This window comes from Achromobacter sp. K91 (assembly GCF_003576205.1).
In the GTDB taxonomy this organism is placed as follows: Bacteria; Pseudomonadota; Gammaproteobacteria; order Burkholderiales; family Burkholderiaceae_B; genus Achromobacter; species Achromobacter aegrifaciens.
In genome coordinates this window covers 1-46,630 of sequence record NZ_QWFB01000039.1, presented here as the reverse complement: position 1 = coordinate 46,630, position 46,630 = coordinate 1, and the positions used below count along the sequence as shown (strand labels likewise).

The window sequence follows — 46,630 nt, the reverse complement described above, 5'->3', positions numbered from 1 at the left end:
CAGCCACGACAGCTGGCGCCAGCGGCGCAGGCTCATCCTGCGGCCTGCTCCCCGCCCGGGCGTCGGCGACCGGTTGCAGTCGCTGCGCGCGGGCGCTCAGACGCCCGCCGCGAAACAGCAGCCCGCTCCACCCACCCGCCAGCACGACATAGGGGTCGCGCCGCAAGTAGGGCAAGGCGCGCTCGCCGTCGCTGCCTACGCCGAAAATCGCCGGGAGCGGCTGGCCCGGCGCGAATTGCAGCCAGGTTTCCTTGCCGTCGTCGAACACCTGCATGGGCGCAACCGAGGGATCGCCTGACAATTGCCAGTCGAAGCGGAAGCCTTGGGCCGCCTGCCGCGAGGCTTCCCATGACGTTGCGGCCGGACTCTTGCCGGCCCCTGTGCAGGCCCCCAGGCAGGACAGCCCTGCCGCCAGAAAGAAGAAACGAACCATGCCTCACCGCGAGCAAAAGGCGCACCGGAATCGATACGCATGAGAGGCATGGTGGATGAGCGGCCCCAGCGTCACCAGACTGGCATGTACGCATGGATGGTTTGGTCGCGCGGCGGACGGACGAAAAAAAACCCGGTCCAGGGACCGGGTTTGCATCAGGATTCGGCGGCGTCTGCGCCGCCTGCCTGGATCAGCGTTGCGCCGCGATGCTGCGTGCCTGGGTGGCGGCGTTGTTCAGCGCCGCCACCGGCGGCACCTTGCCTTCGAAGGCATCGTTCAGTTGCTGGTTCAGCACGGGCTCGATGCGCGTGTAGTTGGCCATGCGGAAACCGCGGCTGTTTGCCGTGGGGTTGGTGCGCATGGAGGCAATCAGCGCCTGGACGCCCGGAATGCGGTTATAGAACGACACGTCCGAGGCGCGGAAAGCGGCCTCGGTCAAGGGCAGGTAGCCGGTGCGCTGGTGCCATTCCGCGGCGATGACGGGCTTGGACAGCCAGGCCAGGAACTGGGCGGTGGCCTTTTCCTCGGCTTGGGGATGGCCTTCCAGCGCCCACAGCGCCGAACCGCTCACGAAGGGCTTGCCACCGTCCTTGGTGGCCTGCTCGTAGTAAGGCAGCGGCGCCACGCCGAAGGACAGCGACTTGGTGTTGAGGAACTGGCCGAACGCGCCGGTGTTGGCGGTCAGCACGGCGCATTCACCCTTGGCGAACAGCTTGTCGCTGGCGTTGTCGCCCGAATGCGCCATGAACAGCAGCGAACGCTTCCAGCTGACCATCAGCGAGATGTGGCGCATGTACAGCGTGTCGAACTGCATGGCCGGCGCGGCCGACTTCTTGGTGACCGCGTCCAGCCCGTTGTTGTTGCTGGTGAACTGCTGGTTGTTGATCGGCGCCAGGTTCTCCAGGTGGACCGTGACCTGGTCGCTGGAGGCGTAGGGGCAGTCGATATCCGCCACGTCGCGCAGCTTCAGCAGCTCGCCTTGCAGAGCGGTCCACGTGCGCGCGGGCTTGTTGGGATCCAGGCCGGCCTTCTTGTAGGCGGCGGTGTTGTAGAACATCACCGGCACTTCGGCCATCCAGGGGAAGGCCAGCAGGCGGCCCTTGCTGTCGCGCGTGAAGCTGCTGGTGGCCGGCACGAACCAGTTCAGGTCCTTGATCGGGTACTTGGCCAGCAGTTCGTACAGCGGCAGCACGGCCTTGTGCTGGGCGACGACTTCAGGCGAATGGTTGTCGGTCAATTGCAGCAGGTTCGGGCCCTTCTTGGCCTTGACCGCCGTGACGGCTTCCTGTTCCAGCGCGCTGGGCGAGGCGAAGCCGCGCAGCGTCACGCGGACCTCGTCCTGCTCCTTGTTGTATTGCTTGGCGAGCTTTTCGAACTCGGCCTTGTTTGCGTCGGTCAGCGTGTGCCAGACCTGGATCTCGACCGCGGCGGCATTCGCCGCACCGGCCATCGCCATGGCGGCGCCGAACAACCATGCGCGCCGGCTGGCGAACATCGCGCGGGCAACGCCCGCCAATTGCAGATTCTTCATAGGTTCACAGACCAAGAAAAGGAAATTCCGGTTCCGGCCGCCTTCCGCTGAGCAGATCGGCCAATGCCCGGCCCGAGCCAACGCCCATCGTCCAGCCGAGCGTACCGTGTCCTGTGTTGACGTACAGGTTGGGGATACGGCTGCGGCCGATAATGGGCACGTTCGAGGGAGTGGACGGGCGCAAGCCCGACCAATAACTGACGCGCTCGAAATCGAGCGCGTCGGGAAAAAGTTCGCGCGCCAAGCGGGTCATGGCTTCGCAACGTCCGGTGTTCAGGCTGCGGGAATAGCCCGACAGCTCGGCGGTTCCGGCCATGCGCAGGCGGTCGCCCAGGCGCGAGAAAACCACCTTGTGGCTGCTGTCCGTCAGGCTGACCGTGGGCGTGGCGTCCGGCTTGATCACCGGGAAAGTCGCGGAATAGCCCTTGGCCGGATAGACGTTGCAGGGCACGCCCAGCGGCCGCAGCAGGTAGGGGCTGAAACTGCCCATCGCCACGACGTAGGCGTCGGCCGACAAGGCGCCGTAACGGCCATCGGGTTCGATGATCTCGACGCTTTGCACGGTGCCGCCAGTGGTCAGCAGGCGCGTGGCGCGCGTGCTGTAGCGGAATTCGACGCCGGCCCGGGCGCAACGCTCGGCCAGGGCCACGGTGAACAGGTGCACGTCGCCGCTCTCGTCCTCGGGCGTGTAATCGCCGCCGACGATGGTCTGGCGGTGCGGCGCCAGCGCGGGCTCGATGGCGATGACCTCGTCGGTCGATACCACACGGCGTTCCACGCCGAAGTCGCGCATCAGGCCCGCGGCGCGCTGCGAGTTTTCGAATTCGTGCGGATCGCGGTAGAAATTGAGGATGCCGCGTTCCAGGTGATCGTATTGGATGCCCAGTTCAGCGCGCATGCTACGCAGGGTCGCGCGGCTGTATTCCGCCATGCGGACCATGGCGCGGATATTGGGAGCCAGGCGGCTGGGCAGGCACTCGCGCAGGAACGCCAGCCCCCACATCCATTGCCGCCAGTCCAGTTGCGGACGGAACAGCAGCGGGGCGTCGTCCTGGAACATCCATTTGAGCAGCTTGAGCGGGGCTTGGGGATTGGCCCAGGGTTCGGCGTAGGAGACCGAGATCTGCGCGCCATTGGCCAGACTGGTTTCCTGGGCGGGACCGGTGCAGCGATCTATGACGACGACGTCATGGCCGGCCTGGTTCAGCCACCAGGCGCTGGAGATTCCGATGATGCCGCCACCCAATACCGCTACTTTCATGCCCGCATTGCTCCTTGCGTGCCAGCTCGGTCCGCCGACCCGATGTCCGCGCCCCATGGCAAGCTGCTGCCCGGCAGTTTACCCCGGCGCTTTGCCCGCGCCTATGGAATAAAAAGGGGCGGAAGTCACAAACCTTTCCAGGCCCGCTCGTTCCACCCCGATTCGCTCATGCCCTGTTACTCAAGACTGGGTTGCAGCCTTGGCCAGGTCCGCTTCGGACGTGAAGGCGTCGGCGTAGAACTCTTCGGGCGGCAAGCCGTTCTGGGCGCTGAATTCGCGCCTTGCGGCGTCCACCATCAGAGGCGTGCCGCAGGCATAGACCTGATGGCCCGAGAGGTCGGCGATGTCCTGCATGACGGCTTCGTGGACAAAGCCGGTGCGCCCGGTCCAGCCGTCTTCCTGTACGGCATTGGAGACTACCGGCACGTAGCGGAAATCGGGCAGCATGCCGGTCCACGATTGGGCCAGCGCGTCCATGTAGAGGTCGCGCGGACGGCGTCCGCCCCAATACAGCGCCACGGGGCGCTTGATGTTGTTGTGGATCATGTGCTCGACAATAGCCTTGACCGGGGCAAAGCCCGTGCCGCTGGCCAGGAGCACGACTGGCTTGTCGCTGTCTTCACGCAGGAAGAAGGAACCGAACGGCCCTTCCAGGCGCAGGATCTCACGCTCTTTCATCTGCGTGTCGCCGGCGCCGAACACATGGTCGGTGAACACGCCGCCGGGCATATGCCGGATGTGCAGTTCAAGCGGGCTGCCGGTGTGGGGCGCGCCGGCCATCGAATAGCTGCGCCGGCGGCCGTCCTTCAGGATGACTTCGATGTACTGGCCGGCGTAGTAGCGGAACTGCTCGGAGGCGGGCAACTGCAGCTTGATCACGGTGACGTCCGGGGCCACGCGTTCCAGCGCCTGCACGCGCGAAGGCAGCTTGCGGATCTGGATATCGCTGGCCAGGCGGACTTCGGTGGATTCGACCACCATGTCGGATTCAGGCCGGGCCTGGCAGAACAACGTGTAGCCGCCGGCCAGTTCCTCGGGCGAAAGAATCTGCGCGGGATACTGCCCCGCGTCGAACTCCCCGGACACCACGCGGCCCTTGCAGGTGGAGCAGGCGCCGTTGCGACAGCTGTACGGCAGGACGATGCCAGCGGCCAGCGCGCCATCGAGCACGGTCTGGCCGGGTTCGACCGGGAATTGATGCTGGCTGGGTTGGATGATGACCTGGAAGCTCATGATGAAACGGTTCAGGGTGTTAGCGGAGCGCCTCGTTCGCGAGGCGCTCCGCCCGGCCCGGCCTCAGGCCGGGAACTTGCGGATTTCCTTGACGCGGTTGGCGTCGTCCACCAGCACCACCAGCGGCTTGTGCGTGGCCGAGTCGGCCTCGGACATCGGGCCGTAGGTGCAGATGATCATCAGGTCGCCGACCTGGGCGCGGCGCGCGGCGGCGCCGTTCAAGGAGATGGCGCCGCTGCCGCGGGCCGCCTTGATGATGTAGGTGTCGAAACGTTCACCGTTGGTGACGTTATAGAGCTCGATGCGTTCGAACTCGCGCATGCCGGCAGCGTCCAGCAAGTCTTCGTCGATGCCGCAAGACCCCTCGTAGTGGAGGTCGGCTTCGGTGACCGTGACGCGGTGCAGTTTTGCCCGCAGCATGATGCGTTGCATGATAAATATCCTGGTTTCGCGGCCCGGAACGCGAAGTGTTGCAAGAGTGATGCCCGGCACCCGGTTTTGCCGTATGAACCCGGTATTCTATAATTTTTGCCGCAGCGGGACGGCCCGCTGCCGCGCGCGGCGACTAGGCTGGCGCGTTTGATTCTGGGGACGGCCCCTCGCGCCGGCGGCACGCCGGCAGCACAAGGTAGGAGTCGTAATGACCTGGATCATCCTGGTACTCGCAGGCCTGTTTGAAATCGTCTGGGCCGTAGGCCTGAAATACACCCACGGATTCACCCGTTTCTGGCCTTCGGCCATCACCGCGGGAGGCATGGCCATCAGCGTCTGGCTGCTGGCGGTCGCCATGAAATCCCTGCCCCTGGGCACGGCCTATGCGGTGTGGGTAGGCATCGGCACGATCGGCGCCTTCGTGGCCGGCATCGTGCTGTTCGGCGAATCCACCAGCTGGATGCGCATCGCCAGCGTCGCCCTCATCGTGCTCGGCCTGGTGGGCCTGAAGCTGTCCTCGGCCTAAGGCCCCGGCGGCGAGGCCCCGGATTCAGAAATCCAGTTCGATCCCGACCTCGTCGCCGACCTTCAGGCGCGCGCCCTTGGGCGCGTCCAGGATGGCGTTCTGGCCGAACACCACGCCGATTTCCAGATTGCGGTAGCCGGCCAGTGTGCGGCCAGGCTCTTCATACTGCTGGGCGGTGTTCTGGTCGATGTCGGGAATCGAGCAACGGGTGCAAGGCTTGACGAAAGCCATCTTCACGCCCGCGGCTTCGATCAGGGCGGTGTGGTCTTCCTCGAAGGCTTCCCATTCGCCCTGGACCACGATATTGGGTCGGAAGCGGTCCATCGGCACCGGCGCCACGCCGTTGGCCTGCAGGCGGGCGTTCAGGTCATCCAGCGAGGCCTGGTTGGCCACCAGCAGCGGGAAGCCGTCAGCAAAGCCAAAGCAGTGCTGGCCCGCGAACGGTTCGGCCAGGTCTGGATGCGCGTCCACCCAGCGCGACACCCAGTCCGGCTTGGCGTTGCGTTGCGCGGCCGCGTCCACCTTGTACAGACGGCACGGCGTCTTCAGGAAGTCGGAAAACCACTGCCCGGCCGCCGCGCTTTCGCGCCGGCCGGACGTGGTATCGCTCCACACTGCCACGGACTGCGCCTCTTGTTCCAGTCCCGATCCGTCCAGGGCAACGTCCAGATCGGACATGCCCGGCGCTGACAGGCGCAGCGTGTCGGCCGTGAGCGCCGTGCGGATCAGGGCCATCGCAGGCCATTGGCGCTGCGTCATGAACTGGCCATCGGCGCCGATCAGCATCCAGCGGCGGTCGTGGGCCAGCCCAGCGCGGTCGATGGGCGATTCGTCCAGGGCAATGCCCGCGCAGGATTTGACCGGGTAGATGTGCAGGCTGAGGATGCGGGCGGACATGGCGTGCGGAGTCTCGATGGGGCGAAGTGCGCAGAGAATAGCAGACGCCCGGAAGAAAAAATGCCCAGGCAGCGCCTGGGCATTTTCACAGGAGGCTCAGCCCCCCACCAGCTTCAAGGTATCCAGCGGGGTGACCGCCTTGAATCCCTTGCGCGTCGCGATGTGCTCGGGACGCGGAGTCAGGCCGTACTTGGGCGGGTTCAGCGTGTTTTCCATGCTGTTGTAGACCATGAACACGTTGGCGCGCGGCCACGGCGAGATGTTGCTGTTGGATCCGTGCATCGTGTTGCAGTCGAAGAACACCACCGAGCCGGCCTTGGCCGTCATGGAGCGGATACCGCCCTGCTCCACCAGCAGCTGCAGGCTGACCGGATCCGGCACGCCGTATTCCTGCTTCTTCAGCGACTGCTTGTAGTGTTCATTCGGCGTCTCGCCCACGCACGAGATGAACTGGCGATGCGATCCGGGCACCAGCATCAAGGGGCCGTTGCACTCGTTGTTGTCGGTCAGCAGCACCGAGCAGCTCAGCGCGCGCATCGCCGGCATGCCGTCCTCGACGTGCCAGGTTTCGAAGTCGGAGTGCCAGTAGAACTCCTTGCCCTTGAAGCCGGGCTTCATGTTGGCGCGCGACTGGTGGATGTACACCTCGGACCCCAGGATCTGCCGCGCCACATTGACCAGGCGCGGATCGCGCACCAGGCGCGACAGGATGGGATTGAGCACGTGCACCATGAAGATCGAGCGCACCGCATTGCTGCCGGGCTCGGTGATGGACTCTTCGCGGCGGACGATAGAGGGGTCGCGCGTCATGCGCTCGACCTCGGTGGACAGCGCGCGGATTTCATCTTCGGAAAACAGGTTCTCCAGCAGGATGAAGCCGTCGCGCTCGTATTGCTCGACCTGGCCGGCGTTCAATGCGCTGGCGTACTGGCCATTTTCATAGACCACCGGGTCCTGGCGGGCGATGATGGCGGAACTTCGATCCGTACGGGAGGCGTACGGATCCTGTGCAGGTGAGATCATGCGAACCTCCTTGTGTTTCAGGCCGCTTGGGCTTCGGCTTCAGGCAAGGCGTAGACGCCTTCTTTGTCATGCACTTCCTGGCCGGTCAGCGGCGGGTTGAAGACGCAGATGACGCGCAGCGGCTCCTTGCCGCCGCACAGCCAGTGCTCGTCGTGTTCGTTCAGGGCGTAGACCACGCCGGGCCCCAGTTCGTACTTCTTGCCGTCGGCGATGGTCTCGATGGAACCGTCGCCTTCGATGCACCACACCGCTTCAAGATGGTTCTTGTAGTGGATGTGGGTGCGGCCGCCCGGAAAGATGGTGGTCTCATGAAAGGAGAAGCCCATGCCGTCCTTCTTGAGCAGCACGCGGCGGCTGACCCAGGTGTCGGTGCGGACTTCGTCGGCGGTGCCGATCACATCTTTGACATTGCGTACGATCATTGACGTTTTCCTCCAAATTTCAGGATGCGGGCGGACTGCCCTTCTTCGGCGAGCGCTTCCGCGACACTGGCTTCGATCACGTCCAGGCCCTTGCCGAGCAGCTCTTCCTCGATGGTCAGCGCGGGCAGCAGCTTGAGCACTTCATCGTGCGCGCCCGAGGTCTCGATCACGACGCCTTTCTTGAAGGCGTTCTGCGCGATGCGGTTGGCCAGCGCGGGCGTGGCGTTGCACACCAGGCCCTGGATCAGGCCGCGGCCGCGCACCGACAGGCCGGCGTTGGGATAGCTGTGAACCAGGTTCTCCAGCCAGTCGCGCACCTGGCGCTCCTTGCGCTGGATTTCGGTGGCGAAGGCGGTGTTGGCCCAATAGGTTTCCAGCGCCTGCGCGGCCGTGACGAAGGCCAGGTTGTTGCCGCGGAAGGTGCCGCTGTGGGCGCCGGGTTTCCAGATGTCCAGCTCGGGCTTCATCAGCACCAGCGACATCGGCAGGCCGAAGCCCGACAGCGATTTCGACAGGGTAATGATGTCGGGGCGGATACCCGCGGACTCGAAACTGAAGAACGTGCCGGTGCGCCCGCAGCCAACCTGGATGTCGTCCACGATCAGCAGCATGTCGTGGCGCTTGCACAGCTTTTCCAGTTCCTTCAGCCAGCGCAGCGTCGCCACGTTGACGCCGCCTTCGCCCTGCACCGTTTCCACGATGACGGCCGCCGGCTTGTCCATGCCGCTGCTGGGATCTTCCAGCATGCGTTCAAGATAGGCCATGGTGTCCACGTCCGGACCGAAGTATCCGTCGTAGGGCATGAAGGTGGTGTTGCCCAGCGCATAGCCGGACGCGTCGCGGAACTTCATGTTGGCCGTCACCGCCAACGAGCCGCCGCTCACGCCATGGAAACCATGGGTGAAAGAGATGACGTTGGGACGTCCCTTGACCTGGCGCGCGATCTTCAGCGCGGCTTCAACCGCGTTGGTGCCGGTGGGACCGGTGAACTGCAAGGTGTATTGCCAGTTCCGCGGCTTGAGCAGCACGCGGTCCACCGTCTCCAGGAAACGCTTCTTCGCGCTGGTGGCCATGTCCAGGCCATGCACTACGCCGTCCGACTGGACGTACTCCAGCAGCTTTTCCTTGAGAACAGGATTGTTGTGGCCATAGTTCAGCGTGCCGGCGCCGCTGAAGAAATCGATGTATTCGGTGCCGTCCTCATCGATCAGGGTCGAGCCCCTGGCCTGGCTGAATATCACGGGGAACGACCGGATGTAGCCCCGTACCTCCGACTCCATCCGGTCAAAGATCTTCAAGTCCATGATTAATCCTCCCTTTTCATCTCATGAGTGGACGGACGGCCAGAACCCTTCCGGGTGCGCTTGCGCATCCGGATCGGCCAACCATCCCGGTAATTCGATAAGACCGCTGGGCTTGCGCCGCCCCTAGGGGGCTGGCAAGGCGAACGGACCTATCCTCAACAACATCTCGTCGTCATGGTCCGCGCCGCCGAAAAGCTGCCGGTCGAAGAACGGCTGCTCGGAGACGTGGGCGCCGAGTTCGCTGGCCAGGCCGGCAAAGCTGCGGCGCGATGCCTGGTTGTCAGGCCCCACCGTGGTTTCGAGATAGCGGACATGCTCGAGACCCTTGCGGCGCAAGAGCTCGCGGAGCATGGCGCGGCCCAGTCGATGGCCGCGTGCGCGGGTGTGCACCGCGACCTGCCAGACAAACAAGGTGTCGGGCCGGTCCGGGATCACGTATGCGGAGATAAAACCGTCGATGCGTCCGCCGGCGCTTTCGGCCAGGACGCAGGTGTCGCGGAAATGCTCAGCGAGGAGCAGGTACGCGTAGAGGGAATTCAGGTCGAGCGGCGGGCACTCGGAAATGAGGCGGTGGATGGCGGCGCCGTCTTTGCGGTCGGGCAGACGCATGGTATGGGTCTGCGCGCTGACCGCCGGCGCCACGGCACTTGAGAGGGTTGGGGTATCCAGTTCGGTTTTCTTCATGCAACGATTCCCGATTCAGGGGGTGCCCCGCCCGTGGGCACTTCAAGGATGGGCGAAGACACGTCGCCATGCGTGTCGACGGCGGCCTGGCCGTCCTGCTCCATGAGCGCCACGATGCGCTCCAGGGACAGCGTGATGGTGGCCTGTTCCAGTTCGGGCAAGGCATTGAGCGCGTCGGCCAGATGCTTTTGCAGCGGCGACGGCGCGCCTTGCGCCAGTTCGCGGCCCGCGTCCGTGGCCGTGACGAATACGATGCGACGGTCTTCGCGGCCGCGTTCGCGGCGGATCAAGCCCTTGTCTTCCAGGCGATCCAGGATCCCGACCACGGTGCTGGGACTGACGTGCATTTCGCGGCTGATCGCGGTGGCCGTCATCGGACCGTTGGCGATCACGGTGCGCAGGCACATCAGTTGCGGCGCCGTAATGTGGCTGACGGCGGACAACTGGCGCGAATGCAAGGCGATGGAACGCGTGATGCGGCGCAGGGCCCGCAAGATGCGCAAATCGTATTGCTGTGCAGGGTCGGATTTCGCGGTGTCAGTCATGGGAAAACGTGTTCGGTCAAATTCATTTCTACACAAATGATATGCGCACGATTCATTCCCGTCAAACAAAAATCCCGTTGCGTGATGTAAGTAAATGAGCGCCGATTTGCGGGAATTGGCGGCGAATTTCAAGGACTTACCTGCGAGCGAGCTTGCCTGAACCGTCAGGCACTCTAGGTGGAACCCCTTATAAAAACATATGTTTTTTTATTGATTCAAGATTTATCATCTGTTTTTTTACAGCCTCTTCCCGCCGTACATGTCCTTGCCGTCCGACCTCCTCCTGACCCTCCAGGAAAAACTGGAACAACTGCCGCCGGAACTGCAGCGGGCGGCGCATTGGGTCGTGGCGCACCCCGCCGAGGTCGGCCTGTGGTCCATGCGGCGCCAGGCCCAGACCCTGGGCGTGGCGCCGGCAACCATGCTGCGGCTGGCGCGGGCCGTCGGCTTTTCCAGCTACGAGGATTTCCGTCAGCCCTTCCAGCAGGCCCTGGCAGGGCAGGCCGCACCGGGACTGCGCGAGCGCGCCGCCGCGCTGCAGGCCGCGGCGGGCGAACCCGCGGCGCCCGGGCACGACGTGCTCACCGACTATCAGGTTCGGGCCATGAGCTCCGTCTGCGCGCTGAACCCGCCCTCCGCCTTCGACGCCGCGGTGCAGACCCTGCTGGAAGCCAGGCAGGTCGGCTTCCTGGGCACGCGCTCAGCCTTCGGCATTGCCTTCCAGATGCGCTACGCCTACCAGCTGGTGCGGCGCAACAGCGTGCTCATAGACGGCCTGGGCGGCGCGCCCGCCGAGCAAGCCGACAACCTGGGACCCGGCGACGCGCTGATCGTGATCTCGCAGGCGCCCTATCCCACCGCCACCGTGCAACTGGCCCGCCAGGCCGCGCAGCGCGGCGTGGCGCTGATCGCGCTGACCGATGACCCCTTGTCGCCGCTGGCGGTCGACGCCCGCCACACCCTGCGCTTCGCGCCTCCTGACCGCGAAGGCGTGCGGGCCCGCCCGGCGCGCCAGGGGCCCGGGTCGTTCTTCCACACCACCGCCGGCCTGCTGGGCCTGGCGGAGCACCTGATCGCCCGCCTGACCGCGCGCGGCGGCGAGGAGGTGCTGAACCGGCTGACCGAAGTGGAACAGCGCCTGCTCAACGACAACGTTTACTGGAGCGCGCCGCCGCGCCGCCCCGCCTGACATCCCGTCCGGATTCGCCTTTAACCTCCTGCATTGCGGAATTGCCCCATGAGCCACACCCATGTCATGCATCGTTCATTGCGCCAGACGCCTCCCGTCGCGGTCCGCGGCCAGGGCGTGTGGGTCTACGACAGCGCCGGCCGCTCCTACCTCGACGGTTCGGGCGGCGCGGCGGTCTCCTGCCTGGGACACAACCACCCCGACATCCAGGCCGCCATGCATGCGCAGATCGACGCGCTGGCCTATGCCCACACCAGCTTTTTCACGACCGAGGTCGCGGAGCAATTGGCCGAGCGCCTGGTGGCCGATGCGCCGCCGGGCATTTCCCATGCCTACTTCGTCTCGGGTGGCTCGGAAGCGGTCGAAGCCGCGCTGAAAATGGCGCGGCAGTACTTCGTGGAAATCGGCCAGCCGGAACGCCGCCACATCGTCGCGCGGCGCCAGAGCTATCACGGCAACACGCTGGGCGCGCTGGCGGTGGGCGGCAATGCCTGGCGCCGCGCGCAGTTCGCGCCGCTGTTGATCGAGGTCGAGCACGTGTCGCCCTGCTACGCCTACCGCGACCAGCGCGAGGACGAAAGCCCCGAGCAATACGGCGAACGTCTGGCGCAGGAACTGGAACAGACCTTCGAGCGCCTGGGTCCGGGCACGGTGATGGCTTTCGTGGCCGAACCCGTGGTCGGCGCCACCGCCGGCGCCGTCACGGCTGTGCCGGGTTATTTCCGCCGCATCCGCGAAGTCTGCGACCGTCACGGCGTGCTGCTGATCGCCGACGAGGTCATGTGCGGCATGGGCCGCACCGGCACGCTGTACGCAGTGGAACAGGAAGGCGTCACGCCTGACCTGATCACCATCGCCAAGGGCCTGGGCGGCGGCTATCAGCCGATCGGCGCGGTGATGGTGCAGCAGCGCATCGTGGATGCCATGCAGCAAGGCAGCGGCTTCTTCCAGCATGGCCACACCTATCTGGGCCATGCGATCGCCTGCGCCGCGTCGCTCGCCGTGCAGGAGGTGATCCGGCGCGACGGCCTGCTGGCGCGCGTGCAAGCGCAGGGCGCAGGCTTGCGCCAGCGGCTGGAGAGCGCGCTGGGCGCGCATCCGCACGTCGGCGACATCCGCGGCCGCGGCCTCTTCATGGGCATCGAGCTGGTGCAGGACCGCGCCAGCAAGCAGACCTTCGACCCCGCGCTGTCGCTGCACGCGCGCATCAAGCGCGAAGCCATGGCGCTCGGTTTGATGGTCTACCCGATGGGCGGCACCATCGACGGCCGCCACGGCGACCACGTGCTGCTCGCCCCACCCTTCATCATCTCCGACGATGAACTGGACCAGTTGACCGACCGTCTGAGCGGCGCCATCGACGCCGCCATCGCGCAGGCGCGCGCCTAGCCGCCTGCTGCAAGCGCGGCGCAAGCGATTGCGCCGTGCCGCCCGCCTGGCGCGGGCTCGTGATGATACGCACAGGGTGCTCCGCGGCTCGCGGGGCGCACCAACCGCCGGCCAAGACCGGCAATATCACGGGGAAAAACCCCAAAAGGAGTTTGCATGACCACGTCCGTCAAACACCCCTTGGGCCATCGCAACGCCTGGACGCTCGCAGCCGCGGGCCTTGCCACGGCATTGCTGTCCACGGCGCCGGCGCCCGCCGCCGCCCAACAGAAGTTCGTCAGTATCGGCACGGGCGGCGTCACCGGCGTCTACTATGCCGCCGGCGGCGCCATCTGCCGTCTGGTCAACAAGGATCGTTCCAGTCACGGCATCCGTTGCTCGGTCGAATCGACCGGCGGCTCGGTCTTCAACGCCAACACCATCAAGGCCGGTGAGCTGGACCTGGGCGTGGTGCAATCCGACGTCGGCTTCAACGCCTACAAGGGCGAAGGCCAGTTCAAGCAGGCCGGACCGTACACCAAGCTGCGCTCGGTGTTCTCCATCCACCCCGAGCCCTTCACCGTCGTGACGCGCAAGGACGCGAACATCAAGAGCTTCGAAGACCTCAAGGGCAAGCGCTTCAACGTCGGCAACCCCGGCTCGGGCACGCGCGCCTCGATGGAGGAGTTGCTGAGCACCATGGGCTGGACGCTGAAGGACTTCTCGCTGGCGTCCGAACTGCGTCCCGACGAGCACGGTTCCGCGCTGTGCGACGGCAAGATCGACGGCTTCTTCTATGGCGTGGGCCACCCCTCGGCCAACATCCAGGACCCCACCACCAGCTGCGGCGCCAAGCTCGTGTCGCTGACCGGTCCCGCCGTGGACAAGCTGGTCGAGAAGTACCCGTACTACGCCCACGCCTCGATTCCGGCCGGGCTGTATCCGAACAACCCGACGGAAACCAAGACTTACGGCGTGACCGCTACCTTCGTCACTTCCGCCGACGTGCCCGAGGCGACGGTCTACACCGTGGTCAAGGCGGTGTTCGACAACTTCGACGACTTCAAGAAGCTGCACCCCGCGTTTGCCAACCTGAAGGCGGCGGACATGGTGAAGAACGGGCTGTCGGCGCCGCTGCATCCGGGCGCCGAGAAGTACTTCAAGGAAAAGGGCCTGCTCTGAGGCCCAGGCCCAAGGGCCGCTGAAACGGCACGCGTGTGTGGCCGGGTCTAACCCCGCCACGCAGGCTGCCGTCCCCTGCGCACAGCAAGCGCGGGGGCTCAACGCGCGCCGCGCCGCCGGCGCGCGCCATGACACGTAGGGGAATTTCATGAATAAAGAGCCGCATACGCCGGCCCCGGACCTGGAACAGCTGGTCGCCGACGCCGACCGCGGAGGCCGCAATGTGCGCGGCCTGGCGGGCGCCACCTTGGCGGCGGGCGCGCTGATCTGGTCCCTCTTCCAGCTCTGGTACGCGTCGCCGCTGCCGTTCTCCCTGAATTGGGGCATCTTCAACGACACCGAGGCGCGCGCCCTGCACCTGGGCATCGCCATGTTCCTGGGCTATCTGGCCTACCCCGCCAGCAAGCGCTCGGCGCGCGACCGCATGCCCTGGTACGACTGGGCGCTGGCGCTGATGGCGGGCTTCTGCGGCAGCTATCTGTACGTCTTCTACAACGAGCTGGCGGGCCGTCCCGGCCAGCCGACCACCATGGACGTGGCCACTGCCGCGATTGGCCTGGCGCTGCTGCTGGAGGTGACGCGCCGCGCGCTCGGCCTGCCCATGACCGTGCTGGGCCTGGTGTTCGTGGCCTACGCGCTGGCCGGTCCCTGGCTGCCCGACGTGCTGGCGCACCGCGGCGCGTCGCTGGAACGCCTGATGTCGCACATGTGGCTGACAACGGAAGGCGTCTATGGCGTGGCGCTGGGCGTATCGGTGTCGTACATCTTCATCTTCGTGCTGCTGGGCTCGATGCTGGACAAGTGCGGCGCGGGCAACTACATGATGCAGGTGTCGTTCGCGCTGCTGGGGCACCTGCGCGGCGGGCCGGCCAAGGTGGCGGTGGTGTCCTCCGCCGTCAACGGCCTGGTGTCGGCGTCGTCGGTGGCCAATGTGGTGACGGGCGGCATCTTCACGATTCCGCTGATGAAGAAGGCCGGATACGGCGGCGTGCGCGCCGGGGCCATCGAGACCGCCTCGTCCGTCAACGGCCAGATCATGCCGCCCGTGATGGGCGCAGCCGCCTTTTTGATGATCGAGTATGTCGGCATTCCTTACACCGACATCATCCGCCACGCGATCCTGCCGGCCGCGATCTCCTACATCGCGCTGTTCTACATCGTCCACCTGGAAGCCCTGAAACTGGGCATCCAGCCCATGATGGCCTCGGGCCCCGCGCGCACGCCGCTGCAGAAGCTGGCCGGATGGGGCATGGGCATCAGCGGCACCTTGCTGGTGATGGGCGCGGTCTACTGGATAGGCACGGGCGTGCAGGCCGTGGCAGGCGCCGCGGCCATCTGGGTGTTGCTGGCCATCCTGGCCGTGCTCTATCTGTGGCTGCTGCGCGTGGCGGCGCGCCACCCCGACTTGCCGCAGGACATCGACATCAACCATCCCGTGCGCCCGCAACCCTGGCCCACGGTGCGCGCCGGGCTCTACTTTCTGATTCCCATCGGCATCCTGGTCTGGTGCCTGAGCGTGGAAGAGCTGTCGGCCGGACTGTCGGCGTTCTGGGCGGCGATGGCGATGCTGTTCCAGATGGTGACGCAGCGTCCGCTGATCGCCTGGTTCCGCAAGCAGCCGGTGTCCGCGGCCTGGCGCCACGGCTGGCGCGACGCCATCGGCGGCCTGGAGGACGGCGCCCGCAACATGATAGGCATCGCCATCGCCTGCGGCACCGCCGGGCTGATCGTGGGCGCCATCACCCTGACCGGCCTGGGCCTGCGCATGACGGCCTTCGTCGAACTGGTGTCCATGGGCAACGTGCTGCTGATGCTGATCTTCACGGCGGTGGTGTGCCTGATCCTGGGCCTGGGCATGCCGACCACGGCCAACTACATCCTGATGGCGACGCTGATGGCGCCCGTGGTGGTGGAGCTGGGCGCGCAGAGCGGCCTGGTGATTCCGCTGATCGCGGTGCACATGTTCGTCTTCTACTACGGCATCATGGCCGACATCACCCCACCCGTCGGCCTGGCGACCTTCGCGGCCGCCGCCATCTCGGGCGAGGACCCGATCAAGACCGGCATCCAGGGCGTGACCTACGCGGCGCGCACGGCCATCCTGCCGTTCATGTTCGTGTTCAACCCCATGCTGCTGCTGATCGACGTCACCTACGGTTGGGAACTGGCGCTGGTCGTGACGGGCGCCACGATCGCCTCGCTGACCTTCGCCGCCGCCACCATGCGCTGGTTCCGCGTGCGCTGCACGCTGGCCGAAGTCGGCGTGCTGCTGCTGGTCATGTTCATGCTGTTCCGTCCGGACTGGTTCATGGACCATTTCGCGCCGCGCCATGAAAGCCGTCCGGCCTCCGAGATGCAGGCCATCGCGGGCGCGCTGCCCGACAATGGAAGGCTGACGGTGGTGCTGCGCGGCATCAACCTGGAAGGCGACGAACTGACCAAGACGGTGGCCGTTGCCCTGCCCGAATTGACCGACAACCCGGGCGGGCAGGACGCGGGCCGCAAGCGCCTGGCCGAGGCCGGACTGACACTGATGAGCCTGGGCGACCAGACGCAGATCGGCGGCGTGCGTTTCGGCAGCCGCGCCCAGCGCGCCGGCTGGGAACAAGGCTGGGACGTGCTGGAAGTGAAGGCGCCCAACCCGCAGCGCTGGTCCGACTTCTGGGTATATGTGCCCGCGTTGCTGCTGCTGGCAGGCATGTGGGCGCGCCAGGGCCGGCGCGACGGCGGCGCCCCCGTCGGCCGGCTGCGCGCCAAGCCGGTCTGATCAGTCAGCCCGCGCGCGCCGCCAGGCCGGCCAGGCGCCGATGGTGAGCGCGCGCAGGAACCACTCGACCGGGCCGTAGGCGTGGCGCCGCAGCCACCAGGCGGACAGCGGCAACTGCGCCGCGAATATCGCGACGGCAATGCAGAACGTCGCCAGTGGCGAGACCGAGCCGAACAGGCGCAGACCCCAAGCGGTGAAAAGAAAGGCGCAGACCACGGATTGCATCAGGTAGTTGCTCAATGCCATCCGCCCGGCGGGCGCGAGCCAGCCCGCCAGCCGCGCCCCCAGCTGTGTGCGCATGGCCAGCAGCAAGGCCGCCGCGTACGACATGCTGAGCAACGGCGCGGTCAGCAGGTCCACCGCCAGGCCCGGCAGTTCCCAGGCTGCCCCCGCTGACGGCAGCGTGCTGAAGGCGTAGGCCGCAGAACCGGCCAGGCCTGGCGCCAGGCCCAGCGCGCACAGCAACCACAGCACACGCGGCTGACGCCAGGGATCGGCCAGCGCGTTACGGCGGCCCAGCGCGTAGCCCGCCAGGAACATTGCGAACGCGAACGGCCCTTGCACGAACAGCACCGTGAACCACACGCCCCCGGTCAGCTCTTTCCAGTGCTGCGCGATGGTCGTGCCTATGCTGCCCCGGTAGGCGTCGATCGCCGCCAGGGCGTCCGCGTGGTATTGCGCCTCGTACCCGGGCGACACCGGGTCCAGATAGCTCAATGCGCCCAGAATGGCCCACAACGAGGCCGTCAGCACGATGAGCCACAGCGAAATGCGCAGCGCCCGCCGCGGCTCCATCCGCCGGCACAGCAGCAGCGCCAGGCCCAGCAATGCGTAGGTCAGCAGTATGTCGCCCTGGTAGAACAGCACCGCGTGCGCCAGCCCCAGCAAAGCCAGGCCCGCCAAGCGGCGCAGGAAGCGCGGCGCAAAAGCCGCCTGGCTGCGTTCGGCAGCGGTCATCTGCAAGGTGAAGCTGTACCCGAACAGGAAAGAGAACAGCAGGTAGAACTTGGTCTCGAACAGCCACGCGATCAGCCAGCGCACGGCCAGGTCCAAGGGCTGCGAGTACGCCGGGTCGGCCACGCCGGCGCCATAGAACGGCGACGAGAACACGCCGATGTTGACCACCAGGATGCCGAAGAGCGCGAAGCCGCGCAGCGCATCGACCTGCTCCAGCCGCGCATGGGTTGCCGCCGCGTTCATGCCTGCCCCCCTGCGGCTGCGCCTTGTTGCGCGTCGCCAGGCAGGCACCGCGACAAGGCCTGTTCCAGGAGACGGCTGCCGGCCGCCGCGCCAAAGGCGGGGTCGACCACCGACCGGCTGTAGACGCCGTCCAGCAGCAGCAACAGCGTATCGGCCATCTCGGCTGCCGCCTGCGGCGGCGTGCGTTGTGCCCACACCGTTTCCAGCAAGGCCATCAACCCGGCCTTGCGCGCCGCCTCGTTCTCCAGCACCAGCGCGTGCACGCGCGGGTTGCGCACGGCTTCGGCCAGGATCTCCATGCCCAGCCTGACGTAGGCCGGGTCTTGATGCTGCGCCAACTGCGCGGCGACCCAATCCGTCAACGCCCGCCTCGCGTCGGGCGCGGCGCACGCTTGCCGCATGCGTTCGCGCGCGGACTCGGTATCCGACGCAATCATCGCTTCGATGATTTCCGCCTTGCTGCCGTAGTAGTGGAACAGGTTGCCGGGGCTCATGCCGGCGCGGGCGCAGATCTGCGCCGTCGAGGTCGAATGGAAGCCGTGCTCGGCAAAGCAATCCGCTGCGGCGGCCAATATCTGGGTGCGCCGTTCCTGCTGCTTGATGGGGTCGATCTTGCGCATGCTATTAATAGACTGAATGATCTATCTATTAAATACCGGGATCGAGCAGCCGGTCAACAGACGAAAAAAATGGCGGGCCGCAGCCCGCCATTCTCTTGTCTGCCCGCCCGGAACCTAGCCCAGCACCGGCGACAGCACCACCGGCTGCTTGGGCCGCACATCCAGCGCCCGCCCCTTGCGGGCGCGCTTGCCGATGTACGGCGCCAGCGCGTCGCCCGCCAGGATGTCCTCGGTGTGCTTGTTGCGGTAGATGCCAGCCGCGCGCAGGCCGCCCGCGCCGATGGGCACGGTCTGGTCCAGCTTGTCGGTCCCGTCCAGCCCCATCAGGATGGTGCCGCGGCCGCCGCCGGACAGCGTCTTGACCTCGTCCAGGCCGAACACCAGGAACTTGCCCTTGTGCGACAGCAACGCCAATTGCTTGGCGCCGTCGAACAGCGGCACCGGACGCAGCAGTTCGTCGCCCTCTTCCAGGGTGATGAACTGCTTGCCGGCGCGCTGGCGGCTGACCATGTCGGACAGCTTGGCGGCAAAGCCGTAGCCGCCGCGCGTAGCCAGCAGCCAGCGGCTGTCGGGCGCGGCCGCGATCGTGTGGACGATACGCGTGCCGCTGCCCAGGTCGATCATGGTGGTGACCGGCTGGCCGTCGCCGCGGGCCGAAGGCAGCCCGGCGACCGGCACCGAATAGACGCGGCCGTTGTCGCCCATGGCGATCAGCGTGTCGGTGGTGCGGCACTCGAAGGCGCCGTACAGATCGTCGCCCTGCTTGAAGCCGAATTGCGACGCATCGTGGCCGTGGCCCTGGCGGGCGCGCAGCCAACCCTTCTGCGACACGATCACGGTGACGGGCTCGTCCAGCACCTTGGTTTCGAGCACGGCGCGTTCGGCGGTCTCGATCAACGTGCGGCGGTCGTCGCCGTATTGCTTGGCGTCGGCCTCGATTTCCTTGACCAGCAGGCGCTTGAGCGAAGCGGGATTGTCCAGCAGTTCCTGCAGGCGCACCTGTTCGTCACGCTTGTCGGCCAGTTCCTGCTCGATCTTGAAGCCTTCCAGGCGGGCCAACTGGCGCAGGCGCATTTCCAGGATGTCCTCGGCCTGGCGTTCGGACAGCTTGAAGCGTTCCATCAGCGCGGCGCGCGGCTCGTCGGATTCGCGGATCGTCTGGATGACTTCGTCCACGTTCAGGTAGACGACCATGCGGCCTTCCAGCACGTGGATGCGGTCGATGACCTTGTCCAGGCGGAAGCGCGTGCGGCGCACCACGGTGTTGGTGCGGAACGCCAGCCACTCGACCAGGATGTCGCGCAGCCCCTTCTGGCGCGGCCTGCCATCGGTGCCGATGCACACCAGGTTGATGGACGAGCTGCTTTCCATGCTGGTCTGCGCCAGCAGCGTGTTGACGAATTCGTCGCGGTCCACGCGCGAGGTCTTGGGTTCGAAGACCAGGCGCACGGCGGCGTCCTTGCCCGACTCGTCGCGCACGGCGTCCAGCAGGTTCAGCATCACCGCCTTGGCCTGCGTCTGCTCGGGCGTCAGGCTCTTCTTGCCGGTCTTGACCTTGGGGTTGGTGATTTCCTCGATCTCTTCCAGCACCTTCTGGCCCGAGGTGCCCGGCGGCAGCTCGGTGACCACCAGTTGCCATTGGCCGCGCGCCATTTCCTCGAACTGCCAGCGCGCTCGCACCTTGAGCGAACCGCGGCCGCCCGCGTAGATCTGGGCGATGTCCTCGGCCGGCGTGATGATCTGCCCGCCGCCCGCGAAGTCCGGCCCCGGGATCAGGGCGTGCAGCTCGGCGTCCGGCATCTGCGGATGCTTCAGCAGCGCCACGCAGGCCTGCGCCACTTCGCGCAGGTTGTGCGGCGGGATCTCGGTCGCCATGCCGACCGCGATGCCCGAGGCGCCGTTGAGCAGCATCACCGGCAGGCGCGCCGGCAACATCTGCGGCTCTTGCTGGCTGCCGTCGTAGTTGGGCACGAAGTCCACGGTGCCTTCGTCCAGCTCGTCCAGCAGCAGCTTGGCGATGGGGGTAAGGCGGGCTTCCGTGTAGCGCATGGCGGCGGCGTTGTCGCCGTCGCGCGAACCGAAGTTGCCCTGGCCGTCGATCAGCGGATAGCGCAGCGAGAAATCCTGCGCCATGCGCACCATGGCGTCATAGGCGGCCTGGTCGCCGTGCGGGTGATACTTGCCCAGCACGTCGCCCACGACGCGCGCGGACTTGACGGGCTTGGCGCCAGCGGCCAGCCCCATCGCCTGCATGGCGAAGAGAATGCGCCGCTGCACGGGCTTCTGCCCGTCGCCCACGTCCGGCAGGGCGCGGCCGCGCACCACGGACACCGCGTAGTCCAGATAGGCTTGCTCGGCGTAGCGCGCCAGGGTGATGGCGGCGTCGCCATCGCCACCGCCATCGCCGCCGGGCGGATTGGAATCGAACAAGCCGGGTTGATTGCTGTCGGTCATGATGTATTCAGGTAGACAATTTCATCGAAACGGCGTCAAAGCGCCTGCGCGGACGACATCAGCTGCGTATCGGCGACATGCGCGCGCAACTGGGTCCGCACCGCATCCAACGTGGCGGCGTCCTGCCCGCGCTTGGGGATGATCACGCCTTGCAAGGTGCCGAGAATGACATAGAGATGCTGTGGGGTTTCCTCGACCCGCCGCACATCGGACCAGTCCATGCGTCCGGAGGCGGTGGCAGTGGTATCCGTGATGCCGTCGGGGCCGAAGTCCAGCTGATGCCGTCCCAGGAAAAGCTCGTCGGGCTGACGCTTCAGCATGCGGCGCGTGTTCATCCTGACCAGCGAGGGCAGGACGTACTCGTAAGCCAGCGCCAGGAGCGCAAGAATGCCCAGGCCCACCGCCAAGCCCTGGAAATACACGGGCAGGATCCGCCCCCAGTTCGGCGTATTGCCGTCCCAGGTCTGCCAGATCAGGTAGGCCAGCAGGGCCACGATCATCAGGACCGCGAAACGCAGATGGGAGCGGTAGCGGCGGCGGCGCAGCTCCGGCCGCTTGTACACGTAAGCGGCGAAGTCGGCGTAGTCGTCGGCAGTCATCTGGACGTCCATGCGGGCCGAGCCGGGCGCGGACCCGGCCATCAGATGTCCAGCTCCGCCAGATTGCCCTTCTCTTCGATCCAGGCGCGGCGCTGCGAGGACTCGCCCTTGCCCATCAGCATGTCGAACATGCGGGTGGTGTCTTCGGGCGTCTGGTCGCCATAGCCCACGGGCAGGAGGCGGCGCGTGTCCGGATTCATGGTGGTTTCCCACAGTTGCTCGGGATTCATTTCGCCCAGGCCCTTGAAGCGGCTGACGGCCCAGGCGCCTTCACGCACGCCTTCCTTGCGCAGCTTGTCCTGCGCGGCCTCGAGTTCGCCTTCATCCAGGCAGTAGATCTTGCGCGCCGGACGCTTGCCCTGCGCCGGCACGTCCAGCCGGAACAGCGGCGGCTTGGCCACGAACACGTTGCCGGCTTCGACCAGCTTGGGGAAGTGCTTATAGAACAGCGTCAGCAACAGCACCTGGATGTGCGAACCGTCGACGTCGGCGTCGGACAGGATGCAGATGCGGCCGTAGCGCAGGCCCGACAGGTCCGGGGTATCGCCGGGACCGTGCGGGTCCACGCCGATGGCGACGGAAATGTCATGGATTTCGTTGTTGGCGAAGAGCCGGTCGCGATCCACTTCCCAGGAATTGAGCACTTTGCCGCGCAGCGGCAGGATGGCCTGGAATTCCTTGTCGCGGCCCATCTTGGCCGAACCGCCCGCGGAGTCGCCCTCGACCAGGAAGACTTCGGTGCGGGTCGCGTCGCTGGATTCGCAATCGGTCAGCTTGCCCGGCAGCACGGCCACGCCCGAGCTCTTGCGCTTTTCGACCTTCTGGGCCGAGCGCTGGCGCGCCTGGGCCTGGCGGATGGCCAGTTCGGCCAGCTTCTTGCCGTATTCGACGTTACTGTGCAGCCACAGGTCCAGCGCGCTCTTGGAGAAGCCGCCGACCAGGCGCACCGCGTCGCGGCTGTTCAGGCGTTCCTTGATCTGGCCCTGGAACTGCGGATCCAGCACCTTGGCCGACAAGACGAAGCTGGCGCGGGCGAACACGTCTTCCGGCAGCAGCTTGACGCCCTTGGGCAGCAGGCTGTGCAGCTCGGCGAAACCCTTGACCGCGCCGAACAGGCCTTCGCGCAGGCCCGATTCATGGGTGCCGCCGGCAGGCGTCGGAATCAGGTTCACGTACGACTCGCGCACGGCGTTGCCGTCCTCGGTCCAGGCCACCACCCACTGGGCGCCCTCGCCTTCGGCGAAGTTCTCGTGGTCGGCCCCGGCGTACTGTTCGCCTTCGAAGAACGGCACCATCAGCTCCGCCCCGGCCAGCGCCTCGGACAGATAGCCGCGCAGGCCGTCCTGGTATTGCCAGGTCTTGGTGTCGCCGGTTTTCTCGTTGACCAGGGAAACCTTGACGCCCGGCAGCAGCACGGCCTTGCTGCGCAGGAGGTGCGTCAGCTCGCCCAGCGGAATGTTGGGGCTGTCGAAATACTTGGCGTCCGGCCAGACGCGCACGCGGGTACCGGACTTCTTGCGGCCACCCTGGTCGTAGGGCGCCAGGGGCTCGGCCACGTCGCCGCCCTTGAAGACCAGGCGGTTGACGGCGCCATCGCGCCACACCACCACTTCCAGGCGCGTGGCCAGGGCGTTGGTGACGGACACGCCCACGCCGTGCAAGCCGCCGGAAAAGGCGTAGGCGCCGCCGCCCGCCTTGTCGAACTTGCCGCCTGCGTGCAGGCGCGTGAACACCAGCTCCACCACGGGAGCGTTCTCTTCAGGGTGCAGGCCAACGGGAATGCCGCGCCCGTCGTCCTCGACGGAAACGCTGCCGTCGACGTGCAGCGTGACCTGGATCTGCTTGCCGTATCCGGCCAATGCCTCGTCTGCGGCGTTATCAATGACCTCCTGCACGACGTGCAGGGGGTTTTCGGTTCGGGTGTACATGCCCGGGCGCTGGCGCACGGGCTCCAGTCCCTTCAGGACGCGAATGGACGCCTCGGTGTAACGTGGAGTGGCCAAGTTATCCCCAACATCTGTGGAAAAAAACCGACATTTTACGGATAAGTCCAGATTCTGCGCGGCTCCCAGTGGGATGAGCACGACCTGACCAGCTCCGAATTCGGTAGGATGATGACAGTCACAGCCAGCGCATCGGGTCGGTACCGCCCGGATCGCGACAACTGCGCCGCAACATCCTACACAAATCCAGCAACTCCTGTTGTTATTAACAGTGGTATGCCTGTTGATATTGACAGTGGTATGCTTGAGTCCATCCACAAACAAGAACAACGGCGGGGCGCGTCCCTTTTTACGCGCCTTTTGCTGCCGAACCGAGAATCACCATCATGAGCGACCAAATCAAGAACGTCAGTGACGCCAGCTTCGATGCCGATGTGTTGAAATCCGGCCAGCCGGTGCTGGTGGACTACTGGGCTGCCTGGTGCGGCCCCTGCAAGATGATTGCCCCGATCCTGGAAGAAGTCGCCACGGAGTACGCTGGCCGCCTGACGATTGCCAAGCTGAACGTCGATGAAAACCAGGGCACCGCCACCAAGTACGGCATCCGCGGCATTCCCACCCTTATGCTCTTTAAAGACGGCCAAGCTGCCGCCACCAAAGTTGGCGCGCTGTCGAAGTCGCAACTGACCGCATTCCTGGACGGCGCGCTGTAAGCCGCGTGCCGTGAACGAAGGCGCCGCCCTCGGGGCGGCGCTCATTCAATACCGCGTGTGCCCGTCCGTGGCGCGCCGCCAGAACTCTCCTTCACTTTCCCCCAAAAATCCACCGCGATGCACCTCAACGAACTGAAGGCGCTGCACGTCTCGCAGCTGCTGGAAATGGCCGCCGGCCTGGAAATCGAGAACGCCAACCGCCTGCGCAAGCAGGAGCTGATGTTCGCCATCATGAAACGGCGCGCCAAGCAAGGCGAGCAGATCTTCGGCGACGGCGTCCTGGAAGTCCTGCCCGACGGTTTCGGCTTCCTGCGCTCGCCCGAGACCTCGTATCTGGCCAGCACGGACGACATCTACATCTCGCCCTCGCAGATCCGCCGCTTCAACCTGCACACCGGCGACTCGATCGAAGGTGAAGTGCGCACGCCCAAGGACGGCGAGCGCTATTTCGCCCTGGTGAAGGTGGACAAGGTCAACGGCGTGGCGCCGGAAGCGATCAAGCATCGCATCATGTTCGAAAACCTGACGCCGCTGCACCCGAACCGCAACATCCGCCTGGAACGCGACATCAAGAGCGAGGAAAACCTCACGGGCCGCATTCTTGACGTCTTCGCCCCCATCGGCATGGGCCAGCGCGGCCTGATCGTCGCCAGCCCCAAGTCCGGCAAGACGGTGATGATGCAGCACATCGCGCACGCCATCACCACCAACTACCCCGACGCGGTCATGATCGTCCTGCTGGTGGATGAACGCCCCGAGGAAGTGACCGAAATGCAGCGCACCGTGCGCGGCGAAGTGGTCGCCTCGACCTTTGACGAACCCGCCACCCGCCACGTGCAGGTCGCGGAAATGGTCATCGAAAAGGCCAAGCGCCTGGTCGAAATGAAGAAGGACGTGGTGATCCTGCTGGACTCGATCACCCGTCTGGCCCGCGCCTACAACACCGTGGTGCCGGCCTCCGGCAAGGTGCTGACCGGCGGCGTGGACGCCAACGCGCTGCAACGCCCCAAGCGCTTCTTCGGCGCGGCCCGCAACCTGGAAGAAGGCGGTTCGCTGACCATCCTGGGCACGGCGCTGATCGAAACCGGCAGCCGCATGGATGAAGTCATCTATGAAGAATTCAAGGGCACCGGCAACTCCGAAGTCCACCTCGAGCGCCGCCTGGCCGAAAAGCGCGTCTACCCGTCGATCAATCTGAACAAGTCCGGCACCCGCCGCGAAGAGCTGCTGATCGCCCCCGACCTGCTGCAGAAGGTCTGGGTGCTGCGCAAGTTCATCCACGACATGGACGAAGTCCAGTCGATGGAATTCATCCTGGACAAGATGCGCGCCACCAAGACCAACGCCGAATTCTTCGACATGATGAAGAAGAAGTAAGCCTGGTCAGAGCCTGCGGTCCGCGGCGCCCACGCCTTGGACCCGGCCATGAAAAACGCCCTGAAGCGCGCTTGCGCCCAGGGCGTTTTTCATGGGCCGGACAGGCGGCTCACTGCCCTCCCATGAACTCCTCCAGCGTGCCAGGCTGCGGCGCCGGACGCGGGGTCTGCTTGTTGCCGGCCGGCTTGCCGGACGCGTCTATCGGCTCGATCTTGGGATCGTCCCAGCTGCCGGTGACGGCGTATTCCATGGTCATGGCCCGCGCCAGCGGCTGCTTCAGCAGCCACTGCGTCACGAAGGCTCCCAGGCCGATCAGCGGATTGACCGCCAGCGCCGTCACCATGGCCGCCCCGCTGGCGTCCAGGTTCGGAATCACCACGGCCTTCATGTCCCAGCGTTCGCGGATGATGTTGACCCCGCCGGCCAGCACGATGGTCGCCACCGGCCCGTTGATCTTGTAGCCTTCGGTCGAAGCCGTGCCGTCGGCCAGCTTGACCTTGCCGCGGATGGTGTCGAAGGGGAAGCCGTCGCGCAGCAGATTGGTGGGATTTACGTCCAGCCGCGCCAGCCGCTGCAGCGATTGCAGGGACAGCAGCTCCAGCAGCCGCGCGGTGCGGGAGTTGACGTGCATGAAGCGGCCCTTGTCCAGGCTGACGTCGACCTCGCCCGTCAGGTCTTCGATCTTGTGGGTCCAGGGCAGATTGCGCCAGGTGGCCTTGCCCTGCATCGTGCCCTTGCCACCCGACACCACCTTTTCGAAGCCGATGCGGTCCAGGAACTTGCCCACGTCTTCGAACTTGACCGAAGCGTCCACGGTCAGGCCGCGGCTCTGGCCTTCCAGGTTCCAGTTGCCGGTGGCGTTGAGCGAGGCCGCGTCGTTGACGATGGACAGCTTGTCCAGGCGCCATTGGCGGCCGCGCTGCAGGTTCGTGCCCTGCACCTGGAGTTCGCCCACGTTCTTGCCGTACAGCAGGAATTCCTTGGCTTGCAGGTCGATCGCCGGGATGTCTGACAGGTCGTTGCCGGAGGACAGCGCCTCGTCGGCCTTGTTGGTGTCGCCCTCGCCGCCCAGGGACAGATGCTTCAGGCGCGCGGTGATCTGGCCGGCGATGGCGCCCGAGGCCTCGCGCCATTCGAGCGAACCCGTGGCCTGCTTGGATTGCAGATCCACGCGCCATTGGGCGGGTCCCGGCCGGGTCGCGTACAGCGTCAGGTCGTTCAGGGTAAAGCCGCCAGTCCGCAAGACGCCGGCCGCCAGGCTGATGCGTTCGGCCGCGGGCAGCATGGGCTTGGGCGCGGCACGGCCCTTGCCAGCAGGCGCGCTGAAGCCGTCGGACACGCTTTCCCAGGCATCCAGGTCCAGTTCAGGCAGGCTCGCGTTCAGGCTGAACCCGCGTTCCGGCAGGCTTGCCGGACGGTTGATGCCCAGCGCGCCGCGCGCGAAGTAGGACGGCGACCCTTCGGACGGCGCCCGTTCGAACAGCGCGTTGACGGCATCTCCCAGGCTTGCGGTGAGCCAGCGCCGGTTCTGCGCTCCGCGGTCCTGCGCGGGCGACCATTGCACCTTCAGCAACTGCGAAGCCTGGGCGGCCTTGCCGACCGGAGCGGGCATGTCGATCGCCATGCCCACCAGATCGGACTCGACGGAAATGTCCACCGCGCCGCCGCGCTGATAGCCCACCTTGCCCTTGTAGGCCGCTTTGCCCGAAAAGCGCGACATGGACGGCGTGTTGCTTAATTGAGTCAGCGCCGGCCCGGCCAGCGTACCCTCGAAGCGCAAGGCGTCCGTGCTCTGCGCCAGACGTCCGTAAATCCGCGCCGGGCCGCCCAGGAACAGGGCCCGCAAGTCCTTGGCCTCGACGCCCTTCTCCGAAAACTCCAGGTCACCGTGCATCTGGCTGAGCAGCGGCATCTCCGGCATGAAGGTGAAGGAGTTGCCCGCGAACAGGATGTTCCCCTGGACCTGGGTGTCATCGGTGTTCAACAGAGGCACCTTGAGCTTGAGCCCCACCCGCCAGTCGCCGGTGCCGCGCGCCTCGTCCAGCGCGCCATCCAGCAACTCGCCCAAGGGCGAGTTGGCTGCCAGCGCCAGATAGGCCGGCACGGCGCCGGACGTCTCGCCGGTCAGCAGCAGTTCGGAGTTCTCTTCCATGTTGGGAATGGTTGCGGAAACCGCCCCCAGCGTCACGGTATGTCCCGATCCGGTATGCGCGACCGCGCCGCCCGGACTGTCCAGCGCCAGGCTGACCTTGTCGATGCGGAAATTGCCGGACAGGTTCTCCAGCATCGGCCAACCCTTGCGGCGCTCGCGCGCCGGCGCGTAGTCGACCTTGGCGCCGCTGAATGCGCCGGCGATCACGAAATCGCCCTGAGCCCCAGGCGCGCCAAAAGGAAATTCGTCGAGATCGCCCTTGAGCGTGATGGAGGCCGATTGCATTTCGCCCGCGGGCAAGCCGATGGCCAGCCATTCGCGCGCATCGGCGTTGACCTCCAGCGGCAGGTAGCGATGGATGGCGGACATGGAGCCGCGCGCCATCACGCCGTGCATGTCGACGCTGCCCGCCGCGGTCCTGCCTTCTGGCCGCCACTGCCCTTGCACGCGCACGTCGAGATCGTCGTTGACCAGTTGCAGTTGGCCTACGTCCACGAACCAGTGCTTCGCATCGGGCCCTTTGACGGCGGCATCCAGCGCCACGTCGCGCACAGCCAACGTGGGTTGCTCGAAGACGCCCGGCAAGGACAGAGTGAGCTGTTCGGCCTTGGCGCTGACCGACACCGCCGGGGCGCCAGGGCTGCGCGCCAGCGGCACGCTGTCCAGCTGCATGAAGTCGCCCGGCAAGCCCTGGACGCGGGCCTGGACGTACCCGGCCCTGAAGCCTGGAGCAGCGGTCCCTTGCGCGGTCTCGGTCCATTGCAGGCCGCGCACGGCGGCGTCGGCGGTCAGATCGGTGAACTTGCCGCGTTCCAGCTGCAGCCATGCCCGCCCGCTCAGGCGGCCCGCCACCGCCGGGACCTCGAACCAAGGCTGCCAGGCCAAGGGTTCAGCGTCGTCCAGCTGTACATATAGCTGGCCGCCCCAATTGCCGGGATTCGCCGCGTTCACCGAAAACAGGCTGCGATTGAATTCGCCGCGCAGCTCGACGTTGCGCGCCAGCGCCTCGCCCGCCGCGGCCTTGAGCACGAAACGATGCGACAAACTGCCGTTGCGCGCCAGGAAGTCGACGCCCGTCAGGGTGAGCTCCGGCGCGCCGCGCAACTCGTCCTGCCAGCGTATGGTCGCGCCGCGGATGCGCAGCTCGCGCTGCGCGCCCAGCCAGCGCAGCGCTGGATGGTCCAGGTCTGAACGCTGGTCGTCGTCATTGAGATCGATGTCCTGGCCCGCGACCCATAGATGATTTTCGGGATCGCGTCGCAACAGGAGTTCGGGCCGGTCGAGCTGCAACCGCAGCAGCTTGGGCGACAGGACCAGAATGCTGCGCCAGGCCAGCACCGCCGAAACGGAAGGCAAGGACAACACCGGGTCCACCTCATCGTCGTAGACTTGGACGGAGGTGAGATCGAGTTTGGGGTTCAGGCCTTGCCAGTTCGCCTGGATGGAGCCGATGGTCACTCGGGAGCCCAGCGCCTTGCTGGCGTAGGCTTCGATCTGGGGACGCCATTGGTCCGCGCGGGGCAGAACCCAATAGCGCACGCCCAGCAGTCCGAGGGCCACGACGCAATAGACGGTCAGCACGGCCCAGAACACCCAACAGAGCACTTTTTTTGAAACAGACACGGATCGGTGGGCAGGAGAAGAGGTCTTGCAGTATCGTCCCCACTTATACCTGAAACGCGCCCATCGCGCCGCCCCTTTCGCCATGTCCACGCCCTCTACGCTTGCCCCCGCCCTCGCCTGGTCCGGCCATCTGCGCCGCCGCCTGGATGCCCACCCGGATCTGGCCGCCTGGCTGAACGATGCCGTGCGCGAACCCGTCACGCCCGCGCAGATCGCGCGCTGGCAGGCGGAGCTGGCCGGACCGCAGGCAGGCGAGACGCTACCCGTGGAGGTCTGCCGCATGGTGCTGCGCAAGCTGCGCGAACGGGTCTTCAACACACTCATCGTGCGCGACCTGACCGGCCAGGCCGATCTGGAAGAAGTCGTGGGCGCCATGACCGCGCTGGCCGACACCGCGGTGGCCGCGGCCTATCGCAGCGTGGCGGCGGACCTCGCCGCCGTGCATGGCGTGCCGCGCGATCCGGCCACCGGCCAGCCGCAGGAAATGCTGATAGTGGGCATGGGCAAGCTGGGCGGCTGCGAATTGAATGTCTCGTCCGACATCGACCTGATCATGCTGTACGGCGAAGAGGGCGAAACCGACGGTCCGCGCCGCATCAGCCATCACGAGTTCTACGGCCGCCTGACGCGGCGCATGATGCCGGTGCTGTCCGAAGTCGACGCCAACGGCCAGGTGTTCCGCACCGACCTGCGCCTGCGCCCCGACGGCGACGCTGGTCCCCTGGCCTGGAGCCTGGACGCGCTGGAGCACTACCTGATCGGCCAGGGCCGCGAATGGGAACGCTACGCCTGGCTCAAGGCCCGGCTGATCCCGGCCCAGGCCTTCGAAGGCAGCGACAGCGCCGCCCAGGCGCGCCAGCTGGAAAGCCTGCGCGTGCCGTTCGTCTATCGCAAGTATTTCGACTTCGATGCGCTCTCGGCCCTGCGCGCCCTGCGCGAACGCATCCGCCAGGATTGGCAGCGGCGCGCCAGCGCGCGCAACGGCATCGACAGCGCCAACAACATCAAGCTGGGCGATGGCGGCATCCGCGAAATCGAATTCGTGGTGCAGCTTGCCCAGTTGATCCGCGGCGGCCGCATGCCCGCGTTGCAAAAACGCGGCCTGCTGGAAGCGCTGCACGCGGAGAGCGCCGCCGGCCTGGTGCCCGAGGAAGACGCGCGCCGGCTCGAAGAGGCGTACCGCTACCTGCGCCGCACCGAGCATGCCCTGCAATACCGCGAGGACGCCCAGACCCATTTGCTGCCGGGCGACCCCGAACAACGCGCCGGCCTGGCCGCAGCGCTGGGCATGAGCCCCGCTGACTTCGAAAGCACGCTGGCCGCGCACCGCCAATTCGTCTCGCAGACCTTCCGCAACGTATTCCGGCTGGTGGGCATGGGCGACGCCGAAGTGCCGGCGCCCGCGCCCGGCGCCACCGACCCTGGGTCCGGCCCGGACGAACCAGACAGCAGCTGCGAGCTCGCCGAACAAATCAGCCAGGCCTTCGGCGACGACGCGCAGGACCTGTTGCGCCGTACCGAGACCCTGCTGGGCAGCCACCGGGTGCGCAGTCTGCCCGAGAGCAGCCGCAAGCGCATGGACGCGCTGCTGCCGGCCGCCCTGCGAGCGGCCCTGCAAACCCCAGCCCCGCTGCAAGCCACGGTGCGGCTGTTCGACCTGATCGAGAAAATCGCCCAGCGCAGCGCCTACCTGGCCCTGCTGGCCGAATACCCCGACACCCTGGCGCGCGTGGCGCGCATGGTCGCCGCCAGCCCCTGGGCCGCGCAATACCTGACCCAGCACCCTCTGCTGCTGGACAGCCTGATCGATTGGCGCACCCTGTTCGAGCCGCTGGACTTCGGCCAGATCGCGCGCCAGCTGACCGCCGACCTGGACGCCTGCCGGCTGCCCGACGGCGATCCGGACATCGAGCGCCAGATGAACCTGATGCGCGACATGCAGCGCCAGGCCAGCTTCCAATTGCTGGCGCAGGATCTGGAAGGCGAACTCACCGTGGAGAAGCTGGCCGACCAGCTGTCCGCGCTGGCCGACCTGTTGCTGACCGAAACCATCCGCCGCACCTGGCCGCTGGTCAACAAGGCCGAGGGCGCCGAACCGCGCTTCGCCGTCATCGCGTACGGCAAGCTGGGCGGCAAGGAACTGGGCTATGCCTCGGACCTGGACCTGGTGTTCCTGTTCGACGACCCGCGCGACGACGCCGCCGAGGTCTACGCAAAGCTGGGCCGGCGCATGACGTCGTGGCTCTCGACCATGACCTCTTCGGGCCGCCTGTACGAAGTCGACCTGCGCCTGCGGCCGGATGGCGACGCCGGCCTGCTGGCGGTGTCCGTGGAAGCATTCGAGCAATACCAGCACAAGCACGCCTGGGCCTGGGAACACCAGGCGCTGACCCGCGCCCGCTACGCCTCGGGCGACGCCAGCGTCGGCGCGCGTTTCGAGCAGATCCGCGCAGACATCCTGGTACTGCCACGCGACGCCGCCAAACTGCGCGAGGAAGTGCTGGCGATGCGCGAAAAGATCAATGCTGGCCACCCCAACAGCAGCCCGCTGTTCGATCTGAAGCACGACCGCGGCGGCATGGTCGACGTGGAGTTCGTCACGCAATACCTGGTGCTGTGCCATTCGGGCACGCATCCGGTGCTGGTGCGCAACCTGGGCAATATCGCCTTGCTGCGCCTGTCCGGCGAGGCGGGCCTGATTGCTCCCGAACTGGCCGCGCGCGCCGGCGACGCCTACCGCACCCTGCGCCGCGTCCAGCACCAGATGCGCCTGCAGGGGGTGGAAAAGGCGCGCGTCCCGCAGGACCAGCTGCAGGAAGAGCGCGCCGCCGTGCGCGAGCTCTGGGATGCCGTGCTGGGCTGAGCGTATTTGGGGACGGGGGCGCCCCCCTTCAGCGGCAACTCAGCGTAAAATAAGGAGTTTTCCGCCTTATTTGTTTCCTGCAAGCCATGTCCGAACTCGTGCGCCCCAAACTCGACCTGCCCGCCGGCCGCCGCAAGGTGCTGATGCACTCGTGCTGCGCGCCCTGTTCCGGCGAAGTCATGGAAGCGATGACCGCCTCAGGCATCGATTACGCCATCTACTTCTACAACCCGAACATCCACCCGGTCAAAGAGTACGAAATCCGCAAGCAGGAGAACATCCGCTTCGCCGAGCAGCACGGCATCGAATTCATCGACGCCGACTACGACATGGACAACTGGTTCGACCGCGTCAAGGGCATGGAAAACGCTCCCGAACGCGGCGAGCGCTGCACGGCCTGCTTCGACATGCGCTTCGAACGCACGGCGCTCTACGCGCACGAGCATGGCTTTGACACCATCACCAGCTCGCTGGGCATTTCGCGCTGGAAGGACATGAACCAGATCAACGGCTGTGGCGAACGCGCCGCGGCGCGCTACGACGATCTGATCTACTGGACCTACAACTGGCGCAAGGGCGGCGGCTCGGCCCGCATGATCGAAATCAGCAAGCGCGAAAACTTCTACCAGCAGGAATATTGCGGCTGCGTCTATTCGCTGCGCGACACCAACCGCCATCGCCGCTCGCAGGGCCGCGAACGCATCCACATCGGCGTGAAGTTCTACGGCAAGGAAGACCTGATCAACGAGGAACAGCTCTGATCAGGACGGGCGTCCATGGCGCCGGTATTCCGACGGCGACACGCCGAAACGCTTGCGAAACGCATGGCTGAAACGCGCCGCATCTGAGAACCCGAATCTGTAGGCGATGTCGCCTATCGGCCGCGCCGCCTGAGCGGGGTCGCACAGCGTATCGCAGCAACGCTCCAGCCGCGCGCTGAGGATGAAATCGGCCGGGGTCGTGGAAGCCTGCGCGAACAGGTTGTACAAATAGCGGCGCGACATCCGGAAGGCCGCTGCAGCGGCCGCTGGCGACAGCGCCGGATCATGCAGGTTTTCAAGCATGTGCTGCTGCACCCGGCGCAATTGCGCCTGCCGCAGTTCGGCCTGGTCATGTTCGGCCTGCCCGCCTGCCCGCTCGCTGATATCCAGTCCCATCATCTGCAGCACCGCATTGGCGGCATCGCGCGAGGCGCTTTCGGACAGATGCGCGTGCTCGGTCAGCGCCACGCGCAGCAGGTCCATCGCCATGCGCCCGCACCCCTGGCGCGCGCTGAAGCTGCGCGCCACGGCATTCTGCATGAAAGACTGCCACGCCTCGAAATGCTTGCCGGGCACCTGCATGACCAGGAAGTGCGCGCCATCGTCGACGTCGACTTCGTACGGCCGGGTGGTGTCGTAGATGCTCCATTCGCCCGGCACCAGCAAGGCGCTGCGCCCCGACTGGCGGATCTCGCTGCGGCCAGCGAGCTGCAGCGTCACCTTGTAGCCGGACGACTCGGAACGGTTGGCCAGCAGCTTGCTGCGGCGCACGCGCTGGGCGCTGCTGCGCAACTCGCAGACCTGCATCCAGCCCAGCGAATCCACCGCCACGCTATTGCGGAAACGGGCCGGAAACACCGCGGACACTTCCAGGGGAACGAAGGTATCGCTGACATTTTCCTGCCAGCTTGCGCAGTCCAGGAAGTGCCTGGGCTCGCTGCGCAGAAGGGATGGGGACATGGCGACTCCGGCGTCTCGAAACGGCGTGCCTGTTTGCCTGGAACGGCCTGCCTGGCGACACAGCTACAGCGTTGAATGGAATGCTGCCTCTTTCTAGCATCGGTCGGCGCCAGGGAATATCGGTGACAACCCCTAAGTGCCTGTTCCTCTACGGTTTTCTGTCGCTGCCATAAGAATAGTCGGCCAACTGGAAGCCGAGCCGCGCCAGCGCCTGAGCCAGGCCATGACGCACCGGCACCACGTCCTCGTAGCGGCGCGGGCGGACCTGCGCGACTTCCTGTTCCGTGTACGGCCGGAAATCCGCCGGCAACTGCGCCGGGCTGAATTCCCGCACCACCCAGTTCAGCACGGCCGCGAGTTCGGCATTGCTGAGCTGCGATTGCGCGGCGCCCGGCACGCGGACCAGATACTCGCGGCCCTGCGGCAGATGCACGAACGCGCCCACCGAATTGCGGAAATCAGGAATGCCGTGGCGGCCGCTGCCACGGCCGTCCACGCGATGGCAGCCCGCGCATTGCAGCACGTAGTCGGCGCGGACGGCCAGACGCAGCCTGTCGGCGTCGGCGGCGTCAGCGGCCGCCTGCTCTGCGGCGGCCGTCCGGCCCACGCAGAGCAGGACGGCGGCGCACAACCCGCGCCACCCGTGCCATGGCGGTCGCCCTTCTGGCCTCATGATGTCGGCTTCGGCTTGGCCAGGCCCACGATCACCGAGGTCGTGCAGTGAAAGATGGAGGACTCGTTGGACATGCACCAGTTCACGTCGTTGTGCAGGAACATCTGATAGCCGGGCCGCTCGCGCTCGGCGGATGCGCACATGCATTTGCCGCAAGCAGCCTTGCCGCAGCAATCGTTGTAGCTGATCAGGTAGTCCTTGCCGTCCAGCGGATTGTGGCAGGTGCCAACCCACGACACGGCCGAAGGCGAGGTGCCAGGCGGGCAGGACGTCATGCTGCCGCCGCAGCATGAACACAGAAAGCCGTCCACCGCGCAATAGCGCCAGTAGTCGCACGCCGTGTCGTCCATTTGCGGTTTCTTGGGATCAGCGGGCGCTGACCGCGCCACCGGCAGCACCGGCATGAGGAATGCCGTTCCAACCAGCGCCCGGCCGATGCGGTTGAGCACGCTGCGCCGGGAAGTGGTGTGCGCAACCGAGCGTGCGGCGCGCTCCGCGAGTTTATCCAGCCATTGCATTGCCGCTCTCCTTGCGGGAAATCCGGGTTTCTTCCAACGCGCCGGCGGCCAGGAATTCCTGCACCGAAGCGACGCCCAGCTCCTTCGCGGTGAACAGGCTTTCGAGCTGTTCGCGCGAGTTGATCAGGCCCTTGGCGCGCAAGGTTCCGGTTTCATCGATCAGCACGGCATAGGGCAGCTTGCTGATCTGGAACTTCATGCCTAGTTCGGTCGACAGCAAGTACGGAAAACGCTCCAGGCCCGCCTGCTTGTAGAACGCCAGGTGCTCGGGCATTTCGCCATCGCTGGCCAGCACGATGCGCAGCCAGGCGCTTTCCGTGCTGGCCACCGACTTGAGGATAGGCAGCAGCTTCTTGCAAACCGGGCAGGTCGGGGAAAGAAAGAACAGCAGCTGGCTGTGCTGGCCGCGTTCGCCGATGACGATACGGCGACCCAGCAGATCCGGCAGTTCGAAGCGCGGAGCGGGCTCGCCCACGCCAGGGCCCTTATCCATCGTCAGCGCCCCCATCGGCGCCACGCGCTCGTACAGCACGCCGATCTGCCGCGACAGCGCCAGGATGACCAGCACCAGGCAGAGCACCACGCCCCACAACAGAAAATTGGAAATGATCAAGGCATCCATGTGAGTTTCCTTCAGAGATTGCGCAATTTGAGATGGGAGGCCAACAGGTGATTGGCGGTGAAGTACAGGCCCACGGCAGCCATCGCCAGGCCGAAGACGGCGGCGGAGTCGGCCCACTGCAGACCGCGCGATTGGCCCGCCGCGGAGATCAGCGCGGGCGCAGCCCACAGCGCCAGCGCCGCGTTGCGCAGCACCAGCCACCACGACAGCCCGCCACGCTGCGCGCCGCGCCCCGGCCCGCCGGCGGCGGGGCCGCCGCAGCCGCAATCGATGTCGCGATGCCCGCGCAGCAGATTGAAGGCCAGCGCCAGCGTCGCCGCCGCCAACACCAGCAGCGCCAGTTGCGCGCCCGCCGCCTGTCGTGCCGGCGCCAGCAGCAAGGCGCCGGACAGCGCTTCGCCCAGCACGAAGAGCCACGCGAACGCGCCGCTCCACCCCGCCGGCAGGATGCGGTAGGCCGACACGATAGCGGCGAAGCCCGCCATGTCCCTCAACTTTTCCAGCGCCCCCAGGAGCAGCACGCAGGCCAGCGCCGCGCTCGCGGCATACAGCAGCACGGGATCGTTCATCGCGCACCTCGCGGTTGCGGTTCGACCTGCAGCGCGGTTTCGCCGGCGGCCTGGATCGTGCCCTTGAGGACCGGCGCGGCCGGCGCGGCGTCGTAGACGTTCACGTTGCCGCCGTCGATCGTGTACAGGCGCGGCTGGTCGTCCTGCGAGACCGACATCGACAAGGCATTCTGGCCCGGCACCCGCGCCACCCGCTTGTGCGTGGCCAGGTCGTAGACCCAGATCTCGGCGGCCGGCGTCTTGTGCGAGCCCTCGGCGCCGTTGGGATGCATGCCCACATACAGCCGCTTGGCGGCCTTGTTGATGGCCAGCAGGTTGTAGCCGCCAGGGCGCCAGCCCTGGTCCTTGCCCGAAGCGTCCAGCAGGGACCAGGGCTTGCCGAAAGCCGCGTCCTTGCCGCTGAAGTCGGCGCTGTAGACATTGCCGTTGTAGGACACGAAGTAGTAGGTGTCGCCCAGGTTCTCGGTGTGCGTGAAGATGGGGTCCTTTTCGGGATCGAACATGGGCTGGCTGCGCTGCTGCCCCGCCGGCTTGCCGGCCTGGTCCAGGTCCACGGTAAGCAGCGCGCCGTCGCCGCAGATGCTGGCGAAGCTGCGCGGGCGCGACGGCAGCACGATGATGCTCCAGCACCCTGCCGCCGCGGTGACCTCGTCCGCGAACTGGCGCGTCTTCAGGTTCACCACCGTGACCGAGGACGCGGGCGTGGCGTTCTGCACGAACAGCAGTTCCCCGTCCGTGCTCTGCTGCAGATAGTTGCGGTAATTCAGCGCCTGGGCGCGTTTCTGCGGGATCGGCACCTCGTACTTGGGCGTGAGCGTTTCGGCGTCCCAGGCCTCCACCACGTCGGTACGCTTGCCGCGGTTCAAGCGCTCGTAGTAGGTCGTCATGACGTAGATGTCCTTGCCGTCCGCGGACACGGTCATGTGGCCGTTGAACGACGCGGGCACCATGCCCAGGAACTTCAAGGAGTCGCCGTCATAGATGTTGACCCGGCTGTCGACCAGGTGATTGAAGACGGCATCCATCACGTACAGCCGGTGCGGCGTGGCCGGCGGCAGGCGGGTGCCGCCCTTGAGCTCTTCCACGGGCAGATCCGCCCGGGCTAGCCCCGCCGACGCCGCCAGGACGGCGCATAGCGCCCACCGTCCGGCCCGCGATGCGCATGTTCTGGCGCTAGGCGCGTTCATCGATATTCTCCTGGTCTCATGGTCCGGTTCTCCTAGAACGCATAGACGTAGCGCAACTGCACGCCACGCATCCGCGGTCCGTTCTCGACCTTCAGGTCGTGGATGTACTGCATCTGAATCTGGTTGGCGTCGTTGATCTGATGCGTCAGTTCGACGGCCAGCTGGTGATTGCGCGCCCGCGTGGCGACGGTCTCGCCGGACGAGGTTTCCTTGCCGCCAGTCTCGTAGCGGTAACGGATGCCGGTGTAGGTATCGGGCGTCAGGTTGGTCGAAGCCAGCGCGAAGAAACGGAACGAGGGATCCTTCTTCAGCGTCTGCCCATACCAGTCCGTATTGCGGCCGTAGATCTCCACCTCGGCGATGGCTTCGAGATAGGTGGATTCGCCGAAGCCCTGCACGAACGCGAAATCCTGGATGGTGGACCAGCGGTTCTTGCCCGGAGACACGTCGGGACGCGAACCGTCATAACGGCCCACCGGCGCCACCACAAAGGGCTCCCAGGCGAACCAGGTCTTGGTCTGCTCGTTGTTGTACAGCCAGATGGCCGACCCGAGCGTCACGTCGCCGATGCCGGTCTGGTGGTCGCCGGGCGCGCCCGGCAGGTCCAGCGAGGTCCGGTACATCGGCACGATGAATTCGAGCTGCATCGTCTTGCCGTAGAAGTCGCGATAGTGCATCTGGCGGTACACCAGCGCATTCACGTCGACGGACGCGCCGTCCACCCGCTGCCCCTCGGCATACAAGCCCGAGGATCGTAATCCCGCCAGATACCCGGCGATGATATTGGTGCCCACCGGCGCGGGTATCCAATCCCGCGCGCTGGGGTCTCCTGCCCATGCCGCCTGCGACGCTGCCGCGCACGCGAGCAACAGCGTGGCCCGTCGGCGGCCCCGGCTACCTGTCCTGCCTGCCATGTCTTCCCCTTGGTGTCATGAAAGCGCGGCCACCGGTATTTCCCGGCTTGGGCCGCGCGCTCATCGTTCTAGTAAGCGATGCAAACGGACTTCCGCTCCAGGTACATCTCCAGCACGGCGCGGCCGTGCTCGCGGCCGATGCCGGACTGCTTGAATCCGCCGAAAGGCATGTTGGGATCCAGCATGTTGTGCGTGTTCACCCAGACGGTGCCGGCATCGATGCGCGGGATCAGGCCTTGCACGCGGGAGAGATCGTTGCTCCAGAGGCTGGCGCCCAGGCCGTAGGCGCTGTCGTTGGCCAGCCGCACCGCATCGTCCAGCGTATCGAAGGGCTGCGCCACCACGACTGGTCCGAAGATCTCCTCGCGAACGATACGCGCCCCCGGCGGCACGTCCGCGAAAACGGTGGGCTGCACGAAGTAGCCCGAGCCGCTGCCGCTGCCTCCTCCCGCCAGCACCCGTCCGCCTTCGCTGCGTCCAAGGCCGATGTAGTCCATGACGCGTTTCTGGTGGCGGGCCGACACCAGCGGGCCGACCTGGGTGGCGGGGTCGAATCCGGACCCCAGCTTCATGCCGGCGGCCAGATCCGCCAGTCCCTGGACGACCTTGGGATACAGGCCTTTTTGCACATACAGGCGCGAACCCGCCGTGCAAACCTGGCCCTGGTTGAAGAAAATGGCGGCCGCGGCGCCCTGCACCGCGCGGTCGACGTCGCAGTCGTCCAGCACGATCACGGGGGACTTGCCGCCCAGCTCCAGCGAAACCCGCTTCATGTCGTCCATCGCGGCGCGCCCGATGAGCTTGCCGACTTCGGTCGACCCCGTGAACGCGATCTTGTCCACGCCGGGATGCGCAACCAGCGCGGCGCCAGCGTTCTCGCCCCGGCCGGTCACGACGTTGACGACGCCGGGCGGAAAGCCCGCCTCCAGCACCAGCTCGGCCAGGCGCAGCGCCGTCAACGGCGTTTCCTCGGCGGGCTTGAGCACCACGGTGCAGCCCGCCGCCAAGGCGGGCGCGATCTTCCAGATCGCCATCAACAGCGGAAAATTCCACGGAATGATCGCGGCCACCACGCCCACCGCCTGCGGCAAGGTATAGGCGCTGTACCGCACGCCCGGCGGAAACGGTATGGACAGCGACAGGGTGTCGCCCGTGATCTTGGTCGCCCACCCCGCCATGTAGCGCAGCCACTGCGCGCCCGAACCGACTTCCAGACCCTGCGCCACGCCCAGCAGCTTGCCGTTGTTCAGGGTTTCCAGACGGGCCAGTTCGGTGCCGTGCTGCTCGATCAGGTCGGCCAATTTCAGCAACAGGCGTTCGCGCCCGGCAGGCAGCATGTCACGCCAGGGACCGGATCCGAAGGCGCGCCTGGCGGCCTGCACCGCCAGGTCCACCTGCTGCGGCCCGGCGTCGGGCTGATGGGCGATGACGTCGCCCGTGGCCGGATCATGGACGGCGATGGGCGCGCCTTGTCCTTCGCGCACCGGCTTGCCATCGATGAGCATGGCTTCCCGGATGGCGGCCAGTTCCGGGCGGTCAGAACCGGCGTGGCCGGCGGCGCTTGCGCTTGCTGAAGACATTCGAAGCTCCAACGAAATGGTTGAAGCCAGGATAGCAACGGCCTTCCCGGAAGGCTTGTCGGACCGTGCATGGCGTTTTGTCATTCTGCGCACGGCAAAAAAAACCCGGCAACGCGCAGCGCGGTGCCGGGCCTGGCGCGGCGCCCTTGTGGGCCCCGCGCATCGCTGACGTCGAATCAATCCAGCATCAGCACCGTGGCGCCGGTGGTCTTGCGCGCGGCCAGCGCAGTCTGGGCCTCGCCGGCCTGCTCCAGCGTGTAGCGCTGGTCGATGCGGACCTTGATCTTCTTCTTCAGGACCAGGTCGAACAGCTCCTCGGAGGCGGCTTGCAGCTTGGCCAACGTGTTCACGTGCAGGCCCAGCGACGGGCGCGTCACGTACAGGCAGCCCTTCTGGTTCAGCGTCGCCAGGTTGACGCCAGACACGGGGCCGGACGCGTTGCCGAAGCTCACCATCAGGCCGCGCGGCTCGATGCAGTCCAGCGAGGTTTCCCAGGTGTCCTTGCCCACGCCGTCATACACCACCGGCACCTTCTTGCCGCCGGTCAGCTCGAGCACGCGCTCGGCCACGTTCTCGCGCGAGTAGTCGATGGTTTCCCAGGCGCCATTGGCGCGGGCCAGTTCGGCCTTCTCGGGGCTGGAGACGGTGCCGATCAGCTTCACGCCCAGGGCCTTGGCCCATTGGCACGCGATCAGGCCCACGCCGCCCGCGGCCGCGTGGAACAGGATGGTCTCGCCGCCTTGCAGACGGTAGGTCTGGCGGAACAGGTATTGCACCGTCAGGCCCTTGAGCATCAAAGCCGCCGCTTCGTCAAAGCCGATGCCCTTGGGCACCTTGACGACCTGCGCGGCCGGAACGTTGCGCGCCTTGGCGTAGGCGCCGATGGGGCTCTGGCCGTAGGCGACGCGGTCGCCCTTTTTCAAATGCGTGACGTCGGCGCCGACCGCGGTCACGACACCCGCGCCCTCGAAGCCCAGGCCGTGCGGCAACGCGTGGGGATACAAGCCCGTGCGGTAATAGATATCGATGAAGTTCAGGCCGGCGGCGTGCTGCTCGATCGTGACTTCATTGGCGGCGGGCGGAGGCACTTCCACCTCGACCAGCTTCAGGACTTCAGGACCACCGTGCTGCTCGATACGAATTGCCTTGACGAGATTGCTGGCCATGCTGGCCTCCTTTCATTGGAAAAAATGCTAACGAGAGCCTGTCTGCGGCCCCTGAACGAGAAAAACCAGATTCAACGCGATGGCCGGGCCCCGTCCTGCCTGGCGGACGCCAGCCTGCCGGCCCCGCCCCCCATCAGCACGAATACCCCTGCCAGCACCAACGCGGTCCCCGCCATCTGCCACACAGTGATGGGCTCTTGCAGAAACCACGACGCCAGAAACAGCACCGACACCGGCCCGATCATGCCCAGCAGCGACGCGGTGGGCGCGCCGATCAGCGCCACCGCCCACATCAGCATGAACACCGGCACCACGGTATTCAGCGTGGCGTGGATCACCGAATACCCGTAGACCCCGGCAGGCTGGATCAGCATGGACGGGGGATGCACGGCAAAGAACTGGATGATGCAGGCCACGCAGGACACCAGCATGGCATACGCCACCAGGCGCGTCGCCCCCAAGCGCTTGACCAGTTCCCCCGAACAGATCAGGTACACAGAATAGCTTGCGGCCGACCCGAAAACGAACAAAGACCCTAACAGCACCTCGCCGCCGCCGAAGGACAGGTCGTGGGCGAACACCAGCACCACCCCGGCATAGGACAGCGCCATGGCCATCCACTGGCGGCGCTCGACCGCGCGCTTGAACCAGAACGCCGACAGCAACACCACCAGCGAAGGCGACAGGAACAGGATCAGGCGCTCCAGGCTGGCGGTGATGTAGCGCAGCCCCAGAAAGTCCAGGAAGCTGGACAGGTAATAGCCCAGCAGGCCCAGCACGCAGACCTGCGCGCGCTCCTTCCAGGTCATCACGGGGATTTCGCCGCGCGCCGCGCGGCGCGACTGATGCCAGGCCACCGCAGCGAAGAACGGCATGGCGAACAGCATGCGGAAGGCAATGAGGGTGACCGCGTCGATGCCGTAGCGGTAAGTGAACTTCACCACGATGGCCTTGGCCGAGAACAGGACTGCGCCCAGGGTCGCCAGGAAAAAACCGGCGGTGCGGTTGGAAAGGCGGAAGGACGGCGAAAGCTTGGCAAGGCGATTCATGCGATGATTTTATGTTCAGTGCAAAAACACCGCACGCCTTTACCCACGCTTTCTTCGCCATACGCCTGCCTCACGCATGACCCGACACCGCGCCCTCACCTACATCCACGTTGCCGCCGTGCTTTTCGGCCTGACCGGCGTGTTCGGCGAATTGATCCAGGCCAGCGCCGCCGTGATCACGCTGGGCCGGGCCGTCTTCGCGGTGCTCGCGCTGGGGCTGTTCGCCCGCATGCGCCGCAAGCCGCTCCTGGGCGCCCTGACGCCGGCGCAGCTGTTCGTGCTGGTGGTGTCCGGCGCCCTGCTGGCGGGCCACTGGGTCACTTTCTTCATCGCCGTGAAAGTCGGCGGCATCGCCATCGCCACGCTGGGTTTCGCCAGCTTCCCCGCTTTCATCACCTTGTTCGAGGGCCTGCTCTTCCGGGAACGCATCCGTCCGACCGAATGGCTGCTGCTGGGCCTGGTGACTGCAGGCCTGGTGCTGGTCACGCCCGCGTTCGACCTGGCCGACCAGGGCACCATCGGCCTGGCCTGGGGCCTGTTGTCGGGCCTGAGCTTCGCGCTGCTGGCGCTGAGCAACCGCCGTTCGGCCTCGGGCATGGACCCGATGCAGGTGGCCTGCTGGCAGAACCTGATCGTGGCGTTGGTAATGCTGCCCTTCGCCGTATCCCAGTTGCCTGCGCTGCCTGCGCTGGACTGGTTCTGGCTGGCGCTGCTGGGCATTTTCTGCACCGGCTTGTCGCACTATCTGTTCGTGTCCAGCCTGACGCGGCTGAACGCGCGCAGCGCCGGATTGGTCATCGCGCTGGAGCCGGTCTATGCCATCGCCTTCGCCTGGGCGCTATTCAGCCAGGAGCCCACGCCGCGCATGATGGCGGGCGCCGCCCTGATCGTGGCCGCCATCGTCTGGTCGGGCCTGCGCAAGCAGGCGCCCGCCGCACAGCCGGACATCGCGGCGAAAACGCAGCCTTGACAATAACTGACTAGGCAGTAAAATTCGGCGCATATGACTGCTGCGCCTCCCCCTTCTCCGTCCGACGGACCCGTCCATTACCGCGCAGACGCCAGCTGCGTAATGGATGAAAACGCCGGCTTCCTGATCAAACTGGTTTCCAATTCCCTGAACCGGATGCTGGACCAGGAAATGGCCCCGCTGGAACTCACCGCGATGCAATGGCGTCCGGTGCTGCTGGTGTTCCAGGGCCGCGCCGATACGCCCGCTGAACTCGCCAGACTTACAGGCATGGACACGGGCGCCATGACCCGCGCGTTGGACCGGCTGGAAGCCAAGGGACTGCTGCGCCGCAACCGGTGCCAGACAGACCGCCGGGTCGTCAAGATCGAACTCACCGAGATCGGCGAGGCCAAGGCGCGCGCGATCCCGCCCAATATCGCGCGGGTACTGAATTACCACCTGCGCGGGTTTTCCAGCGACGAAGTCGCGCAGCTCAAGCACCTGCTGCGCCGGATGATCGCCAACGGCTCCGCCTCGTCAGCCCCCCCAAACCGCTAAGGTCCGCCAGCGAACCCCGGCTTTCGGGGTTTTATTTGGCATAATGATTGCCTAGGCAAATACAGATCAATCAATTACTTTCAGCAAACAGTCAGGATGAAACGCCTTCTCACTACCGTATTGGTGCTGGCCCTGAGCGGTTGCGCATTGATGGAATCCGGCTCCGAGCCGGTGGCCGCGCTGGACGGCGCCAAGCTGGGGCTCACCAGCCAGGACACCGTCTGGCCCGAAACCCAATGGTGGCAGCGCTACGGCGATCCGCAGCTCAATGCCTTGCTGGACGAGGGCTTGGCCAACAACCCCTCGATGAGCGCGGCGCAAGCGCGCCTGGCCAAGGCCAATGCCGCCGTCGGCATCGCACGCGCCCCGCTACTGCCCCGGGTGGACGCCAACTACACGCTGACCCGCGAACACCTGTCCAAGGACTACATCTACCCCGCTCCCATGGGCGGCTCGGTCGTCAGCGACAACCGGCTGGCGCTGGACTTCAGCTATGAGCTGGACTTCTGGGGCAAGAACCGGTCGCGCCTGCAAGCGGCCGTATCGCAGCAAGCCGCCGCCGCGGCCGATGCGCAGGCGGCGCGCAATCTGCTGGCCGGCGCCCTGGTCCGCGCCTACCTGAATCTGCAGAACGCCTTTGCCCAGCGTGACGTGCTCAACCGCGTGCTGGCCCAACGCGCCGAGGTGCTGTCACTGACCCAAGGCCGCTACACGGCCGGGCTGGACACCCAGGTGGAAGTCAAACAGGCGGAATCGTCGCTGGCCGCCGGCAAGGTGGAACTGACCCAGACCGACACCACGTTGGCGCAGCTGCGCAATCAGGTCGCCGCGCTGGCCGGGGCCGGTCCGCAACGCGGGCAATCCTTGCAGCCGGTGGCGCTGACCGCTCCCGCCGGCGGCGTGCCCGCCAACGTGCCGCTGGACCTGCTGGGCCATCGCCCCGACGTCACCGCCGCGAAATGGCGCGCCGAAGCCGCCCGCCACGCCATCGACAGCGCCAAGGCCGAGTTCTACCCCAATGTGAACCTGGCGGCGTTCGTCGGCTTCCAGGCCATGGGCACCGGCAATCTGCTGGGCGCGGATGCCCGCATGGCCGGCTTCGGCCCGGCGGTCACGCTGCCGATCTTCCACGGCGGCGAATTGAACGCCAACCTGGCGGGCCGGCGCGCCGACGCCGACCTCGCGGTGTCGGACTACAACCAGACCGTGCTGGACGCCGTGCACCAGGTGGCCGATGCGCTCGACGGCTTGCGCCTGCTGGACCAGGAAAAGGCCCAGCAGCGCCAGGCCCGCGAAGCCATCGACGCCGCCTATGACCTGGCGGTCAAGCGCTACAAGGCCGGCATGGGCAACTACATCTCCGTGCTCATTGCGCAGACCGGCGTGCTGACACAGGCGCGACTGGACACCGATCTGCGCATCCGCGCCTATCAGCTGGACGCCAATCTCGCCAATGCGCTGGGCGGCGGCTACGCCCCCGCGGCCGAGCCGGCCCCCGCCACGAACTCCACCCATTGAACGCTCCCCGGACTCAGACGTCATGACCGCAGCCACTCCCGCCGCCAATCCCGCCCGCAAACGCCTGCTGCTGCTGGCAACCGGCGCCTTCATCCTCATCGCGATCGCTTACGGCATCTGGTGGGCGCTCTTCGGCGCTCATTTCGAGAGCACCGACGACGCCTACGTGCATGGCAACCTGGTGCAGATCACGCCGCAAGTGCCCGGCACGGTCGTGGCCATCGAGGCCGACGACACGGAAACCGTGGCCGCCGGCCAGCCGCTGGTGCGCCTGGACCCGGCCGACACCGACGTGGCCTTGCAGCAGGCCCAGGCCAAACTTGCGCAAACGGTGCGCCAGGTGCGCACCATCTACGTCCAGAACGACGCCCTGGCCGCCGACGTCGACCTGCGCAACGCCGACATCCTGCGCGCCCAGGCCGAACTGACCCGCGCGCAAAGCGACGTCAACCGCCGCCAGCAACTGGCCAAGTCCGGCGGCGTCAGCGGCGAAGAGATCCTGCATGCCGAAGCCGCGCTGAAGTCCGCCCAGTCAGGCCTGGCGCAAGCCCGCGCCGCGCTGGCAGCCTCCCGCGCCAAGCTGGCCACCAACCAGGCGTTGACCCAGGGCACCACGGTCGCCGACCACCCCGACGTGCAGCAGGCCGCAGCCGGCCTGCGCAACGCCTGGCTGGCGCAATCGCGCACCGTGCTGCCCGCTCCGGTGGGTGGCGTGGTGGCCCGGCGCAGCGTGCAGGTCGGCCAGCGCGTCGCGCCCGGTTCGGCCCTGATGACGGTGGTGCCGCTGGACCAGGTGTGGATCGAGGCCAATTTCAAGGAAGGCCAGCTGCGCAAGATGCGCATCGGCCAGCCGGCCAAGATGGTGGCCGACCTGTACGGCAGCTCGGTCACCTACCACGGCACCATCGCCGGCCTGGACGCCGGCACCGGCAGCGCCTTCGCCCTGCTGCCCGCGCAGAACGCCACCGGCAACTGGATCAAGGTGGTGCAACGCGTGCCGGTGCGCATCGCGCTGGACCCCGAGGACCTGAAGAAGCACCCGCTGCGCGTGGGCCTGTCGATGGACGTGGAAGTGGACGTGGGCAAGCAGGAAGGCGAACCGCTGACGCAGGCCGAACGCAAGGAGCCGGCCTGGTCGACGCGCGCCTTCGAGCCGGCCCATGACGAAGTCGACGCCATGATCAGCAAGATCATCGAGGCCAACCTCGCATCATGAGCGCAGCCAAGCAGCCCGCCGCCGCGCCTGTCTCTTATACACATCT

Annotated in this window: 40 protein-coding genes; 13 read left to right on the top strand and 27 right to left on the bottom strand. The window is 66.4% G+C overall.

Translation table 11 applies throughout. The features are described 5' to 3' along the window. The 5 genes from DXK93_RS21100 to panD all read right to left on the bottom strand — a co-directional run. The coding region (locus DXK93_RS21100) for a TrbG/VirB9 family P-type conjugative transfer protein (protein WP_158598567.1) at nucleotides 1-433 on the bottom strand (433 nt) is incomplete at its 3' end. Nucleotides 434-623: 190 nt separating this feature from the next. Beyond that, nucleotides 624-1,964 (bottom strand): extracellular solute-binding protein, encoded by a 1,341-nt coding sequence (locus DXK93_RS21095; RefSeq protein WP_054458690.1) that lies wholly within the window; start codon nucleotides 1,962-1,964, stop codon nucleotides 624-626. A 4-nt stretch (nucleotides 1,965-1,968) separates the two neighbouring features. Then, the gene (locus DXK93_RS21090; protein ID WP_054458692.1) at nucleotides 1,969-3,225 is read right to left on the bottom strand and encodes a D-amino acid dehydrogenase; all 1,257 of its coding nucleotides are present in this window, start codon (nucleotides 3,223-3,225) and stop codon (nucleotides 1,969-1,971) included. Nucleotides 3,226-3,405: 180 nt separating this feature from the next. Next, complete coding sequence (locus DXK93_RS21085; protein ID WP_054458694.1) at nucleotides 3,406-4,458, bottom strand: CDP-6-deoxy-delta-3,4-glucoseen reductase; 1,053 nt, start codon at nucleotides 4,456-4,458, stop codon at nucleotides 3,406-3,408. A 63-nt stretch (nucleotides 4,459-4,521) separates the two neighbouring features. Beyond that, nucleotides 4,522-4,890, bottom strand: coding sequence for an aspartate 1-decarboxylase (panD, locus tag DXK93_RS21080; protein ID WP_013392804.1), 369 nt, complete (start codon nucleotides 4,888-4,890; stop codon nucleotides 4,522-4,524). Nucleotides 4,891-5,098: 208 nt separating this feature from the next. Between panD and sugE the strand changes: the two genes are divergently transcribed. Further along, nucleotides 5,099-5,416: a quaternary ammonium compound efflux SMR transporter SugE gene (gene sugE, locus DXK93_RS21075; RefSeq protein ID WP_013392803.1), complete on the top strand. Its 318-nt coding sequence runs from the start codon at nucleotides 5,099-5,101 to the stop codon at nucleotides 5,414-5,416. A 24-nt stretch (nucleotides 5,417-5,440) separates the two neighbouring features. Here the strand turns inward: sugE and DXK93_RS21070 are convergent, their stop codons facing one another. From DXK93_RS21070 to DXK93_RS21045, 6 genes are all read right to left on the bottom strand, one after another. Continuing rightward, on the bottom strand, nucleotides 5,441-6,313 hold the full coding sequence (locus DXK93_RS21070; RefSeq protein WP_119451027.1) for an MOSC domain-containing protein: 873 nt from the start codon (nucleotides 6,311-6,313) through the stop codon (nucleotides 5,441-5,443). A 96-nt stretch (nucleotides 6,314-6,409) separates the two neighbouring features. Then, nucleotides 6,410-7,336, bottom strand: a complete 927-nt coding sequence (gene thpD, locus DXK93_RS21065; RefSeq protein ID WP_054458697.1) for an ectoine hydroxylase — start codon at nucleotides 7,334-7,336, stop codon at nucleotides 6,410-6,412. A 17-nt stretch (nucleotides 7,337-7,353) separates the two neighbouring features. Beyond that, nucleotides 7,354-7,758, bottom strand: coding sequence for an ectoine synthase (locus tag DXK93_RS21060; RefSeq protein WP_006387829.1), 405 nt, complete (start codon nucleotides 7,756-7,758; stop codon nucleotides 7,354-7,356). Beyond that, nucleotides 7,755-9,062, bottom strand: a complete 1,308-nt coding sequence (gene ectB, locus DXK93_RS21055) for a diaminobutyrate--2-oxoglutarate transaminase (RefSeq protein ID WP_054458699.1) — start codon at nucleotides 9,060-9,062, stop codon at nucleotides 7,755-7,757. The genes DXK93_RS21060 and ectB overlap by 4 nt, the downstream gene beginning before the upstream one ends. Before the next feature lie 123 nt (nucleotides 9,063-9,185). Further along, nucleotides 9,186-9,746, bottom strand: coding sequence for a diaminobutyrate acetyltransferase (gene ectA, locus DXK93_RS21050; RefSeq protein ID WP_054458701.1), 561 nt, complete (start codon nucleotides 9,744-9,746; stop codon nucleotides 9,186-9,188). Then, nucleotides 9,743-10,291 carry a MarR family winged helix-turn-helix transcriptional regulator gene (locus DXK93_RS21045; protein ID WP_054458703.1) on the bottom strand — a complete coding sequence of 183 codons (549 nt, stop codon included), beginning with the start codon at nucleotides 10,289-10,291 and terminating at the stop codon, nucleotides 9,743-9,745. The genes ectA and DXK93_RS21045 overlap by 4 nt, the downstream gene beginning before the upstream one ends. A 259-nt stretch (nucleotides 10,292-10,550) precedes the next feature. Between DXK93_RS21045 and DXK93_RS21040 the strand changes: the two genes are divergently transcribed. The 4 genes from DXK93_RS21040 to DXK93_RS21025 all read left to right on the top strand — a co-directional run bounded on the left by DXK93_RS21040 (nucleotide 10,551) and on the right by DXK93_RS21025 (nucleotide 16,797). Next, nucleotides 10,551-11,480 (top strand): MurR/RpiR family transcriptional regulator, encoded by a 930-nt coding sequence (locus DXK93_RS21040; protein WP_054458705.1) that lies wholly within the window; start codon nucleotides 10,551-10,553, stop codon nucleotides 11,478-11,480. A gap of 48 nt (nucleotides 11,481-11,528) precedes the next feature. After that, the gene (locus DXK93_RS21035; RefSeq protein WP_119451026.1) at nucleotides 11,529-12,869 is read left to right on the top strand and encodes an aspartate aminotransferase family protein; all 1,341 of its coding nucleotides are present in this window, start codon (nucleotides 11,529-11,531) and stop codon (nucleotides 12,867-12,869) included. Between the two features lie 156 nt (nucleotides 12,870-13,025). Beyond that, the gene (locus DXK93_RS21030; protein ID WP_119451025.1) at nucleotides 13,026-14,030 is read left to right on the top strand and encodes a TAXI family TRAP transporter solute-binding subunit; all 1,005 of its coding nucleotides are present in this window, start codon (nucleotides 13,026-13,028) and stop codon (nucleotides 14,028-14,030) included. 148 nt (nucleotides 14,031-14,178) lie between these two features. Then, nucleotides 14,179-16,797 carry a TRAP transporter fused permease subunit gene (locus DXK93_RS21025; RefSeq protein ID WP_119451024.1) on the top strand — a complete coding sequence of 873 codons (2,619 nt, stop codon included), beginning with the start codon at nucleotides 14,179-14,181 and terminating at the stop codon, nucleotides 16,795-16,797. Here DXK93_RS21025 and DXK93_RS21020 read toward each other — a convergent pair whose 3' ends face one another. From DXK93_RS21020 to DXK93_RS21000, 5 genes are all read right to left on the bottom strand, one after another. After that, a complete protein-coding gene (locus DXK93_RS21020; RefSeq protein ID WP_119451023.1) occupies nucleotides 16,798-17,997 on the bottom strand; it encodes a DUF418 domain-containing protein in 1,200 nt (399 codons plus the stop codon). Then, nucleotides 17,994-18,617 carry a TetR/AcrR family transcriptional regulator gene (locus DXK93_RS21015; protein WP_054458714.1) on the bottom strand — a complete coding sequence of 208 codons (624 nt, stop codon included), beginning with the start codon at nucleotides 18,615-18,617 and terminating at the stop codon, nucleotides 17,994-17,996. Before DXK93_RS21015 ends, DXK93_RS21020 begins: the two co-directional genes overlap by 4 nt. 114 nt (nucleotides 18,618-18,731) lie before the next feature. Next, on the bottom strand, nucleotides 18,732-21,071 hold the full coding sequence (gene parC, locus DXK93_RS21010; RefSeq protein WP_054458716.1) for a DNA topoisomerase IV subunit A: 2,340 nt from the start codon (nucleotides 21,069-21,071) through the stop codon (nucleotides 18,732-18,734). Between the two features lie 35 nt (nucleotides 21,072-21,106). Then, the gene (locus DXK93_RS21005; RefSeq protein ID WP_054458717.1) at nucleotides 21,107-21,712 is read right to left on the bottom strand and encodes a YcxB family protein; all 606 of its coding nucleotides are present in this window, start codon (nucleotides 21,710-21,712) and stop codon (nucleotides 21,107-21,109) included. Continuing rightward, nucleotides 21,712-23,673, bottom strand: coding sequence for a DNA topoisomerase IV subunit B (locus DXK93_RS21000; protein WP_054458719.1), 1,962 nt, complete (start codon nucleotides 23,671-23,673; stop codon nucleotides 21,712-21,714). Before DXK93_RS21000 ends, DXK93_RS21005 begins: the two co-directional genes overlap by 1 nt. 326 nt (nucleotides 23,674-23,999) lie before the next feature. Between DXK93_RS21000 and trxA the strand changes: the two genes are divergently transcribed. Together trxA and rho are read left to right on the top strand one after the other, a co-directional pair. Continuing rightward, entirely contained in the window at nucleotides 24,000-24,326 is a 327-nt protein-coding gene (gene trxA / locus DXK93_RS20995) for a thioredoxin TrxA (RefSeq protein WP_006218534.1), read from the top strand. Between the two features lie 117 nt (nucleotides 24,327-24,443). After that, complete coding sequence (gene rho, locus DXK93_RS20990) at nucleotides 24,444-25,703, top strand: transcription termination factor Rho (protein WP_054458721.1); 1,260 nt, start codon at nucleotides 24,444-24,446, stop codon at nucleotides 25,701-25,703. A 109-nt stretch (nucleotides 25,704-25,812) separates the two neighbouring features. Here rho and DXK93_RS20985 read toward each other — a convergent pair whose 3' ends face one another. Further along, a complete protein-coding gene (locus tag DXK93_RS20985; RefSeq protein ID WP_370127254.1) occupies nucleotides 25,813-29,478 on the bottom strand; it encodes a YhdP family protein in 3,666 nt (1,221 codons plus the stop codon). A gap of 82 nt (nucleotides 29,479-29,560) precedes the next feature. Here DXK93_RS20985 and glnE point away from each other — a divergent pair, with 82 nt between their 5' ends. Both glnE and DXK93_RS20975 read left to right on the top strand, forming a co-directional pair. After that, nucleotides 29,561-32,341, top strand: a complete 2,781-nt coding sequence (glnE, locus tag DXK93_RS20980) for a bifunctional [glutamate--ammonia ligase]-adenylyl-L-tyrosine phosphorylase/[glutamate--ammonia-ligase] adenylyltransferase (protein WP_119451021.1) — start codon at nucleotides 29,561-29,563, stop codon at nucleotides 32,339-32,341. Between the two features lie 86 nt (nucleotides 32,342-32,427). Continuing rightward, nucleotides 32,428-33,102, top strand: a complete 675-nt coding sequence (locus DXK93_RS20975; protein WP_054458727.1) for an epoxyqueuosine reductase QueH — start codon at nucleotides 32,428-32,430, stop codon at nucleotides 33,100-33,102. Here the strand turns inward: DXK93_RS20975 and DXK93_RS20970 are convergent, their stop codons facing one another. The 10 genes from DXK93_RS20970 to DXK93_RS20925 form a co-directional block, all read right to left on the bottom strand. Then, entirely contained in the window at nucleotides 33,103-34,062 is a 960-nt protein-coding gene (locus tag DXK93_RS20970) for a helix-turn-helix domain-containing protein (RefSeq protein ID WP_054458728.1), read from the bottom strand. 148 nt (nucleotides 34,063-34,210) lie between these two features. Continuing rightward, nucleotides 34,211-34,693, bottom strand: coding sequence for a cytochrome c (locus tag DXK93_RS20965; protein WP_225590564.1), 483 nt, complete (start codon nucleotides 34,691-34,693; stop codon nucleotides 34,211-34,213). Between the two features lie 38 nt (nucleotides 34,694-34,731). Next, nucleotides 34,732-35,253, bottom strand: coding sequence for a methylamine dehydrogenase light chain (locus DXK93_RS20960; protein WP_119451020.1), 522 nt, complete (start codon nucleotides 35,251-35,253; stop codon nucleotides 34,732-34,734). Beyond that, nucleotides 35,237-35,875, bottom strand: a complete 639-nt coding sequence (mauD, locus tag DXK93_RS20955; protein ID WP_054458732.1) for a methylamine dehydrogenase accessory protein MauD — start codon at nucleotides 35,873-35,875, stop codon at nucleotides 35,237-35,239. The genes DXK93_RS20960 and mauD overlap by 17 nt, the downstream gene beginning before the upstream one ends. An 11-nt stretch (nucleotides 35,876-35,886) precedes the next feature. Further along, nucleotides 35,887-36,444 carry a MauE/DoxX family redox-associated membrane protein gene (locus DXK93_RS20950; RefSeq protein WP_119451019.1) on the bottom strand — a complete coding sequence of 186 codons (558 nt, stop codon included), beginning with the start codon at nucleotides 36,442-36,444 and terminating at the stop codon, nucleotides 35,887-35,889. Continuing rightward, the gene (locus tag DXK93_RS20945; RefSeq protein ID WP_054458736.1) at nucleotides 36,441-37,631 is read right to left on the bottom strand and encodes an amine dehydrogenase large subunit; all 1,191 of its coding nucleotides are present in this window, start codon (nucleotides 37,629-37,631) and stop codon (nucleotides 36,441-36,443) included. Before DXK93_RS20945 ends, DXK93_RS20950 begins: the two co-directional genes overlap by 4 nt. A gap of 32 nt (nucleotides 37,632-37,663) precedes the next feature. Beyond that, nucleotides 37,664-38,545, bottom strand: a complete 882-nt coding sequence (locus DXK93_RS20940; protein ID WP_054458738.1) for a transporter — start codon at nucleotides 38,543-38,545, stop codon at nucleotides 37,664-37,666. Nucleotides 38,546-38,613: 68 nt separating this feature from the next. Then, on the bottom strand, nucleotides 38,614-40,125 hold the full coding sequence (styD, locus tag DXK93_RS20935) for a phenylacetaldehyde dehydrogenase StyD (protein ID WP_119451018.1): 1,512 nt from the start codon (nucleotides 40,123-40,125) through the stop codon (nucleotides 38,614-38,616). 176 nt (nucleotides 40,126-40,301) lie between these two features. Beyond that, nucleotides 40,302-41,291, bottom strand: coding sequence for a quinone oxidoreductase (locus DXK93_RS20930; RefSeq protein WP_054458742.1), 990 nt, complete (start codon nucleotides 41,289-41,291; stop codon nucleotides 40,302-40,304). Between the two features lie 71 nt (nucleotides 41,292-41,362). Next, nucleotides 41,363-42,340, bottom strand: a complete 978-nt coding sequence (locus tag DXK93_RS20925; protein WP_054458743.1) for a DMT family transporter — start codon at nucleotides 42,338-42,340, stop codon at nucleotides 41,363-41,365. Between the two features lie 76 nt (nucleotides 42,341-42,416). Between DXK93_RS20925 and DXK93_RS20920 the strand changes: the two genes are divergently transcribed. The 4 genes from DXK93_RS20920 to DXK93_RS20905 all read left to right on the top strand — a co-directional run bounded on the left by DXK93_RS20920 (nucleotide 42,417) and on the right by DXK93_RS20905 (nucleotide 46,584). Continuing rightward, nucleotides 42,417-43,310 carry a DMT family transporter gene (locus DXK93_RS20920; RefSeq protein WP_054458744.1) on the top strand — a complete coding sequence of 298 codons (894 nt, stop codon included), beginning with the start codon at nucleotides 42,417-42,419 and terminating at the stop codon, nucleotides 43,308-43,310. A 33-nt stretch (nucleotides 43,311-43,343) separates the two neighbouring features. Further along, nucleotides 43,344-43,850, top strand: a complete 507-nt coding sequence (locus tag DXK93_RS20915; protein ID WP_054458746.1) for a MarR family winged helix-turn-helix transcriptional regulator — start codon at nucleotides 43,344-43,346, stop codon at nucleotides 43,848-43,850. Between the two features lie 96 nt (nucleotides 43,851-43,946). After that, nucleotides 43,947-45,368: an efflux transporter outer membrane subunit gene (locus DXK93_RS20910; RefSeq protein ID WP_054458748.1), complete on the top strand. Its 1,422-nt coding sequence runs from the start codon at nucleotides 43,947-43,949 to the stop codon at nucleotides 45,366-45,368. A 22-nt stretch (nucleotides 45,369-45,390) separates the two neighbouring features. Next, a complete protein-coding gene (locus tag DXK93_RS20905; protein WP_119451017.1) occupies nucleotides 45,391-46,584 on the top strand; it encodes an efflux RND transporter periplasmic adaptor subunit in 1,194 nt (397 codons plus the stop codon). Nucleotides 46,585-46,630: the final 46 nt, after the last annotated feature.

Coding starts and splice junctions, on each gene's coding strand:
- DXK93_RS21095 (WP_054458690.1), bottom strand. CDS start 1,964: ATGAAGAATCTGCAATTGGCGGGCGTTGCCCGCGCGATGTTCGCCAGC.
- DXK93_RS21090 (WP_054458692.1), bottom strand. CDS start 3,225: ATGAAAGTAGCGGTATTGGGTGGCGGCATCATCGGAATCTCCAGCGCC.
- DXK93_RS21085 (WP_054458694.1), bottom strand. CDS start 4,458: ATGAGCTTCCAGGTCATCATCCAACCCAGCCAGCATCAATTCCCGGTC.
- panD (WP_013392804.1), bottom strand. CDS start 4,890: ATGCAACGCATCATGCTGCGGGCAAAACTGCACCGCGTCACGGTCACC.
- sugE (WP_013392803.1), top strand. CDS start 5,099: ATGACCTGGATCATCCTGGTACTCGCAGGCCTGTTTGAAATCGTCTGG.
- DXK93_RS21070 (WP_119451027.1), bottom strand. CDS start 6,313: ATGTCCGCCCGCATCCTCAGCCTGCACATCTACCCGGTCAAATCCTGC.
- thpD (WP_054458697.1), bottom strand. CDS start 7,336: ATGATCTCACCTGCACAGGATCCGTACGCCTCCCGTACGGATCGAAGT.
- DXK93_RS21060 (WP_006387829.1), bottom strand. CDS start 7,758: ATGATCGTACGCAATGTCAAAGATGTGATCGGCACCGCCGACGAAGTC.
- ectB (WP_054458699.1), bottom strand. CDS start 9,062: ATGGACTTGAAGATCTTTGACCGGATGGAGTCGGAGGTACGGGGCTAC.
- ectA (WP_054458701.1), bottom strand. CDS start 9,746: ATGAAGAAAACCGAACTGGATACCCCAACCCTCTCAAGTGCCGTGGCG.
- DXK93_RS21045 (WP_054458703.1), bottom strand. CDS start 10,291: ATGACTGACACCGCGAAATCCGACCCTGCACAGCAATACGATTTGCGC.
- DXK93_RS21040 (WP_054458705.1), top strand. CDS start 10,551: ATGTCCTTGCCGTCCGACCTCCTCCTGACCCTCCAGGAAAAACTGGAA.
- DXK93_RS21035 (WP_119451026.1), top strand. CDS start 11,529: ATGAGCCACACCCATGTCATGCATCGTTCATTGCGCCAGACGCCTCCC.
- DXK93_RS21030 (WP_119451025.1), top strand. CDS start 13,026: ATGACCACGTCCGTCAAACACCCCTTGGGCCATCGCAACGCCTGGACG.
- DXK93_RS21025 (WP_119451024.1), top strand. CDS start 14,179: ATGAATAAAGAGCCGCATACGCCGGCCCCGGACCTGGAACAGCTGGTC.
- DXK93_RS21020 (WP_119451023.1), bottom strand. CDS start 17,997: ATGAACGCGGCGGCAACCCATGCGCGGCTGGAGCAGGTCGATGCGCTG.
- DXK93_RS21015 (WP_054458714.1), bottom strand. CDS start 18,617: ATGCGCAAGATCGACCCCATCAAGCAGCAGGAACGGCGCACCCAGATA.
- parC (WP_054458716.1), bottom strand. CDS start 21,071: ATGACCGACAGCAATCAACCCGGCTTGTTCGATTCCAATCCGCCCGGC.
- DXK93_RS21005 (WP_054458717.1), bottom strand. CDS start 21,712: ATGGCCGGGTCCGCGCCCGGCTCGGCCCGCATGGACGTCCAGATGACT.
- trxA (WP_006218534.1), top strand. CDS start 24,000: ATGAGCGACCAAATCAAGAACGTCAGTGACGCCAGCTTCGATGCCGAT.
- rho (WP_054458721.1), top strand. CDS start 24,444: ATGCACCTCAACGAACTGAAGGCGCTGCACGTCTCGCAGCTGCTGGAA.
- glnE (WP_119451021.1), top strand. CDS start 29,561: ATGTCCACGCCCTCTACGCTTGCCCCCGCCCTCGCCTGGTCCGGCCAT.
- DXK93_RS20975 (WP_054458727.1), top strand. CDS start 32,428: ATGTCCGAACTCGTGCGCCCCAAACTCGACCTGCCCGCCGGCCGCCGC.
- DXK93_RS20970 (WP_054458728.1), bottom strand. CDS start 34,062: ATGTCCCCATCCCTTCTGCGCAGCGAGCCCAGGCACTTCCTGGACTGC.
- DXK93_RS20960 (WP_119451020.1), bottom strand. CDS start 35,253: ATGCAATGGCTGGATAAACTCGCGGAGCGCGCCGCACGCTCGGTTGCG.
- mauD (WP_054458732.1), bottom strand. CDS start 35,875: ATGGATGCCTTGATCATTTCCAATTTTCTGTTGTGGGGCGTGGTGCTC.
- DXK93_RS20950 (WP_119451019.1), bottom strand. CDS start 36,444: ATGAACGATCCCGTGCTGCTGTATGCCGCGAGCGCGGCGCTGGCCTGC.
- DXK93_RS20945 (WP_054458736.1), bottom strand. CDS start 37,631: ATGAACGCGCCTAGCGCCAGAACATGCGCATCGCGGGCCGGACGGTGG.
- DXK93_RS20940 (WP_054458738.1), bottom strand. CDS start 38,545: ATGGCAGGCAGGACAGGTAGCCGGGGCCGCCGACGGGCCACGCTGTTG.
- styD (WP_119451018.1), bottom strand. CDS start 40,125: ATGTCTTCAGCAAGCGCAAGCGCCGCCGGCCACGCCGGTTCTGACCGC.
- DXK93_RS20930 (WP_054458742.1), bottom strand. CDS start 41,291: ATGGCCAGCAATCTCGTCAAGGCAATTCGTATCGAGCAGCACGGTGGT.
- DXK93_RS20925 (WP_054458743.1), bottom strand. CDS start 42,340: ATGAATCGCCTTGCCAAGCTTTCGCCGTCCTTCCGCCTTTCCAACCGC.
- DXK93_RS20920 (WP_054458744.1), top strand. CDS start 42,417: ATGACCCGACACCGCGCCCTCACCTACATCCACGTTGCCGCCGTGCTT.
- DXK93_RS20915 (WP_054458746.1), top strand. CDS start 43,344: ATGACTGCTGCGCCTCCCCCTTCTCCGTCCGACGGACCCGTCCATTAC.
- DXK93_RS20910 (WP_054458748.1), top strand. CDS start 43,947: ATGAAACGCCTTCTCACTACCGTATTGGTGCTGGCCCTGAGCGGTTGC.
- DXK93_RS20905 (WP_119451017.1), top strand. CDS start 45,391: ATGACCGCAGCCACTCCCGCCGCCAATCCCGCCCGCAAACGCCTGCTG.